The sequence below is a fragment of the Allokutzneria multivorans genome (genome assembly GCF_039537405.1).
Classification (GTDB): domain Bacteria; phylum Actinomycetota; class Actinomycetes; order Mycobacteriales; family Pseudonocardiaceae; genus Allokutzneria; species Allokutzneria multivorans.
This window is the reverse complement of the sequence record NZ_BAABAL010000012.1, coordinates 1-57,671: the sequence shown is the minus strand read 5'-3', so window position 1 is coordinate 57,671 and position 57,671 is coordinate 1. Positions and strand designations below refer to the sequence as shown.

General features: G+C 69.4%; 51 protein-coding genes (1 of these 51 running past the window's edge). 33 read left to right on the top strand and 18 right to left on the bottom strand.

Translation table 11 applies throughout. The annotated features are described in order from the left end of the window. On the top strand, positions 1 to 62 hold the 3' portion of the coding sequence (locus ABD798_RS17170) for a 3-hydroxyacyl-CoA dehydrogenase family protein (RefSeq protein ID WP_344875896.1). The gene continues 787 nt to the left of window position 1, outside the view; 62 of the gene's 849 nt are visible here — the last part of the coding sequence; its start codon lies off the left edge, out of view; the stop codon is at positions 60 to 62. Between the two features lie 176 nt (positions 63 to 238). On the opposite strand, the gene ABD798_RS17165 is transcribed toward ABD798_RS17170, so the two are convergent. Continuing rightward, on the bottom strand, positions 239 to 1,003 hold the full coding sequence (locus tag ABD798_RS17165) for an SGNH/GDSL hydrolase family protein (RefSeq protein ID WP_344875894.1): 765 nt from the start codon (positions 1,001 to 1,003) through the stop codon (positions 239 to 241). A gap of 110 nt (positions 1,004 to 1,113) precedes the next feature. On the opposite strand from ABD798_RS17165, the gene paaZ reads away from it, so the two are divergent. From paaZ to ABD798_RS17110, 11 genes are all read left to right on the top strand, one after another. Beyond that, complete coding sequence (gene paaZ, locus ABD798_RS17160) at positions 1,114 to 3,147, top strand: phenylacetic acid degradation bifunctional protein PaaZ (protein ID WP_344875892.1); 2,034 nt, start codon at positions 1,114 to 1,116, stop codon at positions 3,145 to 3,147. Next, entirely contained in the window at positions 3,140 to 4,069 is a 930-nt protein-coding gene (paaA, locus tag ABD798_RS17155) for a 1,2-phenylacetyl-CoA epoxidase subunit PaaA (RefSeq protein ID WP_344875890.1), read from the top strand. The genes paaZ and paaA overlap by 8 nt, the downstream gene beginning before the upstream one ends. Next, entirely contained in the window at positions 4,066 to 4,353 is a 288-nt protein-coding gene (gene paaB / locus ABD798_RS17150; protein ID WP_086830146.1) for a 1,2-phenylacetyl-CoA epoxidase subunit PaaB, read from the top strand. The genes paaA and paaB overlap by 4 nt, the downstream gene beginning before the upstream one ends. A 7-nt stretch (positions 4,354 to 4,360) precedes the next feature. Beyond that, entirely contained in the window at positions 4,361 to 5,245 is an 885-nt protein-coding gene (paaC, locus tag ABD798_RS17145; protein WP_344875887.1) for a 1,2-phenylacetyl-CoA epoxidase subunit PaaC, read from the top strand. Then, positions 5,239 to 5,730: a 1,2-phenylacetyl-CoA epoxidase subunit PaaD gene (gene paaD, locus ABD798_RS17140; protein WP_344875885.1), complete on the top strand. Its 492-nt coding sequence runs from the start codon at positions 5,239 to 5,241 to the stop codon at positions 5,728 to 5,730. The genes paaC and paaD overlap by 7 nt, the downstream gene beginning before the upstream one ends. A 1-nt stretch (position 5,731) precedes the next feature. Continuing rightward, on the top strand, positions 5,732 to 6,787 hold the full coding sequence (paaE, locus tag ABD798_RS17135; protein WP_344875883.1) for a 1,2-phenylacetyl-CoA epoxidase subunit PaaE: 1,056 nt from the start codon (positions 5,732 to 5,734) through the stop codon (positions 6,785 to 6,787). A gap of 52 nt (positions 6,788 to 6,839) precedes the next feature. Further along, positions 6,840 to 7,055: an MbtH family protein gene (locus ABD798_RS17130; RefSeq protein WP_344875881.1), complete on the top strand. Its 216-nt coding sequence runs from the start codon at positions 6,840 to 6,842 to the stop codon at positions 7,053 to 7,055. Between the two features lie 161 nt (positions 7,056 to 7,216). Then, the gene (locus ABD798_RS17125) at positions 7,217 to 8,725 is read left to right on the top strand and encodes a serine/threonine-protein kinase (RefSeq protein ID WP_344875879.1); all 1,509 of its coding nucleotides are present in this window, start codon (positions 7,217 to 7,219) and stop codon (positions 8,723 to 8,725) included. A gap of 142 nt (positions 8,726 to 8,867) precedes the next feature. Next, positions 8,868 to 9,029 carry a hypothetical protein gene (locus tag ABD798_RS17120; protein WP_344876356.1) on the top strand — a complete coding sequence of 54 codons (162 nt, stop codon included), beginning with the start codon at positions 8,868 to 8,870 and terminating at the stop codon, positions 9,027 to 9,029. 122 nt (positions 9,030 to 9,151) lie between these two features. Beyond that, the gene (locus ABD798_RS17115) at positions 9,152 to 10,303 is read left to right on the top strand and encodes a serine hydrolase domain-containing protein (RefSeq protein ID WP_344875877.1); all 1,152 of its coding nucleotides are present in this window, start codon (positions 9,152 to 9,154) and stop codon (positions 10,301 to 10,303) included. A 215-nt stretch (positions 10,304 to 10,518) separates the two neighbouring features. Then, positions 10,519 to 11,295: a DUF2310 family Zn-ribbon-containing protein gene (locus ABD798_RS17110; RefSeq protein ID WP_344875875.1), complete on the top strand. Its 777-nt coding sequence runs from the start codon at positions 10,519 to 10,521 to the stop codon at positions 11,293 to 11,295. A gap of 99 nt (positions 11,296 to 11,394) precedes the next feature. Here the strand turns inward: ABD798_RS17110 and ABD798_RS17105 are convergent, their stop codons facing one another. From ABD798_RS17105 to eat, 6 genes are read right to left on the bottom strand one after another with little or no spacing between them, the layout of a single operon-like run. Beyond that, complete coding sequence (locus ABD798_RS17105; protein WP_344875873.1) at positions 11,395 to 12,159, bottom strand: 3-oxoacyl-ACP reductase; 765 nt, start codon at positions 12,157 to 12,159, stop codon at positions 11,395 to 11,397. Positions 12,160 to 12,164: 5 nt separating this feature from the next. Then, a complete protein-coding gene (locus ABD798_RS17100; protein ID WP_344875871.1) occupies positions 12,165 to 13,517 on the bottom strand; it encodes an aldehyde dehydrogenase family protein in 1,353 nt (450 codons plus the stop codon). Then, positions 13,514 to 14,242 carry a gamma-glutamyl-gamma-aminobutyrate hydrolase family protein gene (locus ABD798_RS17095; RefSeq protein WP_344875869.1) on the bottom strand — a complete coding sequence of 243 codons (729 nt, stop codon included), beginning with the start codon at positions 14,240 to 14,242 and terminating at the stop codon, positions 13,514 to 13,516. Before ABD798_RS17095 ends, ABD798_RS17100 begins: the two co-directional genes overlap by 4 nt. Next, a complete protein-coding gene (locus tag ABD798_RS17090) occupies positions 14,223 to 15,581 on the bottom strand; it encodes a glutamine synthetase family protein (RefSeq protein ID WP_344875867.1) in 1,359 nt (452 codons plus the stop codon). Before ABD798_RS17090 ends, ABD798_RS17095 begins: the two co-directional genes overlap by 20 nt. Before the next feature lie 36 nt (positions 15,582 to 15,617). Next, positions 15,618 to 16,337, bottom strand: a complete 720-nt coding sequence (locus ABD798_RS17085; protein WP_344875865.1) for a FadR/GntR family transcriptional regulator — start codon at positions 16,335 to 16,337, stop codon at positions 15,618 to 15,620. Further along, positions 16,334 to 17,764 carry an ethanolamine permease gene (gene eat / locus ABD798_RS17080; protein WP_344875863.1) on the bottom strand — a complete coding sequence of 477 codons (1,431 nt, stop codon included), beginning with the start codon at positions 17,762 to 17,764 and terminating at the stop codon, positions 16,334 to 16,336. The genes ABD798_RS17085 and eat overlap by 4 nt, the downstream gene beginning before the upstream one ends. A 241-nt stretch (positions 17,765 to 18,005) precedes the next feature. On the opposite strand from eat, the gene ABD798_RS17075 reads away from it, so the two are divergent. The 6 genes from ABD798_RS17075 to ABD798_RS17050 all read left to right on the top strand — a co-directional run bounded on the left by ABD798_RS17075 (position 18,006) and on the right by ABD798_RS17050 (position 29,475). Then, on the top strand, positions 18,006 to 18,728 hold the full coding sequence (locus tag ABD798_RS17075) for a hypothetical protein (protein WP_344875861.1): 723 nt from the start codon (positions 18,006 to 18,008) through the stop codon (positions 18,726 to 18,728). 78 nt (positions 18,729 to 18,806) lie between these two features. Next, positions 18,807 to 20,789 (top strand): DNRLRE domain-containing protein, encoded by a 1,983-nt coding sequence (locus tag ABD798_RS17070; RefSeq protein ID WP_344875859.1) that lies wholly within the window; start codon positions 18,807 to 18,809, stop codon positions 20,787 to 20,789. Between the two features lie 22 nt (positions 20,790 to 20,811). Further along, positions 20,812 to 27,489 (top strand): RHS repeat-associated core domain-containing protein, encoded by a 6,678-nt coding sequence (locus ABD798_RS17065; RefSeq protein WP_344875857.1) that lies wholly within the window; start codon positions 20,812 to 20,814, stop codon positions 27,487 to 27,489. 5 nt (positions 27,490 to 27,494) lie between these two features. Next, positions 27,495 to 27,827: a hypothetical protein gene (locus ABD798_RS17060; protein ID WP_344875855.1), complete on the top strand. Its 333-nt coding sequence runs from the start codon at positions 27,495 to 27,497 to the stop codon at positions 27,825 to 27,827. Between the two features lie 5 nt (positions 27,828 to 27,832). After that, positions 27,833 to 28,387 carry a hypothetical protein gene (locus ABD798_RS17055; protein ID WP_344875853.1) on the top strand — a complete coding sequence of 185 codons (555 nt, stop codon included), beginning with the start codon at positions 27,833 to 27,835 and terminating at the stop codon, positions 28,385 to 28,387. Between the two features lie 11 nt (positions 28,388 to 28,398). Then, positions 28,399 to 29,475 carry a right-handed parallel beta-helix repeat-containing protein gene (locus ABD798_RS17050; protein WP_344875851.1) on the top strand — a complete coding sequence of 359 codons (1,077 nt, stop codon included), beginning with the start codon at positions 28,399 to 28,401 and terminating at the stop codon, positions 29,473 to 29,475. A gap of 158 nt (positions 29,476 to 29,633) precedes the next feature. Here the strand turns inward: ABD798_RS17050 and ABD798_RS17045 are convergent, their stop codons facing one another. Then, the gene (locus ABD798_RS17045; RefSeq protein WP_344875850.1) at positions 29,634 to 31,406 is read right to left on the bottom strand and encodes a family 20 glycosylhydrolase; all 1,773 of its coding nucleotides are present in this window, start codon (positions 31,404 to 31,406) and stop codon (positions 29,634 to 29,636) included. Between the two features lie 297 nt (positions 31,407 to 31,703). Next, on the bottom strand, positions 31,704 to 32,663 hold the full coding sequence (locus ABD798_RS17040) for a hypothetical protein (RefSeq protein WP_344875848.1): 960 nt from the start codon (positions 32,661 to 32,663) through the stop codon (positions 31,704 to 31,706). Between the two features lie 168 nt (positions 32,664 to 32,831). Between ABD798_RS17040 and ABD798_RS17035 the strand changes: the two genes are divergently transcribed. After that, positions 32,832 to 34,487: a chitinase gene (locus ABD798_RS17035; RefSeq protein WP_344875846.1), complete on the top strand. Its 1,656-nt coding sequence runs from the start codon at positions 32,832 to 32,834 to the stop codon at positions 34,485 to 34,487. On the opposite strand, the gene ABD798_RS17030 is transcribed toward ABD798_RS17035, so the two are convergent. Beyond that, on the bottom strand, positions 34,476 to 35,030 hold the full coding sequence (locus ABD798_RS17030; protein ID WP_344875844.1) for a ClpP family protease: 555 nt from the start codon (positions 35,028 to 35,030) through the stop codon (positions 34,476 to 34,478). The genes ABD798_RS17035 and ABD798_RS17030 overlap by 12 nt on opposite strands. Before the next feature lie 251 nt (positions 35,031 to 35,281). On the opposite strand from ABD798_RS17030, the gene ABD798_RS17025 reads away from it, so the two are divergent. Then, on the top strand, positions 35,282 to 35,716 hold the full coding sequence (locus tag ABD798_RS17025; protein WP_344875842.1) for an uL11 family ribosomal protein: 435 nt from the start codon (positions 35,282 to 35,284) through the stop codon (positions 35,714 to 35,716). Between the two features lie 73 nt (positions 35,717 to 35,789). Here ABD798_RS17025 and ABD798_RS17020 read toward each other — a convergent pair whose 3' ends face one another. Both ABD798_RS17020 and ABD798_RS17015 read right to left on the bottom strand, forming a co-directional pair. After that, positions 35,790 to 36,743, bottom strand: a complete 954-nt coding sequence (locus ABD798_RS17020) for an LLM class F420-dependent oxidoreductase (protein WP_344875840.1) — start codon at positions 36,741 to 36,743, stop codon at positions 35,790 to 35,792. Next, positions 36,740 to 37,303 (bottom strand): GNAT family N-acetyltransferase, encoded by a 564-nt coding sequence (locus tag ABD798_RS17015; protein WP_344875838.1) that lies wholly within the window; start codon positions 37,301 to 37,303, stop codon positions 36,740 to 36,742. Before ABD798_RS17015 ends, ABD798_RS17020 begins: the two co-directional genes overlap by 4 nt. 69 nt (positions 37,304 to 37,372) lie before the next feature. On the opposite strand from ABD798_RS17015, the gene ABD798_RS17010 reads away from it, so the two are divergent. From ABD798_RS17010 to ABD798_RS16980, 7 genes are all read left to right on the top strand, one after another. Next, complete coding sequence (locus ABD798_RS17010) at positions 37,373 to 37,825, top strand: nucleoside deaminase (RefSeq protein WP_344875836.1); 453 nt, start codon at positions 37,373 to 37,375, stop codon at positions 37,823 to 37,825. A gap of 36 nt (positions 37,826 to 37,861) precedes the next feature. Then, on the top strand, positions 37,862 to 39,715 hold the full coding sequence (locus tag ABD798_RS17005; protein WP_344875834.1) for a glycoside hydrolase family 2 protein: 1,854 nt from the start codon (positions 37,862 to 37,864) through the stop codon (positions 39,713 to 39,715). A gap of 527 nt (positions 39,716 to 40,242) precedes the next feature. Next, positions 40,243 to 41,757 (top strand): diguanylate cyclase domain-containing protein, encoded by a 1,515-nt coding sequence (locus ABD798_RS17000; protein ID WP_344875832.1) that lies wholly within the window; start codon positions 40,243 to 40,245, stop codon positions 41,755 to 41,757. Positions 41,758 to 41,773: 16 nt separating this feature from the next. Further along, positions 41,774 to 42,751, top strand: coding sequence for a helix-turn-helix transcriptional regulator (locus ABD798_RS16995; protein WP_344875830.1), 978 nt, complete (start codon positions 41,774 to 41,776; stop codon positions 42,749 to 42,751). 135 nt (positions 42,752 to 42,886) lie between these two features. Beyond that, complete coding sequence (locus tag ABD798_RS16990; RefSeq protein WP_344875828.1) at positions 42,887 to 44,227, top strand: cytochrome P450; 1,341 nt, start codon at positions 42,887 to 42,889, stop codon at positions 44,225 to 44,227. Next, positions 44,224 to 45,495, top strand: a complete 1,272-nt coding sequence (locus ABD798_RS16985; RefSeq protein WP_344875826.1) for a hypothetical protein — start codon at positions 44,224 to 44,226, stop codon at positions 45,493 to 45,495. Before ABD798_RS16990 ends, ABD798_RS16985 begins: the two co-directional genes overlap by 4 nt. Next, positions 45,492 to 46,211 carry a hypothetical protein gene (locus tag ABD798_RS16980; protein ID WP_344875824.1) on the top strand — a complete coding sequence of 240 codons (720 nt, stop codon included), beginning with the start codon at positions 45,492 to 45,494 and terminating at the stop codon, positions 46,209 to 46,211. Before ABD798_RS16985 ends, ABD798_RS16980 begins: the two co-directional genes overlap by 4 nt. Before the next feature lie 33 nt (positions 46,212 to 46,244). Here the strand turns inward: ABD798_RS16980 and ABD798_RS16975 are convergent, their stop codons facing one another. Both ABD798_RS16975 and ABD798_RS16970 read right to left on the bottom strand, forming a co-directional pair. Continuing rightward, entirely contained in the window at positions 46,245 to 46,604 is a 360-nt protein-coding gene (locus ABD798_RS16975) for a hypothetical protein (protein WP_344875822.1), read from the bottom strand. A gap of 251 nt (positions 46,605 to 46,855) precedes the next feature. After that, entirely contained in the window at positions 46,856 to 48,613 is a 1,758-nt protein-coding gene (locus ABD798_RS16970; RefSeq protein WP_344875820.1) for an AfsR/SARP family transcriptional regulator, read from the bottom strand. 164 nt (positions 48,614 to 48,777) lie between these two features. Between ABD798_RS16970 and ABD798_RS16965 the strand changes: the two genes are divergently transcribed. Then, positions 48,778 to 49,560, top strand: coding sequence for an SGNH/GDSL hydrolase family protein (locus ABD798_RS16965; RefSeq protein WP_344875818.1), 783 nt, complete (start codon positions 48,778 to 48,780; stop codon positions 49,558 to 49,560). Here ABD798_RS16965 and crtI read toward each other — a convergent pair. Beyond that, complete coding sequence (crtI, locus tag ABD798_RS16960; protein WP_344875816.1) at positions 49,557 to 51,029, bottom strand: phytoene desaturase family protein; 1,473 nt, start codon at positions 51,027 to 51,029, stop codon at positions 49,557 to 49,559. The two genes, ABD798_RS16965 and crtI, sit on opposite strands and share 4 nt — an antisense overlap. A 144-nt stretch (positions 51,030 to 51,173) precedes the next feature. Here crtI and ABD798_RS16955 point away from each other — a divergent pair, with 144 nt between their 5' ends. From ABD798_RS16955 to ABD798_RS16940, 4 genes are read left to right on the top strand one after another with little or no spacing between them, the layout of a single operon-like run. After that, positions 51,174 to 52,106 (top strand): phytoene/squalene synthase family protein, encoded by a 933-nt coding sequence (locus tag ABD798_RS16955; protein WP_344875814.1) that lies wholly within the window; start codon positions 51,174 to 51,176, stop codon positions 52,104 to 52,106. Next, entirely contained in the window at positions 52,103 to 52,840 is a 738-nt protein-coding gene (locus ABD798_RS16950; RefSeq protein WP_344875812.1) for an SDR family oxidoreductase, read from the top strand. Before ABD798_RS16955 ends, ABD798_RS16950 begins: the two co-directional genes overlap by 4 nt. 1 nt (position 52,841) lies before the next feature. After that, on the top strand, positions 52,842 to 53,540 hold the full coding sequence (locus tag ABD798_RS16945) for a class I SAM-dependent methyltransferase (RefSeq protein WP_344875810.1): 699 nt from the start codon (positions 52,842 to 52,844) through the stop codon (positions 53,538 to 53,540). Beyond that, positions 53,537 to 55,042 (top strand): FAD-dependent oxidoreductase, encoded by a 1,506-nt coding sequence (locus ABD798_RS16940; RefSeq protein WP_425549237.1) that lies wholly within the window; start codon positions 53,537 to 53,539, stop codon positions 55,040 to 55,042. The genes ABD798_RS16945 and ABD798_RS16940 overlap by 4 nt, the downstream gene beginning before the upstream one ends. Here ABD798_RS16940 and ABD798_RS16935 read toward each other — a convergent pair. The 3 genes from ABD798_RS16935 to ABD798_RS16925 all read right to left on the bottom strand — a co-directional run bounded on the left by ABD798_RS16935 (position 55,032) and on the right by ABD798_RS16925 (position 57,118). Continuing rightward, positions 55,032 to 55,433, bottom strand: a complete 402-nt coding sequence (locus ABD798_RS16935; RefSeq protein ID WP_344875806.1) for a hypothetical protein — start codon at positions 55,431 to 55,433, stop codon at positions 55,032 to 55,034. The two genes, ABD798_RS16940 and ABD798_RS16935, sit on opposite strands and share 11 nt — an antisense overlap. An 82-nt stretch (positions 55,434 to 55,515) precedes the next feature. Beyond that, the gene (locus ABD798_RS16930) at positions 55,516 to 56,127 is read right to left on the bottom strand and encodes a flavodoxin family protein (RefSeq protein WP_344875803.1); all 612 of its coding nucleotides are present in this window, start codon (positions 56,125 to 56,127) and stop codon (positions 55,516 to 55,518) included. 28 nt (positions 56,128 to 56,155) lie between these two features. Continuing rightward, positions 56,156 to 57,118, bottom strand: a complete 963-nt coding sequence (locus ABD798_RS16925) for a DUF5914 domain-containing protein (RefSeq protein ID WP_344875801.1) — start codon at positions 57,116 to 57,118, stop codon at positions 56,156 to 56,158. Between the two features lie 344 nt (positions 57,119 to 57,462). Between ABD798_RS16925 and ABD798_RS16920 the strand changes: the two genes are divergently transcribed. Beyond that, the coding region (locus tag ABD798_RS16920; RefSeq protein WP_344875799.1) for a hypothetical protein at positions 57,463 to 57,671 on the top strand (209 nt) is incomplete at its 3' end.

The window sequence follows — 57,671 nt, the reverse complement described above, 5'->3', positions numbered from 1 at the left end:
AGAAGGTGGCTCGCGGAGAACTCGGCCGCAAGTCCGGCAAGGGCTTCCACGACTGGAGCTGAGCCCTTCCCAGCCAACTCACCCCAGCGCTCCCCGGTCACCTCCCAGCCGGGGTTAGGCAGTCTTCAAGACCCACAAACCCCCGCCCCAGAGGTCTCTAACCGCCACAAACTCGAACGTAGGGGGCGGTTAACGACGATCGCGGCGGGGGTTTGCGGTACTTGAAGACGCACAAACCTCAGCGGGCCTGGCGCACCACCAGCTCCGCCACGGCGGTCATGCCCGCGAGGTTCGGGTGGTAGCCAGCTCGACCGCCTCCTGGCTGGTACTTCTCCATCCACGGGCTCGCCGAGCACGCATCGTGCGCCGCGCTCGCACCAGCGGCGTCCACGACAGGAGCCCCGGCGCGGCGGGTCGCGGCGGCGAGACGCTGAGCCACGCTCCGCTCGAAGTCGACCTGCGCCTGCGTCAACGGCACGCCCGTGCACGCCGTGCGCGAAACCACGGTCAGGTAGTTGACCAGCAGCACCTTGGCGCGCGGAGCCTTCTGTCGCACGGCGGTCACCACGTTGCCGATCTTGGTGTGCACGGTCGTGAGCGCGCGGTCGATCGCGGCCTGGTCGACAGTGCCGCACTGCGAACCGCCGCTGGTCTGGCACGAGTACGCGAAGAGGCTGCCGATGTAGTTCACGTCGTTGCCGCCGATGGTGATCGTGACGAGCTTGGTGTTCTCGGTGACCGCGTTGACCTGGTTGTTCAGCACATCAGCTGTCGTGGCGCCGCTGCACGTGGCGTCGGTGAGCGTCAAACGAAGCTTGGCGGCGGCCTGGCTGGCGTAGTTCCTCGCCGACCGTCCGCACGCGGGCGGGCTGCCGGGCTGCGTCGGCGTGATGCCGGGGCCCGCCGCGAAGGAGCTGCCGAGCGCGACGTAGTCGGCGGCAGCGGGCGCGGCCAGGCCGGACGCGGTGACGGCCAACGCGAGAACTGTTGCGAGAACGGTCATGAGCAGGAGCCTAAGAGTCTCTGGCTGAGAGGGCTCGGCGCTGCTACCGTACGCAGAGAACCTGAACGAACGGTCGGTAAGTCGTGCCTCATCGAGGAGGTTGGTCGTCCATGGCCCCGCTGCGCAGTTACGTCTCCGGTGGTTGGCAGGCACCGGCGGAGGACGGCGTTCCGCTGCACGACGCGGTGACCGGGGAGCTGATCACCAGCGTCTCCAGCAAGGGCATCGACCTGGCCGCCGCGCTCGACCACGGGCGCCGGACGGGCGGTCCCGCGCTGCGCGAACTGACCTTCCACCAGCGGGCCGCGTTGCTGAAGGCGCTCGCGTCGTTCCTGCGCGAGCACCGCGACGAGCTGTACGCGCTCTCCGCGCGCACCGGCGCCACCCGCACCGACTCGATGATCGACATCGACGGCGGGATCGGCGTGCTCTTCGGTTACGGCAGCAAGGGCCGCCGGGAGATGCCCAACGACACCGTCTACGTCGATGGCAACCTGGAGCCGCTGAGCAAGGGCGGGACCTTCCTCGGTCAGCACATCTGCACGCCGCTGCGAGGGGTCGCCGTGCAGATCAACGCCTTCAACTTCCCGGTGTGGGGCCCGCTGGAGAAGCTCGCGCCCGCGTTCGTGGCCGGTGTGCCGACGCTGATCAAGCCCGCCGAGCAGACCTCCTACCTGACCTCGCGGCTGGTCGAGCTGATCCTGGAGTCCGGACTGCTGCCCGAGGGCTCCGTGCAGCTCGTCTGCGGCAGCACCGGCGACATGCTCGACCACCTCACCGAGCAGGACCTGGTCGCCTTCACCGGCTCCGCCTCCACCGCGCAGCTGCTGCGCGCGCACCCCCGGATCATCGGCAACGCCGTGCGGTTCACCGCCGAGGCCGACTCGCTGAACTGCTCGATCCTCGGCCCTGACGGCAAGGCGGGCACTCCGGAGTTCGACCTGTTCGTCAAGGCGCTGGCCAACGAGATCACCACCAAGGCCGGGCAGAAGTGCACCGCGATCCGCCGCGCGTTCGTGCCCACCGAGCTGATGGACGACGTCTCCGAGGCGGTCAGCGCGCGCCTGGCCAAGGTCAAGGTCGGCAATCCCACCAGCGACGGCGTGCGCATGGGCGCGCTGGCCAGCCTGGAGCAGCGCGAGGAGGTCCGCCGCTCGCTCAAGGCGCTCATGGAGGTCGGCCGCCCCGTCTTCGGCAGCCCGGACCACGTGGACCTCGTCGACGCGGACGCCGAGCGCGGCGCGTTCATCTCGCCGATCCTGCTTCGCGTCGACGACACCTCCTGCGCTCAGCCGCACGAGGTCGAAGCATTCGGCCCGGTGTCCACGCTGATGCCCTACACCTCCACCGACGACGTGATTTCCCTTGCGGCGCGCGGAAAGGGCAGCCTGGTCGGCTCGGTCGTCACCGGCGACACCGCCTTCGCCCGCGACGTCGTGGTCGGCGCCGCCGCCTGGCACGGACGCATGCTCGTGCTCGACACCGACTCCGCGAAGGAGTCCACGGGGCACGGCTCGCCGATGCCGCACCTGGTGCACGGCGGTCCCGGGCGCGCGGGCGGTGGCGAGGAGATGGGCGGCATCCGCGGCGTCCTGCACCACATGCAGCGCACCGCGATCCAGGGCAGCCCCAAGGTGATCACCGCGATCACCAACCGCTGGACGACCGGCGCCGACCGCACCGTCGACGGCGTGCACCCGTTCCGGAAGTCCTTGGCGGAGCTGAAGATCGGTGACACCGTGGTCGGCGGGCCGCGCCTGGTGACGCAGGAGGACGTCGACCACTTCGCGGAGTTCACCGGCGACAAGTTCTACGCGCACACCGACGCCGAGGCCGCCGCCGCGAACCCGTTCTTCGACGGCATCGTCGCGCACGGCTACCTCGTGGTGTCGTTGGCCGCAGGGCTGTTCGTCGACCCCGCGCCCGGCCCCGTGCTGGCGAACTACGGCCTGGAGAACCTGCGTTTCCTTACGCCGACTTATCCCGGCGACGAGCTGACCGTGACGCTCACCGCGAAGCAGATCACGCCGCGCGCGGACGCCGAGCACGGTGAGGTGCGGTGGGACGCGGACGTGACGAACCAGAACGGTGAATCCGTTGCCAAATACGACGTCCTGACCTTGGTGGCGAAGACCCATGGATGAGCTGCTTGAGCACTTCGAGCGCACGGTCGAGCGGGACCAGCGCATCGAGCCCCGCGACTGGATGCCCGAGGGCTACCGCAAGACGCTGATCCGGCAGATCGCGCAGCACGCGCACTCCGAGATCATCGGCATGCAGCCCGAGGGCGCCTGGATCACACGCGCGCCTTCCTTGCGGCGCAAGGCGATCCTGTTGGCGAAGGTGCAGGACGAGGCGGGGCACGGGCTCTACCTCTACGCCGCGACCGAGACGCTGGGCGTGGACCGCTCCGAGCTGACCGAAAACCTCATCGAGGGCAAGCAGAAGTACTCCTCGATCTTCAACTACCCCACGCCGAGCTTCGCCGACGTCGGCGTGATCGGCTGGCTGGTCGACGGCGCCGCGATCTGCAACCAGGTCCCGCTGTGCCGGACGTCGTACGGGCCCTATGCGCGGGCGATGATCCGCGTGTGCAAGGAGGAGTCCTTCCACCAGCGGCAGGGCTACGAGCTGCTGATGACCATGATGCGCGGCAGCAAGGCGCAGCGGGAGATGGTGCAGGACTCGGTGAACCGCTGGTGGTGGCCTTCGCTGATGATGTTCGGCCCGCCGGACGGGGACTCGCCGAACACCGCGCGGTCGATGGCGTGGCGGATCAAGCGGCACACCAACGACGAACTCCGGCAGAAGTTCGTGGACATGTCGGTGCCGCAGGCGGAAAAGCTCGGCGTCACGCTTCCCGACCCCGAGCTGAAGTGGAACGCCGAGCGCGAGCACTACGACTTCGGCGAGCCGGACTGGGCCGAGCTGAAGCGCGTGATCTCCGGCGACGGTGCCTGCAACGCCGAGCGCGTCGAGCACCGCCGCAGGGCGCACGAGGACGGCGCGTGGGTCCGCGAGGCGGCGCTCGCCCACGCGGCGAAGAAGAAGGGGGTTGCGGCATGAGTCGTGGAGCCTGGCCGTTGTGGGAGGTCTTCGTGCGCGGCAGGCGCGGACTGAACCACGTGCACGTCGGGTCGTTGCACGCGGCCGACGCGCAGATGGCGGTGACCAACGCCCGTGACCTCTACACGCGCCGCAACGAGGGCGTGAGCATCTGGGTGGTGCCCGCCGAGGCGATCACCGCGTCCAGCCCGGACGAGAAGGACCCGATGTTCGCGCCGAGCGGGGACAAGGTCTACCGGCACCCCACGTTCTACGACATCCCCTCCGACGTCCCGCACATGTGAGGCAGCCGTGAACAACGCCTACGACGGGCTGAACGAGGAGCACGGCGACGACGCGCGCTGGGCCTACGGCACCGGCTTCGCCGACGAGCTGTCCACTGTGGACAGGGCACTTCCGTCCACTGTGGACAAAGCGGATCTCGCGGCGTACGCGCTGATGCTCGGCGACGACGCGCTCGTGCTGGCACAGCGGACCAGTGAGTGGTGCTCGCGCGCGCCCGAGCTGGAGGAGGACGTCGCGCTGGCCAACATCGCGCTCGACCTCCTCGGGCAGGCGCGGTTGCTGCTGACTCGTGCTGGTGAGGCGGGTTCGCGGCCCTCGGAGGCGCCGTCGCACGTGCCCGATGAGGACGCTCTGGCGTACTTCCGCACGGCTTCGTCGTTCCGCAACGTGCGGATGGTCGAGCTGGCCAACGGCGACTTCGCGGACACCATCGCGCGGCTGTTGTTGTTCTCCTGCCAGCGTTTGGCGTTGTTCACGCGGCTCTCCGCCTCCGCCGACCCGGTGATCGCGGCCGTTGCGGCCAAGGGGGCCAAGGAGCTGTCCTACCACCGCGACCACGCCGCGCGCTGGACCGTTCGCCTCGGCGACGGAACCGAGGAGTCGCGCCGCAGGATGATTGCCGCGCTCGACCGTGTGTGGCCGTACCTGGACGAGCTGTTCGTGGCACATCCCGTTGAGCTTCGCCTTGCCGGAGTCGCGGTCGACCCGGCTTCCTTGCGGTCCGAAGTGGACGGTGTGCTGGACCAGGTCTTCGCCGCCGCGACGCTGAGCCGCCCTTCGGTTTCCCCCGCGGAGGGCGGAGGTCGCGACGGCAGCCACACCGACGCCCTCGCGGAGGTGCTCGCGGAGATGCAGGTCCTCGCGCGCGCTCTGCCGGAGGCGACGTGGTGACCGCACAGGACGTCGTCGGGACCGTCACCGATCCCGAGCTGCCCATGCTGTCCCTCGTGGATCTCGGTGTGGTGCGCGACGTTCGCGAGGAGAACGGGCGCGTGGTCGTGGTGATCACGCCGACGTACTCGGGTTGCCCGGCTCTGGTGGAGATGCGGGACGACCTCGTGAACGCTCTGCGCACCAACGGTTTCGAGGACGCTGAGGTGCGCACGGTGCTCAGTCCGGCGTGGACCACGGACTGGATGACCGAGGAGGGCCGCCGCAAGCTCGCCGAGGCCGGTATCTCCCCGCCCGCGCGGGTCGGCCCGCGATCGGTCGGCCCAGTGCCACTGAGCCTTGACCCGCCCGCGCGTCGGCTTAGTTGCCCGCAGTGCGGCTCGCGCGACACCGAGGAGCTATCTCGGTTCAGCGCGACCGCGTGCAAGGCGCTGCACCGCTGCCGTGCCTGTCGCGAGCCGTTCGAGTACTTCAAGGAGATCTGACGTGGCACGCCCCGTGTTCCACCCTCTGCGCGTGGCCGACGTCGAGCGACTGTGCGACGACGCGGTCGCGGTCACCTTCGACGTGCCCGACGAGCTGACGGAGGTCTTCGCGTTCCGCCCCGGCCAGTCACTCACGCTTCGCCGTGACGTCGACGGTCGCGACGAGCGCCGTTCGTACTCGATCTGCGCTCCGGCGGGCGCGCGGCCCAGAGTCGGCGTGCGCGAGGTTCCGTCCGGCCTGTTCTCTACGTGGCTCGTGCGCGACGTGAAGCCCGGTGACGAGATCGAAGTGCTTCCGCCCACGGGGTCGTTCACCCCCGACGTGGACGTGCCCGGCCACCACGTGCTGATTGCGGCGGGCTCCGGCATCACGCCCGTGCTCTCTATCGCCGCGTCCGTGCTCGCGCACCCGAAGTCGCGTGTGACCGTGCTCTACGGCAATCGCCGGTCCGGCACGGTGATGTTCGCGGACGAGTTGGCGGACCTTAAGGACCGCTACCGCACGCGTTTGGAACTCGTGCACGTGCTGTCGCGCGAAGCACGTGAAGCGGAGCTGTTCTCCGGGCGGCTTGATGAGGCGAAGCTGCGCGCGCTGCTGCCACTACTGCTTGATGTGGCCGATGTCGACCACTGGTGGCTGTGCGGCCCCTACGGCATGGTCACTGACGCTCAGCGGCTGCTGACATCGTTTGGAGTGCCCGAAGGGCGCGTGCACCAGGAACTCTTCTATGTCGATGAACCGGTTGTCACCCGCCACGACGAGCCCGTGGTGGACGGACCGAGCGCCAAGGTCACCGTGGTGCTCGACGGGCGTTCCACGGAGGTGGCGCTGCCGAAGGGCACGGTCATCCTCGATGGTGCACAGCGCGTGCGGCCTGACCTGCCGTTTGCTTGTAAGGGCGGCGTGTGCGGCACGTGTCGCGCGAAGGTCGTCACCGGTGAGGCGGCCATGAAGCGCAACTTCGCGCTGGAGCGCTCCGAGGTGGCCGCGGGCTTCGTCCTGACCTGCCAGACCCTCGCGGTCTCCGACGAAGTCACTGTCGACTTCGACGCCTGAATTGGTCAGAGTGGTAGTGCCCGAACGTGCTCATCAGAGGAGAACCTGCGTCATGACCAACCCCTTCGAGGACCCGGACGGCCGCTACCTGGTGCTGGTCAACGACGAGGGACAGCACTCGCTGTGGCCGTCGTTCAGCGAGGTGCCCGCCGGGTGGACCGTGGCGCTGGCCGAGACCGGCCGCCAGGAGTGCCTGGACTACGTCGAGGCCAACTGGACCGACATGCGCCCGCGCAGCCTCGCCGAGCGGATGGACGCCGGTAAGTAGCGCCCGCCCAGCCACCCCCCGTTCGTCGCGCGCTGGGCCGAACGGGGGTGGCGCTGTCAGCGTTCGCTGAGGGTTTGCCCAGGCAGACAGGGCCCTTCAGGCCGTCTGCCCTCATTCGATAGTGTGTACCGGCCGCCTGGGACAGTCCGGGGCGGGCGCGGTTGAGGAGTGATGCCGGTATCGACGAGGGCCACCTCATCGCCGGCCATTACCGGCTGGTCTCCAAGATCGGCTCGGGCGCGATGGGCGTCGTGTGGCGGGCGAGGGACGAGCGCCTCGACCGCATGGTCGCGGTCAAGCAGCTGCTGGTGCAGCCCGGGCTGAGCGCGGAGGAGACCGACAACGCGCGCCGCAGGGCGATGCGCGAGGGCCGCATCGCCGCCAGGTTGCAGCACCCCAACGCGATCACCCTCTACGACGTCGCCGAGCACAACGGCGACCCGTGCCTGGTGATGGAGTACCTGAAGTCGCAGAGCCTCGCCGAGATCCTCGGCGACCGGGGCCCGCTCTCACCGCGCGAGGTCGCCGCCATCGGCGCCCAGATCGCCGCCGCGCTCTCCGCCGCGCACACCGTCGGCATCACCCACCGCGACATCAAGCCCGGCAACGTGCTGATCACCGACAGCGGGGTCGCCAAGATCACCGACTTCGGCATCTCGCGCGCCGTCGGCGACGTCCAGGTGACCAGGACCGGCATGCTCGCGGGCACCCCCGCCTACTTCGCGCCCGAGGTGGCGCGCGGCAACGACACCGGCGGGCCGAACTCCGACGTGTTCTCCCTCGGCGCCACCCTCTACGACGCCGTCGAGGGCCAGCCGCCGTTCGGCAGCTCCGACAACCCCCTCGCGCTGCTGCACGCCGCGGCCGCGGGCGAGGTCATCCCGCCGCGCCAGGCCGGGCCGCTGACCGCACTGCTGATGTCCATGCTGCGCCCCGACCCGCGCGAGCGCCCCAACATGGCCCAGGTCGGCACCGCGCTGGCCGGTCTCGCCGCCGGGCGCGCCCCCGCCGTGCCCGTCGCCCACGCGGCCGCCGCGCGCACGCAGAGGGTCGACCACGGCCACCACGCTCCGCCACCGCGCCCTGCCAGCTACCCCTCGCGCCCCGCCGCCAGCGCGCCGACCAGGCAGAAGCAGCAGCCCGTCAAGGCCAAGCGCTCGCCGGTCCTGCTCGTGCTGCTGCTCATCGCCGTCGTCGGCGGTGGCGGCTACGGCGTGTACCGCCTGCTCGACCGGCCCTCGGTCGGCTCCGGCAGCTCCGGCTCCGGCAACACCGGCGGTGCTTCCGGCGGCGGCAGCTCGTCCTCGTCCGCGCTGTCCTCCAAACCGGCGATTCCCGGGGCGACCACCCCGCCCGACAGCCCCGTCGAGCTCGGCGGGGCGGGGCAGTTCGTCGTGGACTTCTACGTCGGCTCCACCGACCTGCAGACGCGGTGGGACATGCTGACCGCGGGCGCGCAGGCGGGCTTCGGCAGCCGTGCCGACTTCGACGCCCACTGGAAGCAGTACCCGCGGATGTACTCCAACACGGCCAGGGGCGCGGGCCAGGACGCCGACAAGGCGTGGAAGGTGTCGATCCAGGTCACCTTCGCCCAGGGGCGGACCGAGCCGCGCGTCATCCGCGTCACGAAGGTCGGCGGCCAGTACAAGATCGACTCCGACCCGCGCTGAGCCGCTGGTCGTCCCCAGGCGGTGTCCACTGTGGACGCTCCGGCGCCCTCGGCGCGGGCGCCCACCGATCCGGCCGCGACCGTGGCCGATCTCTGCCGGGGGAGAGATGACGCCGTTAGCGGCGTAGGGGACAATGTGTGAGGTGGACGTCAAGAAGATCCTCACGCTCGCAGCCATCGCGCTGGTCCTCTACCTGCTGCTCAACGACCCGCAGGGCGCTGCCAACGGCGTGCAGAACGTCTTCGGCTGGCTGCGGGACGCGGCGCAGGCGGTGATCACGTTCATCCAGCGGCTCTTCGCCTGACGCCGAACGCCGCCACGCCCTGAGGAAAACCCCACCCCATCTCGGCGGACAACCTCAGGGACTTCCCGCCCCCGGCGAAGGACAGTGGTTCTCACACCACACACCCTCGCGGAGGTCGGAAGATGAAGCACGCGCGTCGAACGCTCGCAGCCGCTCTCGCGGTGGTCCTGCTGCTCGGCACGACGGCGCCCGCGCTCGCGGCTCCACCGGGCCTGGCCGAGGTCCAGCGCAACCTGGACCTGCTGACCACCGCGGACGGTGTGCCTGGAGCCTTGGCGCACGTGCGCGACGGCGACGGCCGGGAGCGCACGCTGACCTCGGGCACCGCCCAGATCGGCACGGGCAGACCGATGACCGGCGCGCGCGACACGTTCCGGATCGCCAGCGTCACCAAGCCCTTCCTCGCCGTGACACTGCTCCAGCTGCGGGTCGACCTCGACGCGCCGGTGGAGCGCTACCTGCCCGGCGTGGTGCGCGGCAGGGGTGCGGGCGCGGCCATCGACGGACGCCGGATCACCGTTCGCCAGCTGCTCCAGCACACCAGCGGCATCCCCGAGTACAGCCGCGCCTTCGACTGGTCCAAGCCGTTCCCCGACCAGCCCGTCGGCTACCTCGACCTCGCGCTGGCCCTCGCACCCACGGGCGAGCCGGGGCAGCGGTGGGCGTACTCCAACACCAACTACCTCCTCGCCGGGATGATCGTGAACCGCTTGGCGGGCAAGGACTTCCGCGCGGTGACCGAGGAGCGCGTCCTTCGGCTGCTCGGCATGACCGCGACCTACTGGCCCGCCAAGACCGAGTACGCGCTGCGCGGAGGGCACGCCCAGCACTACGGCGTGCACCCCGCCAACCCCGCCGCCGGAGTCGTCGACATCACCAGCTTCCCCGGCTACGAGCTCGGCGCCAGCGGTGGGCTGGTGTCCACCCCCGCCGATCTCGCGCGCTTCTGGCGAGGCTTGGAATCCGGCCGCCTCCTACCGCGCCACCTGGTCCGCTCGATGACCGCCGACATGCGCCCCGTCGAGGGCCAGGACTTCTCCTACGGCCTCGGCATCGGCTCCATCCCGCTCAGCTGCGGCGGCTCCGTCCTGGCGCACAGCGGCGACGTCCCCGGCGTCACCACCTACTCCGGCCACTCCCCAGCCACCCGCCCCCACGCCTCCGGCCCCCGCCCAGACCGCACGGTGACCGTCTTCATCACCACCAACTCCAACACCGCCGAGCGCGCCCGGCACCTCACCGCAGCCTTCGACGCCGCCTTCTGCTCCCGCTAACCCACCCACCCCAGACCTCCGCGCGCACACAAATCCGCAAACCCGGCGCAAGCCCACCAGCACACCCAACAGCACCCGTTTCGTACTCCTAGCGGGAGAAAGAGCGTTCCCAGGGGCTGCTATGAGTACGAAACGGAGCGGGGGGGGCGAGGGGTGGGGTACGGGGACAGTGGAAATCCGTCGTCGGCGGGCGGGAGTGGTGCGATGATCCCGGCGTGGTCCACGTCGTGCAGCTGACCTTCGCGAAGACTGGTGTGCCAGCGGTCGCCGATGAGGACGCCAGGGCCGACGCGGTCAACGGGCTGCTGGGCGCACTGCGGCAGAACGGCCAGATCCTCGGCCTGGAGTGGCCGATCTTCGACACCGGCACGGAGTACCGCGTCGTGGTGATGGTGCCCGAACCGGTGAGCCTCGATCCGCGGCTGCACAACCAGTGGGTCCGTCGCGACCTGGACGGTCTCACTCCGGCGGGGTTGGACACACCGCTGGTAGAGGTTCTGGGCTTGGACCCCGGAGGTGCGCAGCCGTGCGACTGCCAAGCACCCAGCGGGTATCTGTTGTGGACCACGTTCACGAACCTGGAGTCGCCACTGCGGTGCTTGGACTGCTTCGGGCCGATCCCGCTGTACCGGATTCCCCCGACGGATCACTCCGGCTACAACCGCGTCCTGTCCTGGCAGTCCGACTACCAGGCGTGCGACACGCTGCAGATGAACTGCTCGACCCTGGAACACCCCAGCCTGGCCGAGATGAGCGGCCCGCACAGCAGCCTGACCCAACGCGGTCGTGAGATCTGCGCCCAGATCGTCGAGTCCACCGGCCGCCCGACCTACTACTACCTGTTCCGGTACTCCGGGCGGAGGCCTCACAGGGAGGAACGACTCACGTGCCCGTTCTGCCATCGCGGTTGGCGGTTGGCCAAACGCCTGCACGATGAGTTCGACTTCCGGTGTGACCACTGCCAGCTGGTGTCCAGCCGCGCCTGCCGCTGATCCCCACCAGAACCCCTCGATCCGCTCAGCGTGGACTGAAGTACCCAATGTGGCTTTGGTTACGTCTGGCGTAACCAAAGCCACATTGGGTCGGCAAACCTAGAGGGGGGTGACGTAGGCGCCGGAGATGCCGCCGTCCACGAGGAACTGGGAGGCGGTGATGAAGGACGAGTCGTCGCTGGCGAGGAAGGCCACGGCGGCGGCGATCTCGGTGGGTTCGGCGAAGCGGCCGAGCGGGACGTGGACGAGGCGGCGGGCGGCGCGCTCGGGGTCCTTGGCGAACAGCTCGCGCAGCAGCGGGGTGTTCACCGGGCCGGGGCACAGGGCGTTGACGCGGATGCCCTCGCGGGCGAACTGCACGCCGAGCTCGCGGCTCATCGCGAGGACACCGCCCTTGGACGCGGTGTAGGAGATCTGCGAGGTCGCGGCGCCCATCACGGCCACGAACGACGCGGTGTTGATGATGGAGCCCTTCCCGGCCTCCTGCATGTACGGCAGCACGTACTTGCAGCACAGGTACACGGAGGTGAGGTTGATCTGCTGGACCCGCTGCCACGCCTCGATGCCGGTGGTGAGGATCGAGTCGTCCTCGGGCGGGGAGATGCCCGCGTTGTTGAACGCGATGTCGATGCGCCCGTGCATACCGTGCACGGCCGCGTACAACCGCCGCACGTCCTCCTCGTTGGCCACGTCGGCGTACTGGAAGTCGCCGTTGACCTCCTTCGCGGCGGCCTCGCCCGCGGACGAGTCGAGGTCCACGATGACGACCCTCGCGCCCTCCTCGGCGAAGCGCCGCGCGGTGGCGAGCCCGATACCGCTGGCCCCGCCGGTGATCACGGCGACCCTGTCCTGGAGACGTTGCATGACCCTCATTCCTCCGTTGCCACAAAGACGTTCTTGACCTCGGTGAACCCGTCCAGCGCGTCGGGGCCCAGCTCCCGGCCGAGGCCGGACTGCTTGAAACCGCCGAAGGGCGTGGAGAAGCGCACCGAGGAGTGGGAGTTCACCGACAGGTTGCCCGCCTCGACGGCACGGGAGACGCGCAGCGCCCGGCCGACGTCGCGGGTCCAGATCGAGCCGGACAGGCCGTACTCGGTGTCATTGGCCAACCGCACGGCATCGGCCTCGTCCTCGAACGGCAGCACGGACACGACGGGGCCGAAGACCTCCTCGCGCCACGCGCGGTCGCGCTCGTCCAAGGGCAGCAGAACCGTCGGCGGGAACCAGAAACCCGGACCGGTGGGGCACGAGCCCCGGAACGCGACCCGATCGGAGTCCACGTAGGACGCCACGCGGTCGCGCTGCGTCGAGGAGATCAGCGGACCCATCTCACTGTCCTCAGTGGACGGATCAAGGACGCGGACGCCCTGCACAGCGGGTTCGAGCAGCTCAAGGAAGCGGTCGTAGACGCTGCGCTGCACCAGGACGCGCGAGCGCGCGCAGCAGTCCTGGCCCGCGTTGTCGAAGACGCCGTACGGAGCGGTCGCGGCGGCCTTCTCCAGGTCGGAGTCGGCGAAGACGATGTTGGCGCTCTTCCCGCCCAGCTCCAGGGTCACCCGCTTCACCTGGTCCGCACAGCCCGCCATGACCTGCTTGCCGACCGTGGTCGAGCCGGTGAACACCACCTTGCGCACATCGGGATGCGTGACGAAGCGCTGTCCGACAACGGAACCACGGCCCGGCAGCACCTGGAAGACGTCCTCGGGAATCCCGGCGGAACGAGCCAGTTCGGCGAGCCGGATCGCGGTCAGCGGGGTCAGCTCGGCGGGCTTGAGCACCACCGTGTTGCCCGCCGCGAGCGCGGGCGCGAAACCCCACGAGGCGATCGGCATCGGGAAGTTCCACGGCACGATGATCCCGACCACGCCCAGCGGCTCGCGGAAGGTCACGTCGAGCCCGCCCGCGACCGGGATCTGCCTGCCGAACAACCGCTCGGGCGCGCCGGAGAAGTAGCGCAGCACGTCGCGGACGTTGCCCGCCTCCCACCGCGCGTTGCCCAGGGTGTGCCCGGAGTTGGCGACCTCCAGCCGCGCCAAGTGCTCCAGGTCGGCGTCGACGGCCTCGGCGAAGCGCGCCAGCAGCCGTGCGCGATCTGCCGGAGCCACGGCGCGCCACGCCGGGCCTGCCTTGACCGCGCGCTCGATCGCGGCATCGGTCTCGGCCTCGCCCAGCAGTTCGACCTCGGCCACCACCTGCTCGGTGGCCGGGTTGATGACCTTCATGACGGCCTCCTGGCAGCCTCAGTGAACGCGGCGAACAGCCGCACGTCGTCAAGGGTTTCCTCGGGGTGCCACTGCACGCCCACCACGAACTCGCGCCCCGGCAGCACGACGGCCTCCACCGTGCCGTCCTCGGCCCAGCCGGTCACCACGAGCCCCTCACCGACCGCGTCCAGCGCCTGGTGGTGGTAGCAGCGAACTGTCACTTGCGCGCCAAGCACACTGCCCGGCAGCTGTTGCTCGTCGAGCCGCACCGACACCGGACCGAACACGCCCGGCGAGATCCTGTGCGTGTCGTTGTTGACCACGTCCGGCAGGTGCTGGTGCAAGGTCCCGCCGCACGCGACGTTGAGCAGCTGGGCACCTCGGCACACCGCGAGCACGGGCATGTCGGCTGCCAACGCGGCCCGCAGAAGCCGGTGCTCCCAACGGTCCCGTTCGGGCCGGACGCCGATGGTCTTCGGATGTGCTTGCGCGCCATAGCTTTCCGGTGTCAGGTCGGCGCCTCCGGCGAGCAGGAGCCCGTCGAGCCTGCGCAGCACGGGCGCCGGGTCGACATCCATCGGCGGCAGCAGCACCGGAATCGCACCGGCCTTGGTCACCGCGCTGAGGTAGTTCTCCGGCAGCAGCGCCGCGCGGCGGCTCCAGTCGCCCCAGCTCGTTTCCTCCAGGTACGTGCTGATGCCGATAACGGGGGACTCAGAGATGTCAGAGGCGTTCGAAACCACGCACCCGCTCCCAGTCGGTCACGGCGGCGTCGAAGGCGGCCTGCTCCACGCGGGCAGCGTTGACGTAGTGCTCGACCACGTTGTCGCCGAACGCGGAGCGCGCGATCTCGCTGGCAGCGAACAACTCCGAGGCCTCGCGCAGCGTCGTCGGCACCCGCTCGGCATCGCTGGCGTAGGCGTTGCCGGTGAGCTCCTCCGGCAGCGGGAGCTTCTTGTCGATCCCGTCGAGCCCCGCCGCGATCAGCCCGGCGACCGCGAGGTAGGGGTTCACGTCGCCGCCGGGCACGCGGTTCTCCACGCGCAGCCCGGCGCCCTTGCCGACCAGCCGCAGCGCGCATGTGCGGTTGTCCCGGCCCCACGCGACGGCGGTCGGCGCGAAGCTGCCTGGCACGAAACGCTTGTAGGAGTTGATGTTCGGCGCGAACAGCAGCGTGAGTTCGCGCAGTGCGGCGAGCTGGCCCGCGAGGAAGTGCTCGGCCATCTCCGACATCCCGTGCGGGCGGTCACCGGCGAAGACCAGCTCGCCGTCGGTGCCGCGCAGGCTGATGTGGATGTGGCAGGAGTTGCCCTCGCGCTGGTCGTACTTGGCCATGAAGGTCAGGCTCATGTCCTGCTGCGCCGCGATCTCCTTGGCGCCGTTCTTGTACAGCGCGTGGTTGTCGCACGTGGTCAACGCGTCGGCGTAGCGGAAGACGATCTCGTGCTGGCCCAGGTTGCACTCGCCCTTGGCCGACTCCACCTTCAAGCCCGCGCCCGCCATGCCGTTGCGGATGGCGCGCAGCAGCGGTTCCACCCGCGCGGTGCCCAGCAGCGAGTAGTCCACGTTGTACTGGTTGGCAGGGACGAGCCCGTCGTAGCCCTTGTCCCACGCCTGCTCGAAGGTGTCGCGGAAGACGATGAACTCCAGCTCCGTGCCGACCATCGCGGTCAGCCCGCGCTCGGCGAGCCGCTCCAGCTGCGCGCGCAGGATCTGCCTCGGCGAGGCCGCGACCGGGCTGCCGTCCTCCCACAGGACGTCGGAGAACAGCAGCGCGGTCCCCGGCTGCCACGGCGTCCTGCGCAGCGTGGTCAGATCGGGGTCCATCGTGAAGTCGCCGTAGCCGGTCTCCCACGAGGACATCGCGTAACCGTCCACTGTGGACATCTCGACGTCGACGGCGAGCAGGTAGTTGCACGCCTCGGCGTGGTGCGGCAGCACGTCCTCCAGGAAGTGCCGCGCGTCCAGGCGCTTGCCCTGCAACCGGCCCTGCATGTCGGTCATCGCGAGCACGACGGTGTCGATCTCACCGCGCTCGACCAGCTCTCGCAGCTGCTCGACGGACAACGGAGCGTGGGACACGGACTGCCTCCCAATGGTCTGAAAATGGACCTTATTTCAGGACAGGAAGCCGCGCAAGAGCGCGGCGGTGCCTTCCAGGTGCTCGGCCATGGCCACGCCCGCCCGCTCCGCGTTGCCCGCGAGGATGGCCTGCACGATGCCGCGGTGCTGTGCGTGCGAGTGCTCGATGTTGTGCTGCAGCAAGGGAATCGCGTCCAGCAGCTCGTTGACGCGCATCCGGTTGTCCGCCACCGCGGACGCCAGCGACGTCGAGCCGGTGATCTCGGCGATCGCCAGGTGCAGCCGCGAGTCGAGCTGCCGGTAGGTGCCTTCGTCGGAGTTCTCCACCTCGGCCTGGATGGTGACGAGGTGGTCCCGCTCCCGCGCGGTCAGCGCGCGGGCCGCCGCCGCGCGCGCCGCGCCGACCTCCAGCACGTCGCGATAGGTCAGCACGTCGTCGAGGTCGGTCGGCATGCTCGCGACGACCTTGGCCAGCGCGTCCGGGTCGTGCGGCGCGGAGCTGGAGCGATAGGCGACGAAAGTGCCGCCGAAGCGCCCGCGCCGCGACTCCACGTAACCCGCCTGCTGCAACGCTCGGATCGCTTCGCGCAGCGTCATCCTGCTGACGCCCAGCCGCGTCGCCAGCTCGCGCTCCGGGGGCAGGCGCTCGCCCGTCGGCACGATGCCGAGCTTGATCGCCTGGAGAATGCGCTCGACGGCCTCCTCGAAGGCGTTGCCGCTGCGGACCGGCCGGAACACCGCGTGGTCGATGTTCATTCCAGGTCGGCCTCGGCGCGGCGGATCGCCTCGAACTCCTCCTCCGGCGCTTGCGCGACGAGGCGGTGGCGGCTGTAGAACCAGAAATAGGCAAGCGCCGCAACGAGAATCCCCGCCGTGATCCCGGCGGCGGCGATGTCGACCAGGAACGTGGCCACCACGGCCGCGCAAGCGAGCACGAGCGCGATCCCGGTCGTCACGACGCCGCCGGGCGTGCGGTAGGGCCGGGGCAGGTTCGGCTCGCGCACGCGCAGCACGATGTGCGAGACCATCAGCAGCACGTAGGAGACGGCCGCCCCGAACACCGCGATGTTGATCAGCTTCGCGCCGTTCTGGGTGATCGCCGCGAGCGCGAACCCGATCGTCGCCGGGATGATCAACGCGAGGTACGGGGTCTTCCTGCGCCCGGTCAGCGACAGCGCGCGCGGCAGATATCCCGCGCGGGACAACGCGAACAGCTGCCGCGAGTACCCGTAGATGATCGAGAAGAAGCTCGCGACGAGCCCGGCGAGGCCGATGTAGTTGACCACGCTCGCCAGCACCGAGTTGCCGCCGTAAGCCGTGCGCAGCGCGTGCACCAACGGGTTGTCGGAGGTCATCAGCGTCTTGCTGCCCGCACCGCCGGGGGCGACGACGAGGATGAGCGCCGCGAACACCAGCAGCACCAGCATCGCCGCCACGATGCCCTTCGGCATGTCCTTCGCCGGGTCGCGGGCCTCCTCCGCCGCGAGCGGAACCCCTTCCACCGCAAGGAAGAACCAGATCCCGTAGACGAAGGCCGCGAGTACGCCCGCTATGCCGAACGGCAGGAACGTGCTGGCTCCCACCGCGTCCGTCGGCGGGATGTCGAAGAGCTTGCCCCACTCGACCGCGGGCAGCATGCCGATCACGAAGACCAGCAGGCCGACCACGGCGACCCCGGTGATCACGAACATCAGCTTCAGCGCCTCGCCGACGCCGTAGAGGTGCACGCCCACGAAGATCGCGTAGCAGACCAGGTACACCGGCCAGGAGTTCGTGAGCCCGAACAGCCCCAACGACTCCACGTACCCGCCGATGAACACCACGATCGCGGCCGGCGCGATCGTGTACTCGATCAGGATCGCCGTGCCCGTCGCGAATCCGCCCAGCGGCCCGAGCGCTCGCCGCGCGAAGCCGTAGCCCGCGCCCGCGACCGGCATCGCCGATGCCATCTCCGCGAGGCCGAAGACCATGCAGGTGTACATCAGCGCCATGCACGCCGTCGCCAGCAGCAGGCCGCCCCACCCGCCCTGCGCCAGCCCGTTGTTCCACCCCGAGAAGTCCCCGGAGATCACGTAGGACACGCCGAGCCCGGCCAGCAGCACCCACCCGGCCCGCCCCGTGCGCAGCTGCCGCTTCTCCAGATAGCCCTGCCCGACGTCGTCGTAGTGCGCGTCCCTGCTCACCGACCGCCTCCAGCCCTCGCAAATAGTCCATTGTCAGACCATTGCCGCCGCGTGTGAGCGAGGTTACAAACCCTCGCCAGGCTGTCAAGGGCCATGGTCCTCCGAACGGCCGATTGCGTCAGGGGTGTGCCCGCGGTGAAGCTGTGTCGGCTTTCGTGACGGTTTGCGCGCTATGGGGGGCTCGCTGCCGCAACTGTCCAAGGGGGAAGTTGTGCGTTCCAGCGGTGTGCGGCGATTCGCCGTGCCGTTTTCACTTGCGCTGACAGCATTTCTGCTGTTTCCAGCGCTGCCTGCGGTCGCGGCGACGCCACCGGCCGAGCCCGTTGAGCTGGGCATCGAAGGTGGTCTGATCCCGTGCGCCGTGGGACCGGCGCGGCCTTTCGTGTTCACCAGGGCTCCGCAGCTCAGCGCGCGCGTTTCAGCCGGTGACGGCGGCTTCCTCGACGTCGGGTTCCGCGTGCTCAAGGGGACTGCCGCCGCGCACACGTGGGACGGCAACGAGCAGCGCGTGACCGACACGCCGTCCGGTTCCTTCGCCCAGGTCACTGTCGCCGCTGGCCTGATCGAGGACGGTCAGGTCTACACCTGGCACATGTGGGCGGAGAACTCCGCCGGGCGTGCTTGGTCGAAGTTCTGTGAGTTCGAGGTCGACAGCGTCCCGCCGGTCGCCCCCGAGGTGTCCTCACCGGACTACCCAGAGGCGACCGTGAGGCCCGGACCAGGGAAGCCAGGCACTTTCACCTTCCATGCCAACGGAAGCACCGATGTGCCCTACTACGAGTACACCTTCGGGGACAGCTCCGGCCCATGGACCTCAGCGCCCGCGACCGGGCTCGGTGGACCGGCATCGGTGACGTGGGTACCACCGCGCGAAGGCGGCTACTACCTCTCGGTGCGCTCCCGTGACCGCGCGGGGAACATCTCGCCCACCAGGCAGTACGGCATCCGGGTGCTGCCCGCGTAACTCATCGGGCTTTGGCGCTGGCGTGTGGATGGGGGTCCGCATGCCTTTCAATCAGGGGGAAAGGTGCATTGCAGGGGGATGTGGCGTGCTCGCACGCCCGTATTAGGCGTGCTCGTCGCGCTGTTAGCCGGGGCGTTGGTAGCTCCGGCGGCGCAGGCGAACACCGGGTCCATGACCACGGAAACCACCGAGGTCGTCGCGAATCCAGACGGCAGCCACACGTGGACCGAGCACCTTCAACCGGTTCGTGTCCGTCGCGGCTCGGGCTGGGTGCCAGTGGACTTGAAGCTGGTCAAGCGCTCGGACGGCACGATCGCGCCAGCAGCGGCACCGGTCGACCTCCGGTTTTCCGCTGGGGGAGCAGGAAACCGTGCTCCGCTCGTGGTCCTCGGACGTGATTCGCGCGAGGTGGGACTGAGCTGGCGCACTGAGCTCCCGGCGCCGGTGCTCGACGGCTCGCAGGCGGCCTACCGCGAAGTCCTGCCCGGCGTGGACCTCGTCGTGCGCGCCGAGGTCGAAGGCTTCCGCCAGGTCTTGGTCGTCAAGTCCGCGCAGGCGGCGAACAACCCGGAACTGCGCAAGATCGCGTTCGGCCAGCACACGAAGGACGTCACCGTGCGCCAGTCGAGCGCCGCGCGGTCGCGGACGATCGGCGGCCTCGAAGCGGTGGACCGCACAGGCTCCGTGGTGTTCTCCGGCGACGCGACGCGGATGTGGGACTCCTCCGGCACGGCTGGTGGAGTCACCGGCCCCGGCGAGGGCGGGCGGAGTGCCGTGATGGGCGTCGAGCTGTCCGCGAGCGATATCGCGATCAGTCCGGACCAGGGCTTCCTCGGTGACGCCGCGACGAAGTACCCGGTGTTCCTCGATCCGGAATTCTCTTGGCACGGCGGGAAGAACCACCACGCCGTCGTGCAGTCGGCCTGGCCTGACGCCCGGAACTACGACCGCACCGACGGCGACCTCAACGAGCTGAAAGCGGGCTACGCGCAGGAGCGCGGCAAGACGTTCAACTCCCGCTCCTTCGTCGAGATGGACGCCTCCGCCATGCGCGGCAAGCAGATCTTCTCCGCGACGCTGCGCACTCGGGTGATCCACTCGCACAGTTGCTCCGGCGGCCCGACCGAGGCATGGCTGACCGGCCCCATCGGCCCCGACACGACCTGGCTCCAGCAGCCCGCGTGGCACTACCAGGTCGACAACGTGGCCGTCTCGAACAACGCCCGGTACTGCCCGTCGCACGGCGGCTCCGAGTTCGACGTCACGCGCGCGGTGCAGCAGGCCGCCGCCGAGAACTGGCAGCACGTGACCATCGGGCTCCGCGCCCGCAACGAGGGCGTCGACACCGAATGGCGCCGCTACGAGGTGAATCCCGCCTTGGTGGTGCGCTACAACTCCCCACCGGACGAGCCCGCTGAACTGAGCATGGAAGGCGGTTTGATCCCCTGCGCCACCGGGCCGGAGCGACCCGTGGTCTTCACCAAGACACCGAGGCTGCGGGCGCGGTTGTCCGATCCGGACGGTGGCCTGATGGACGCCGGTTTCCGTGTGCTGCAAGGAACTGCGGACAAGCACACGTGGGACGGCAACGAACACCACGTCGCCGACGTTCCGTCCGGCCTGTTCGCGGAGGTCCAAGTCCGAGACGGAGTGATCCCGGGGCACGGCGTCTACGCGTGGCACGTCTGGTCCGGCGATTACTCCACCAGCCGCTGGTCCAAGTTCTGCGAGTTCGAGATCGACACCGTGCCACCGGGCCTGCCGTCGGCCGTTTCGAAGGAGTACCCCGAAGGCGTGCAGTCGCCAGGCGTCGGCAAGCAGGGCCTGTTCACGCTGAAACCCAACGGCAGCAACGACGTCCGCCAGTACCGCTACACGTTCTCCGAGTGGGAGAACGACGAGCCGACACAGGTCATCGATGCCGTTCATCTCGGTGGTGAGGCCACCGTGACCTGGACGCCGACCAAGGCGGGGACCCACTTCCTGATCATCCGATCGGTCGACCGGGCCAAGAACTTCTCGGAGATCCTCCGGTACGAGATCCGCGTCAAGTCCACTTAGCCTTTCGCGCAAAGGAAATCCTGTGAACAGCAGTCTCAGGCGCGGCCTTCGCACGTTCGCGTTAGCCGTCACGGCCTCGATCGTGGTGTCCGGCGTCGCCCTCACACCCCAGGCGCTCAGCGCACCCAACCGCACGGTGGAGTTGCAGAAGGAGCGCAACGTCCCCGGCACTCCGGTGCCCGTACCACCCTTGCCGAGCAACGAACTCCAGCCGCTGCTCGACCGCAAGGCCGTAGCATCCGCGTGGCCCGCCGCCGCGAAGGCGGAGGTCGACCTCGGGGCTCAGCCCCAGGCACCCGGTGCTCAGCTCCGCCAGGCGGCGCGCACTCCGGTCTCCGTGGGGCGGCCGGAAGCGGCTCGGGCGCGCCAGCAGAACGGGGGCAAGGTCCAGGTCGAGACCTTCGACCAGAAGAAGGCCGCAGCCGCTGGAGTCGCGGGAACTCTCGTTCGAGTGTCCGGAGTGGACGGTCCACTCTCGGTTCGATTGGACTACAAGGCCTTCGAGAACGCGCTCGGCGGCGCGTACGGCACGAGGCTGAGCTTCCAGAAGCTGCCCGACTGCGCGCTGACCACGCCCGAGAAGGCCGAGTGCCGCGTGGGAACCCCGCTGCGCACGGACAACAACGCGACCAAGCGCACGATCACCACGGAGGTGCCCTCCGCAGCTGGAGCGGGCGTCGTCCTGGCTGCGGCGGCAGCGGGCTCCGGCTCGGGCGGGACCTACGAGGCCACGCCGCTGTCCCCGGCGGGCAGCTGGTCCGCAGGCGGTTCCTCCGGTGACTTCAGCTATTCCTACCCGTTCCGCCTGCCACCGGCTCCGGGAGGGAAGGGACCAGCAGTCTCGCTCGGGTACTCCTCCGGCAGCGTCGACGGCCGCACCAGCTCGACGAACAACCAGGCGTCGGTGATCGGTGACGGCTGGGAGATGTCCGCTGGCGGCTCCATCGAGCGGCGCTACAAGGGCTGCGCGCAGGACCTCGGCGGCAACCAGGGGCAGACCAAGACCGGCGACCTGTGCTGGGCGACCGACAACGCGACGCTGAGCCTCGGCGGCACCACCTCCGAGCTGGTCAAGATCTCCGACACCGTGTGGCGGCCGAAGCGCGACGACGGCTCGCGCGTGGAGAAGATCTTCGGCGGAGTCAACGGGGACGACAACGGCGAGCACTGGAAGGTCACCACCACCGACGGCACGCAGTACTTCCTCGGAATGAACCGGCTCCCGGGCTGGACCGAGGGCAAACCCGAGACGCGCTCGACGTGGTCGGTACCGGTCTACGGCAACAACGCGAATGAGCCGTGCAACAAGGCCGCGTTCGCCGACTCGTGGTGCAACCAGGCGTGGCGGTGGAACCTCGACCACGTCGTCGATCCCAAGGGGAACGTGACGACGTACTACTACGAGCCGGAGGACAACCACTACGGCCGCAACGCCAAACCCGGCGATGCGACCGCCTACACGCGTGGTGGCGTCCTGGCCCGCATCGAGTACGGGCTGCGCTCCGAGGCCGTGTACGGAGCCGCGCCCAACCAGGTGCGCTTCGAGCACGCGGAGCGGTGCCTGCCGAACGGCGAGATGCGTTGCGAGCCGGGACAGCTCAACAAGGACACGGCGAAGTCCTGGCCCGACGTGCCCTTCGACCGCCTGTGCGCGGCGGGGGAGCAGTGCACCAACCGGCTCGCCCCGTCCTTCTTCAGCCGCAAGCGCTTGACGAAGGTCGTCACGGAGATCCGCAGGGACAACACCGGCGATCCGCTGAAGTGGCACGCGGTCGATTCCTGGACGCTGCGCCAGTTCTTCCCGACGACGACGGACGGGCTGGACCCCGCGCTCTGGCTCGCGGGCATCACCCGCACCGGTCACGTCGGCGGGAGCGCTTCCGTGCCGGAGTTGGTGTTCCACGGCGTCGCGATGCCCAACCGCGTCGACGCCAAGGAAGGGCTCGCGCCCATCGAGCGCCCTCGACTGCGGCGCATCATCAACGAGGCCGGTGGCTACACCGAGATCGGCTACACAGAGCCGGAGTGCCGCCGTGACGGCAAGATGCCGCCGAACGCCGAGTACAACACCATGCGGTGCTATCCGATGTACTGGACACCGGAGCACGCGCCGGAGCCAATCCTCGACTGGTTCCACAAGTACGTCGTGCGCGTCGTGGTGGAGGGCGATCGCACCGGTGCCTCCGCGCTGAAGAAGATGCACTACGAGTACCACGAGGGCGCGGCGTGGCACTTCGACGAGAACGAGTTCGCCGAGATGCGGCACCGGACCTACTCGTCTTGGCGCGGCTACCGGTGGGTGCGTACGTGGACCGGTGAGCCGGGGAAGACCCTGTCGCTGACGGACACGCGCTACATGCGCGGTATGGACGGCGATCCGCTTCCTGGGGGCGGTAAGCGCGAAGCCTCGGTGCCCGATGCCGACGGCGGCAAGCTGCGGGACCACGAGCGGCTCCAGGGCTTCGTCCGCGAAACCGTGCAGTACGACAAGGGCAAGATTGTCTCCGGATCGATCAACGACCCCAAGGTGCAAGGGCCGACCGCGACCAACGGTGACAAGCAGGCGTTCCTGCTCGGCACTGAGTCCGTGCGCGGCAGGACGTTGCTGGAGAACGGGAAGTACCGCAGGACGCAGGTCTCCACGGAGTTCAACCAGCAGGGCATCGCGACCAAGGTCGACGACGCCGGAGACGTTGACGTTGTCGGAGACGAGAAGTGCACGCGCACGACCCACGCGCGCAACGAGGGCGCGTGGATGCTCAACTACGCGTCGCAGGTGCGCACGCTCGCGCTCGCCTGTTCTAAGGGGGAGGGCACGACCGCTGACGTAATCACGGACGTACGTTCCTTGTACGACAACAAGGAGTTCGGTACACCGCCGACGCGTGGTGAGGTGACGACCGCACAGCGGTGGACCAAGGACGGCTACCAGGACGTCGCCCGGACCACGTACGACTCCTACGGACGCGCAGTTGAAGCAGTCGACGCCGCGAACGCCAAGACGACGACGGCCTTCGTCCCCGCGACGGGCTTCTCCGCGCGAACCGTGACTACGACGAACCCGCGCGGACATGTCTCCGTGAACACCGTTGAGCCCGCGTGGGCGCAGCCGGTGACTGAGGTCGGCCCGAACGGTGAACGCGTGGACATCGACTACGACCCCTTGGGGCGCACCGCGCGCGTGTGGGCGCCGGGCAGGTCCAAGGCGAAGCAGACGGCTTCACGCGAGTTCGTCTACACCTACGCGACGGACAAGCCCGTCGTCGTGGCAACGAAGGTGCTTCGCGAGGACAACTCCTACGCGACGTCGTACGCGCTCTACGACGGCCTGATGCGCCTGCGGCAGAACCAAACTCCGACCGTGCGCGGTGGGCGTCTGATCACGGACAGCATCTACGACGACCGCGGACTTGTGGCGAAGGCGAACGCTGCTTACTACAACGAGGAGAATCCGAAGCCCGAGCTGCTCGGCGTCCTTGACAACAACCTGCCGAACCAGACGGTCACCCAGTACGACGAGATGGCCCGGCCGACGAAGGCCGCCTACCGCAAGCTCGGCGTGGAGCAGTGGGCAACGACCACCGCGTACGGCGGCGACCGCACTCACATCACGCCGCCCGCCGGTGACACCCCGATGACGGTCGTCACCAACGCCCAGGGGCAGGCGACGGAAAGGCAGCAGTACCAAGGGAAAACGCCCACCGGTCCGGCGGATGTGACGAAGTACGGCTACGACCGCTTCGGTCGGCTTGAGGTCATCACCGATCCGGCAGGCGGCCAGTGGCGCTATGAGTACGACGAGCTCGGTCGCAAGCGCAAGGACATCGACCGCGACAAGGGTGCCACGACCTACACCTATGACGCGCTCGACCAGGTCAAGACGACGACCGACGCGCGCAGTCAGACACTGACGTACGAATACGACGACCTGCGCCGCAAAACGGCTGTGTTCGAAGGGAAGACCAAGCTCACGGAGTGGACCTACGACACTCTGAAGAAGGGCTTGCCGACCAGCTCCACGCGTTTCGTCAACGGCCACGCGTACACCGAGAGCGTCACAGCCTACGACGCGCAGAACCGCCCCGAGGCACGCCAGGTCGTTGTACCGCAAGCGGAAGGCAAGCTCGCGGGGACCTACACGTTCGGGACGAAGTACACCCCGAACACCGGGCTCGCGCTGTCGAGCACTCTGCCCGCCGCCGGTGGGCTCGCCGAGGAGGAGGTCAAGTACGAGCACAACGAGCTAGGGCAACTCACCAAGACCGCCGGCCTGTCGATCTACGGGCAGGAACACCTGTACACCAAGTACGGCGAAACGCTGAAGGTGTTCATCGGTGAGGGCGACAAGCTCGTCGAGCGGATCAACTTCTACGAGGAGGGCACGCGGCGCCTGGAGACCGAGATGGGCAACCGCCTGTCCGGTGACCTCTGGCGGGTCTACGAGCGCACGTACTCCTACGATCCCGCAGGCAACGTCACCAGGCTCACCGACAAGGGCGAGCAGCGCGCGACCGACACGCAGTGCTTCCGCTACGACCACCTGCGGCGCTTGACGAAGGCGTTCACACCGTCCACAACGGACTGCGCTCCGGATCCCGCAGTGTCCACATTGGGCGGTCCGGCGCCGTACTGGGTGGACTTCGGCTACGACAAGCTCGGCAACCGCAAGACCGAGACCAAGCACACCGCGCAGGGCGACACGACTCGGACCTACGAGTACCCGAAGCTCGGCGAGCCACAACCGCAGTCTCTTCGCGCCGTCACGCAGAAGGGGCCGGCCGGCGAGTCGCGGGATGAGTTCGGCTACAACGCCAACGGCGAGACGACCACCCGCAAGGTCGCCGGCGACACGCAGAAGCTCGACTGGAACTCCGAGGGCCGCCTGGCGAAGGTGACCCACGCCAACGGGCAGACCTCCGAGTACGTCTACGGCGCCGACGGCTCCCGGCTGCTCAAGCGCGAGCCGAAGTCCACCGTGCTCTACCTCGGTGGCACCGAACTCGTGCTGGACAAGGACCTCGACGTCGTCCGTGGCAAGCGCTACTACGCCCACGGCGGAGAAACTGTCGCGTTGCGGACGTCGTGGGGTGGCCTGACGCTGCTGACCGATGACCACCAGGGCACTCCCAAGGAGGCTCACGGCAAGGACACCGAGCCACCGGCCCGCCGCTACCACGATCCGTTCGGCGGTGTTCGCGGTGGCTCCGGAACATGGCCCGACGACAAGGGATTCGTTGGTGGAACGCAGGATACCACCGGCTTGACCCACCTCGGCGCCCGCGAGTACGACCCGGCCAACGGGCGTTTCCTGTCCGTCGACCCGGTGATGGACCTCGCCGACCCGCAGCAGACCAACGGCTACTCCTACGCCAACAACTCGCCCATCACCATGAGCGACCCCGACGGGTTGCGGCCCATGCAGATGTGCATCGACGACCGCTGCCAGCACGTCGTCATCCCCGCGCCCGGCGGCGATCACCTCGAACGCATGCCCGACGGAAGTCGTTACCTGCACGGCAAGGACGGCCGTTCCAGGCGCTTGTCCGGCCCCACCCAGGACGTCAGCGACCACGTCGCCGCCGCTCTCGCCCGCGAGGGCGCCAGCCGTGCCGAGTACGAACGCGCCCGCGCGCTCGCCGCCTCGAAGAAGGGGTGGTGGGACGTCGTCCTGGACCACGCGGGCGACATCGTCGGTGACCTCATCGGCATCAACGACGTCAAGTCCTGCTTCACCGGCGGCGACATCTTCGCGTGCTTCGGCCTGATCCCGTGGGGCCGCCTCTTCAAGGTCATCGGCAGCGCCGGCCGCATCGCTTCCGCCATCGCCGCCGCCAACCGCTGGATCGACGAGGTCGCCGCCGCTCGCGCCACCCTGCGTCGCCTCGACTCCATCGTCGAGAACGCGCGCCGCAACGAACCGCCGTGCAACAGCTTCGCCCCCGGGACGTTGGTGCTCATGGCCAACGGCTCACGCAAACCGATCGAGCACGTGAAGCTCGGCGACCAAGTCCTGGCCACCGACCCCGTGACCGGCGAAACCGGCCCGCGCGCCGTCGTCGCCACCATCATCGGCGCTGGCACGAAGCAGCTGGTCGAGCTGACCGTTGGCTCCGGCCCCGCCATGTCCAGCATCACCGCCACCGCCGGACACCCGTTCTGGAACGCCAAGACCTCCCAGTGGGAGGACGCCGGGGACCTCGGTCCCGGGGACGCGCTCCTGACGCCGTCACGGGACGTCGTGCCGGTCTCGGTAGTCCGGCAGCGGACGGCAGAGCAGCAGGTCTTCAACCTGACCGTCGAGGGCGTGCACACGTACTATGTGCTCGCGGGCAGTGCTGCACTCCTTGCCCACAATTGTGGCGAGCAGGTATACGAGGCAGGCGGGAAGCATGGCCCCGACGCACGACACAGTAGTCGTGGTGAGAACAGCGCCGAACCCCGAAATGGACAAGGTGCGCTGGACAACTCGGTCCAGATTAAGTCCGCCTCTCCGCGTCGAATCGGAGTCGACCCATCAACCGGCGATACGGTGATCCTTGACCGCACCAGGGTAGTTCCCTGTGGTTGTACGACTCCTGGAGGAAGTAATGAGGTCTTCCATGGGCACGTGCGAACAAATGTAAAATCGGACCCGGGCATGGCGAAGGCGCAGAGCGCCTTGCGCAAGGCTGTCAGGGCGGGACAGGTTTGGATTCCGTGATGAGCATGCGAGAAGTGGAATTGAAGAGCTGGCGGGAAGCTATGGAAGCCGATCTTCGGAGTCCCATGGTCGAGGTTTCTACTAGGGCCATGTTGGCGATCACGAACAACGATCCTGATCGCATTTACGTCGAGGACTTGCTGCTTGAGTGCATCTCTGCTGAATTTGACCCTCAGCTGCGGGCTCTAGCTGTTACGTGTATCGGTCATGTAGCCAGAATTCATCGAATGGTAAGTCGTGGAGTGTTGGGCAAGCTGGAGGAGTTGCTTAGTGATCCGGATCTCGGTGGTATCGCAGAAGACGCATTGGATGACGTCAAGTCTTTTGTTGGCTACTGATTCGCATGTGTGATCCACAACAAGACCGTCCGGCCTGGGAGAAGTTGGTCGGGCTGGGTGAGTCCAGCGAAGGAGGCGGGTTCTACGCCTTCGAGTCGGCCCTGCACGTGTTCTCGACGCAGAGGGCGCAGGAGTGGAACGCGCCGGAGCTGTGGCGGGACGGGTTCGCGAACCTGGAGCCGGACTGGTGGTTCTTCGCCGAAGACGTGTTCGCGGACCAGTTCTTCCGCGCGCCGACGGGGGAGGTCGGGGTGTTCCGCGCGGAGGAAGGCGAAGCGGAGATGCTCGCGCCGGACCTGGAGGCGTGGGCGGAGCTGATCCTGGGCGACTTCGAGGTGTGGACGGGGTATCCGCTCGCGCACGAGTGGCAGGAGGAGCACGGGCGCCTGGCGGAGGGGGAGCGGCTGACGCCGAAGATCCCGTTCGTGGTGGGCGGGGGCTACGAGCTGGGCAATCTGTACGCGGCGAGCGCGGTGGAGATCATGGCGTTCCGGGCGAGCTTCGCCGCTCAGGTCGAAAGCCTTTCGGACGGAACCGAAATCAGGCTCACCTTTGAGTAGCCTCCCGCCGCATGGGACACACGCGACGGGCGTTTCTGGGTGCGGTCGGGGCCATGGCGGTCGGAGCGCCGCTGGCGCACGCGCTGCCGAACTACGTCAGCGGCAAGGTGATCCAGACAGCGCTGAACAACGCGCGTGACGGCAAGGGGCCGAAGGACGCGGCGGGACGGTTCGTCGCGAAGCCGGGCAAGGCGACCTACCTGCTGACCGAGCCGCTGATCATCCACGGCAACACCCACCTCGACGTCACCGGAATCCGCATCGTGGCGCGGTTTCCGGCGACGGGGGTGAAGAAGACGATGGTGCTCAACGCGGTCGCGGCGAGCACGGGCGGGTACGGGGCGCCGGGCAACATCGCGATCACCGGCGGCTCGTGGGACCCGACGTGGGACTTCTTCCAGCGCGGCGTCGGGCACCTGGCCCCGCCGATGAACGTGATCACGTTGATCCACACGAAGAACGTGGTCCTGACGGGCATGACGATCTACAACACCAAACACTGGCACGCGATCGAGCTGAACGCGGTCCAGAACGGGTTGGTGCGCAACTGCTCGTTGCTGGGGTGGATCGCCGACCCGAAACAGGGGCTGTGGCACGGGGAAGCCGTGCAGGTCGACCTGCCGAACGGGGTCACGGCCTGGGCGGGCAAGGCGGACGGGACGCCGTGCCGGACGATCGTGCTGCGCGGCAACACCTGCGACAAGTCGGGATCGCAGCTCGGGTTCGGGCAGCTCACCGGCTCGCACACGTCGCACCCCGGCGTGACGCACAGCGACGTGCTGGTCGAGGGCAACACCGTGCGCAACGCGCGGTGGGACGGCATCGGCGCGTTCAACTGGCAGAACGTGCGGATCGTGAACAACACGGTGACGAACTGCGAAGGCGGGATCTACGTGAAGTCCGCCGAGGCCAACAGGACCGTGGTGATCACCGGCAACAAGATCAGCGGTACCAGGACCCGGCGCGGGGTCGGAGTGCTGGCGGTGAAGCCGATCAGCGACGTGGTGGTCTCCGGCAACACGGTGACGCCGTGCTCGTTCAGCTACGTCGGCGACATCGCGCACCGGAGCCCACCACAGCAGTGCTAGACAGCCCCGGGACGCACAGTCTTCAAGACCCCCAAACCCCCTTGTGGATCATCGCTAACCGCGGCAAACCCTCTCGGGTCAAGGGTTTGCCGCGGTTGAAGACCTCGGGGACGGGGGTTGGGGGTACTTGAAGACTGGCAAACCCCGGGGGACAACGGCTAGGCGCAGGAGCCGAGGTCTTCCCAGACGCCCCATCGGCCGGTGCTGCCGGGCTCGTCACCCCGGGTCCACCACTTGGCGCGCCACTCGTGGTTTCCGTGCGAGACGAGGGTTCCGCCGGTGTAGATCTTGGCGGACTCCCACGCGGGGTTGTCGCACGAGCCCGGGTTGGTGGTGGGCCACGGCACCTGCGGGGACTTGTAGTAGTTGATCCCGGCGGCGTCCCAACGCGGGCCCTGCGCGGCGAGGCGCTGCTTGAACGCGTCCCAGTTGTGCGAGGACGCGGGCGACCAGCCGAGCTCGGCGATGGCGGGCAGGCGCGGGAAGGCCATGTACTCGATGTCCGCCAACGTCTTCAGCGTCTCCGACCACAGCGGAGCTTCGACGCCGAACACCGAGGACTCGCCGACGCCCTGCGCGTAGGTCGCGGGGTCCCAGTTGTAGGCGTCCTGCACCTCGATGTAGCCCGCCCAGTTCAGGCCGAGCGGCGAGCTCGCGTTGTACTTCATGTCCAGGTACGCCTTGTTGGCGGGCGACATCAGCACCTTGTTGCCGCGCGCGGCCGCCTCGGCCACAGCGGGGTTGCTGGCCTTGGTGTCCCAGAACTGGATCACCGTGGAGGTGGGCGCGGCCGGCTTGGCCTTGGCGACCTCGTGCCAGCCCATCGCGGTCTTGCCGTGCTTGGCCAGGATCGGCAGCGCCTTGGTCATGAACGTGTTGTAGTCGGCGTCAGAGGTCGCGTGCGCCTCGTCGCCGCCGAGGTGGAAGTACTTGCCCGGCGTCAGCGCGGCGATCTCGCGCACCACGTCGTCGACGAACTTGTAGGTGATGTCCTTGTTGATGCACAGGGAGCTGTAGCCGACCGCGATGTCGGTGCGCAGCGGCGGCGCGACCCCGTCGCAGTTCAGCTCCGCGTAGGAGGCCAGCGCCGAGTTGGTGTGCCCGGGCATGTCGAACTCGGGGATCACGGTCATCTGCCGGGACGCGGCGTGCGCGATGATCTCCTTGTACTGCTCCTGCGTGTAGTGGCCACCGGGGCCGCCGCCGACCTGGGTGCTGCCGCCGTAGGTGGCCAGCTTCGGCCAGCTCTTGATCTCGATGCGCCAGCCCTGGTCGTCGGTCAGGTGCAGGTGCAGTGTGTTGATCTTGTAAGCGGCGATCTCGTCGATGTAGCGCTTGACGGTCTCGACGGGGAAGAAGTGCCGCGCGACGTCGAGGTGCGCGCCGCGGTAGCCGAAGCGCGGGTGGTCCAGCACGGAGCCGCCGGGCACGGTCCACGGGCCGCGCTGCGTCCGCGCGCTCTCCGCCGAGGCGGGCAGCAGCTGGCGCAGCGTCTGCACTCCGGCGAACAGGCCCGCGGGCGTGGTGGCGCGGATGACCACGCGGTCGGCGGTCGTGTCGAGCTGGTAGCCCTGCTCGCCCACGGCCGGGTCCGCGCCGGTCAGCAGCAGGGAGATGGTGTTCGCCTGCGCGGAGGTCGAGGGCGTCACGGGCAGCGCGAAGCCGGTGGGTCGGCGCAGCAGCTGGCCGAGGTAGGAGCCGACGCCGGCGGTCTCGACGCCGGGCTGCACCACGATCCTGGTGGCAGGGGTGATGGTGAACGTCGCCGAGGCGTTCGGGGTGACCTTCACGGGGGCGGGGACGATGCCCGCGTAGGCCGACGCGGGAGCCTGGGCCAGCGCGGTGGGCGCGCTCGCGGCGAGCCCGGTGGCGACGAGCAGAGCCGCGGCGAGGCCGCTGCCCAGCCGAGCGCCGATGCGTGGTGATCTCACGGTGATCCTTCCCGGTGGAGTCGTGCACACGCTGCACCAGGGCGGCGGACATACGCGGCGGCGGCGCCCGAGCAGGGACCCGCCCCGGGCGTGCCGGGCCGGTCCGCAACCATGGATATCCGGCGGTATGTTCCGGTGTCAAGGTCTAGACCACCGGGGCGAGGTCAGGGCGTGAACGAGCACGACCACGGACGCGGTTCGCATCCGTGGTCGTGGTGGTCCATGGGGGTTTGCCGCCGTTGGCGACACTGGGAGCGGGGGTTCGGGGTACTTGAAGACCGGGGAACCCCGCTGGGACTACTGGCCGGGCGGAGGGCCGTAGCCGGGCTGCTGCGGCCCGGCGGGGCCGAACCCCGGCTGCTGTTGCGGGCCGGTGGGTTGCGGGCCGAAGCCCGGCTGGGGCTGCGGTCCGGTGGGCTGGGGGCCGAAACCGGGCTGGGGTTGGGGGCCGGTCGGCTGGGGGCCGAACCCTGGCTGGGGGCCGAAGCCGGGAGGCGGGCCGGACTGCTGCGGGCCGAATCCGGGCGGGGGGCCGCCGAAGCCCTGCTGCGGGCCGAAACCGGGCTGCGGGCCGAAACCCGGGCCGTAGCTCGCCTGACCGCGAGGCGGGCCGCTGCGACCGGTGATCACCTCGCGCAGCTTGGCGATGCCGTAGAGCACGAAGCCCGCCGCGATCACCGCCACCACGAAGCTGAGCACCGTGGGCGTGAAGCTGCTCTTGTTCGGGTTCAGGAAGCGGTAGAGGCTCTTGTAGACCCCGGAGCTGAGGAAGTACGTGAGGTAGGCCAACGGGAACACGACCCACGTCAGCGGGTACCACCACTTGGTCCGCGCCTGGTTGCGGCCGACGAAGATCCAGTCGATGACCACGACCAGCGGCGTCCACATGTGCTCGAAGGGCTGGTCCTCGAAGTCGCCGCCCATGACGCCGTAGAAGGTGACCATGACCAGCAGCAGGAGCACGGTGGTCGCGCCGCGCAGCCACGGCGACACGGGCTCGTGCCTGCGCAGGCCGGTGAACAGCGGGTACACCAGCAGGAAGAGGTAGACGACGCCGGTGAACAGGCTCGCCTGCTGGCTGAGCCCCTGCCAGTTCTTGGTCCAGCCGGTGGCGTCGCTGAAGCCGTAGAGGGCAAACGCGGCGATCAACAGCCGCCACGCGCTGACCCCGAGGAGCACCCCGGGGTTGACCCGTTGCTGCGGCGGCCCGGTCCACGGTTGCTGGTTCGGGCCGGGCTGCTGCCAGGTCACGGCCATCGGTGCTCCCCACGTGTCGTTCGCCCAGTCGGCGCAGCGCATCGTAATCGCCGCCCGTCGCGACCATGTCCCGAATGGACCAACTGGGTTCACAACCTTGACAGCCGCAATGGTCTAGTCCACTTTCGGGGCGACGCCGCCATCGTCCAGCAGCACTGGAGGTGGGGCATGTTCCGCGCACTCGCCGTTTCGGCAGTCACCCTGTCGGCGCTGACCGTCGCGGCACTGGCGACACCCGCGACCGCAGCACAGAACCTGGTGTCCAACCCCGGCTTCGAGACGGGGAACCTCGCGGGCTGGTCGTGCACGAGCGGCACCGTGGGCTCGCCCGCGCGCAGCGGGAACCACGCGCTCTCCGCGACACCGGCCGGGCAGGACCAGGCCCGCTGCACGCAGAACGTCCGCGTCCAGCCGAACTCCACGTACAAGCTCTCCGCGTGGGTCAAGGGCAGCCTGGTCTACCTCGGCGCGGGCGGTGCGGGGATGACCGAGACGAGCACGTGGACGCCGGGCGGCTCGGACTGGACGCAGCTCTCGCTGAGCTTCACCACCGGCGCCAGCACCACGAGCATCGGCATCTTCACCCACGGCTGGTACGGCCAGCCCTCCTACCAGGTCGACGACGTGGTCCTCGACGGAGCCTCCGGCGGCCAGCCCGAACTGCCGTCCGTCCCCAGTGGACTGTCCGCGACGGGCTCAACGGGAAGCACGATCTCCCTTGCGTGGAGCGCGGTCGCGGGCGCGGACGGCTACAGCGTCTTCCGCGATGGCGCGAAGGTCGGCGACGCGAGCGGCACCAGCTTCACCGACACGGGGCTGAGGCCGAACACGGCGCACACCTACGCGGTCGCGGCCTACAACGGCACGGGGGAGTCCGCGCGCTCGGCCACGATCAGCGCGACCACGGGACGCGAGTCCGAGCCGAATCCCGTGCTGCCCAAGCACTTGCTGACCGGCTACTGGCAGAACTTCGTCAACGGAGCCGCTCCGCTGCGCATCCGCGACGTCAACAACCACTACGACGTCATCGCGATCGCCTTCGCCGACGCGGACACCACGAAGCCGGGCGGCGTCACGTTCACCGTCGACCCCGGGCTGTCCTCGGCGCTCGGCGGCTACACCGACGCGGACATGATCGCCGACATCGCCGCGAAACGCGCGCAGGGCAAGAGGTTCGTCTTCTCCGTCGGCGGCGAGAAGGGCAACGTCGACCTCAGCAGCTCGGCGAACGTGGCCAACTTCGTGTCCTCGATGGAGGCCCTGATCCGCAGGTTCGGCGTCGACGGACTGGACATCGACCTCGAACACGGCATGCACGTCGACAACGTGGCGGCGGCCTCCCGGCAGCTCCAACAGCGCATCGGCTCCGGGTTCGTGCTGACCATGGCGCCGCAGACAATCGACACGCAGCCGGGTGGCCGCTACCTCCAGCTGCTCGCCAAGATCAAGGACATCACCACGGTCGTGCACACGCAGTACTACAACTCCGGCTCGATGAACGGCTGCGACGGCAAGGTCTACTCGCAGGGCGGCGTCGACTTCATCACCGCGCAGGCGTGCATCCTGCTGGAGACCCTGCGGCCGGACCAGGTCGCGCTCGGCGTTCCCGCGTCCTCGCGCGGCGCGAGCAGCGGTCACGTCGACCCGGGGGTGGTCAACAACGCCCTGAGCTGCCTGGCCAAGGGCACCGGCTGCGGCAGCTTCAAGCCGTCGAAGACCTACCCGGACCTGCGCGGAGCCATGACCTGGTCGATCAACTGGGACAAGACCAACGGCGACCGCTTCTCCAACACCGTCCGCCCGCACCTCGGTTCACTGGGCTGAACGCTCCAGCACTCGGTCCGCGAGGCCGTACTCCACGGCCTCGCGGGCGCTGAACCAGCGGTCGCGGTCGCCGTCGGCGAGCACGCGCTCCACGGTCTGCCCGGTCTGCGCGGCGGTCAGCTCGGCCAGCTCCTGGCGGTGGGCCTTGTAGACCTCCGCGCGGATCAGCACCTCGTCGGCGGTCCCGCCGACGCCGCCGTGCGGCTGGTGCATCATCACGCGCGCCCTCGGCAGCACCGTGCGCTTGCCGGGCGCACCGCTGCTGAGCAGGAACTGACCCATCGAGGCGACCATGCCGAGCCCGCAGGTGGCCACATCGGGGGAGATGGACTGCATGGTGTCGTAGATCGCCATCCCCGCGGTCACCGAGCCGCCGGGGGAGTTGAGGTAGAGGTGGATGTCGGAGCCGGGATCGTCTGCGTCCAGCAGGAGCAGCTGGGCGCAGACTCGGTTGGCCACGTCGTCGTTGATCTCTTCGCCGAGAAAGACGATCCGGTGCGCCAGCATGCGCTCGGCCACACCGTCCGCGAACAAGGAGGTCATGACCTTCACGCTAGGCTCGCCGAGCCGCTGAGCTGCCCGTTTCCGCTCTCAGGAGAACGACCGGGGTGGTTCGGAGCCGCTCTTCGGCGGTGTTAGACTGCTTCGAGCTGCTGGCCTGCGCGCCAGCATCAGACTTGTAAGTGACAGTTGTTCTTGTGAGTTGAGCAGGGCGCTGACCGCCGCTTTCGCTGGCTGGACTAGGCTCGCTCTCTGACATCGACACCGGTAGTTCTAGACAAGGGGTTCGCGGAATGCCGCCCAAGAAGAAGTTGCGCGTGACGTTCGAGGCAACGCTCGAACTGGAGGCCGGCAACGCCGCTATGGTCGACCTCGGCAAGATGCTGGGTCCGACCGGTGTGAACACCCGTGGCGTCAAGCTCGAGTACGACGAGGCCACCGCCGCCCACCGTGGCGAGATCCTCCCCGTCGTGGTCACGGTCTACGAGGACCGCACCCACTCGCTGCGCTACAAGACGCCGCCGACCAGCTTCCTGATCCGCCAGGCTCTTGGCGCGCAGAAGGGTTCGGAGCAGCCCGGCCACAAGTCCGGCGGCACCCTGAACGCCGACCAGGTCCGCGCGATCGCCGAGCGCAAGATGCCCGACCTGAACGCCAGCAGCATGGAGGCCGCCGAGAAGATCGTCGCCGGCTGCGCCCGCTCCATGGGCGTCTCGGTCGCCAGCTGACGCAGGCACCTGATCCGAGAAGGGCCCCGGCCTCCCGCCGGGGCCCTTTTTCGCGCGCCCGTCTTTCGAGTCGTCAGTAGGCCGCCGCCACCGCCAGGACGTCCTTGGCGAGATCGCGCGAGGGGTCCAGCGGCAGGAACTTGAGCACCGGCGTGGTGATCCCGGCGTCGGCGTAGCGCCGCACGTGCGCCGCGCACTCCTCCGCGCTGCCGTGCACCACCAGCTCGTCCACGACGTGGTCCGGCACCGCCGCCAGCGCGGCCTTGCGATCGCCGGAGGCCCAGGCCGTCCACATCGGACTCAACGCATCGCCCCTGCCCAGCCAGCGCTGGAAATCCGCGTAGGCGGGCACGGTCAGATAGCCGGTGATCAAGCGTTTCGCGACCGAGCGCACGAGGTCCGCGTTCTCCGACACGCACACGAAGATCCGCGCGACGAGCTGCTTGCCCGCGCCGACCACCGGAGCCGCCTTGGCGACGTCCGAGGCCGACAACCAGTTCAGCACCGCGCCGTCGCCCTCCGCGCCCGCGAGGCCGAGCATGCGCTCGCGCAGCGCTCCGACCACGATCGGCAACGACGGCGACACCGGGCGCTCCAAGCGGAATCCCTTGACCTGGAAGGTGTCGTAGGACTCGTCGATCCGCTCACCGGCGAGCGCGGGGCGCAGGAACCGCAGCGTGTCCCTGACGCGGCTGTACGGCTTCTCGTACGGCACGGAGTTCCACCGCTGCGCTATCGCGGGGGAGGAGGCGCCGATGCCCAGCGTGAACCGGCCGGGCGCCGTCTCGGCGACCGCCGCCGCGCTCATCGCCAGCAGCGCCGGACCTCTGGTGAACACCGAGGCGATGGCCGTGCCGAACCGCGCTTCCGGCAGCACCGCGGCGGCGTAGGCCAGCGGGGTGAACGCGTCCAGCTCCGCCGTCTCGCTGCTCCAGAAGTCGGTGTAGCCGCCGTCGTACAAGGCGCGCAACAGGTCCGCGTGCTCGTGCAGTGACTGTCCCAAGGGGACGGTGATGCCCAGAGTCATGCCTGCTTTCCCTTCCACTCGCGGTCGAGCATCGCCAGTATCAGCTCGTCGCACCACTCACCCTTGACGAACTCGTACTCCTTGAACACCGCCTCACGGCGCATGCCGAGCCGTTCCATCAGCCGCGAGGACGCGGTGTTGCGGAGGTCGCAACGGCCTTCGATGCGGTGCAGGCCCAGCTCCTCGAAGCCCAGCCGCAGCACCTCGCGCGCGGCCTCGGACGCGAAGCCCTTCCCGGAGTGGTCGGGGTGGAAGACGAACCCCAGCTCGCCTCGTCCGCTGGTCTCGCTGCGCCAGAACAGCACGACGTCGCCGATCAGCTCGCCGGTGTCCTTGCGCTGCACCGCGAGCACCATCGCGTCCCCCTCCTTCTCCAGGTACCACTGGTTCACCCGATCAGCCAACGACTCCCGCACCTGCTCGCGGGTGCGCACGTCGAAGAGCAGGTAGCGGACCACGTCGGGGCGGGACCTGATGTCGTACAAGGCGTCCAGGTCATCGGGGGTGTAGGCGCGGAGCAGCAGGCGATCGGTCTCGATCGGCAGAGTGGGGCGCAGCATGCCCCGGACGCTAGCGGCGCAGCCGGAATGGTTCATCCGGATTGCCCGCGACGGGAGCATCATGGCGTTATGGAGAACAGGGACGCGGTGCGCATGCTCGACGTCGCCCTTGCTGAGGCGCGGGCAGGGCGGGCGGAGGGCGGGATCCCGATCGGGGCGGCGTTGTTCGGCGCGGACGGGGAACTGCTCGGGCAGGGGCGCAACCGCCGCGTCCAGGACGACGACGCGTCGATGCACGCGGAGACCTCGGCGTTCCGCGCGGCCGGGCGCCAACGCACCTATCGCGGCACCACGATGGTCACCACGTTGTCGCCCTGCTGGTACTGCAGCGGGTTGGTGCGGCAGTTCGGCATCACCGGGCTGGTCGTCGGCGAGAGCAGGACCTTCGCCGGGCAGCACGAGTGGCTGGCCGAGGCCGGGATCGAGGTCGTGCTGCTCGACGACGCGCGCTGCCGCGAGCTGATGAGTGAGTTCATTTCCACCCAGCCCCTGCTGTGGAACGAGGACATCGGCGTGGACTGAATAGAGTGGGCCACCCGATTCGAGGAGGCTTCACCCGTGGACGAGCTGCACCCCCGCCCGAGGATGGTCCGCGAACACTGGATCGACCTCTGCGGTCCGTGGCGCTTCGGCTACGACGACGCCGACCAGGGCTTGGCGGAGCGCTGGCAGGACGGTGAAACGGGTTTCGACCGCGACATCCTGGTTCCGTACCCGCCGGAGTCGGAGCGCTCGGGCGTGCACGACCCGTCGCCGCACACGATCGTCTGGTACCGCAGGACCTTCGCGCTGAGCGAGCTGGGCGAGGACTTCGCGGGCAAGCGCCTGCTGCTGCACCTGGGCGCGGTGGACTACCACGCGCGGGTGTGGGTCAACGGCGCGCTGGTCGCCGAGCACGTCGGCGGGCACACACCGATCAGCGCCGACATCACCGACGCGCTCGACCGCGACGCCGACGAGCAGGTGATCGTCGTCCGCGCGCAGGACGAGGCCGAGGACCCGACGCAGACCAGGGGCAAGCAGGACTGGCTGCCCGAGCCGCACGCGATCTGGTACCACCGCACGACCGGGATCTGGCAGCCGGTGTGGCTGGAACCCGTTCCGGCCAACCACCTCTCGGAGATCCAGTGGACGCCGGACCTCACGCAGGCGCGCGTGCGGCTGGAGGCGGTGGTGACCGGCCCGCCCGCGACCTCGCTGTACCTGAGGGTGCGGCTGTGGTCGGGCGCGCAGCTGCTGGCCGAGGAGTCGCACCGCGTGCTCGACCAGGTCAGCGTGCGCGACATCGCGATCCCGGCCGCGCGGCACGGCCAGCACCTGCACGCCCTGATGTGGTCGCCGGAGTCGCCGAACCTGATCGACGCCGAGCTGACGCTGCTGGACGCCGACGGCGTGGTCGTCGACGAGGTGCACAGCTACTTCGGCTACCGCTCGGTGGACACCGCCGACGGCCGCTTCCTGCTCAACGGCCGCCCGTACTTCCTGCGGATGGTGCTGGAGCAGGGGTACTGGCCGCAGTCGCACCTGGCCGCGCCGGACGGGGAGGCGCTGCGCCGCGAGGTGGAGCTGATCAAGGAGCTGGGCTTCAACGGCGCGCGCATCCACCAGAAGGTCGAGGACCCGCGCTTCCTGTACTGGTGCGACCGGCTCGGGCTGCTGGTGTGGGGCGAGATGGCCGACGCCTACCAGTTCTCCACCGCGACCGTGGAGCGGATGACCCGCGAGTGGATCGAGGTGCTGCGCCGCGACCGCAGCCACCCGTGCGTGGTGGCCTGGGTGCCGCTCAACGAGAGCTGGGGCGTTCCGCAGATCGCCGAGCGCGAGGACCAGCGGCACTTCGCCACGGCGCTCTACCACCTCACCAAGTCCATCGACCCGACCCGGCCGGTGATCGCCAACGACGGCTGGGAGCACACCGTCAGCGACATCTGGGGCGTGCACGACTACGCGCCGAGCGGGGACTCGCTGCGCGAGCGCTACTCCGACCCGGAGTCGATCAAGCGGGCGCTCGGCGAGGGCAGGCCCGGCGGGCTGCGGGTGCTGCTGGACGACCGGCTCAACGAGGGCCAGCCGGTGATGCTGACCGAGTTCGGCGGGCTGAGCTACGTCCCGGCCAAGGGCGAGAACTGGTTCGGTTACTCCACTGTGGACAGTCCGGAGGCGTTGCTGGAGCGGCTGACCGACCTGGTCGGCGCGCTGCTGGCCAGCGACCGGCTCGCCGGGTTCTGCTACACCCAGCTCACCGACACCGAGCAGGAGACCAACGGCCTGCTCACCGCCGCGCGCGAACCGAAGGTGGACCCGGCGCTGGTCAGGGCGCTGCTGAACCGTCCGGCGCGGGCCATCCCGACCGAGGAGGTCTCCGCGCACCGCGCCGAGGCCGAACGCGCCGCCCGCGGTGACTCGGCGTGACGCCCCGCCCGTGATCGAGCCGATGACACCGGTCCCGGCGCCGCAGGGCTTGGGGCGCCGGGGTCGGTGTCGCCGGGGCTGGGTGTCGGGGCTGGGGTGTCGCGTCCGGTCAGGGTTTGCTGTCGTTGAAGACCGTCGGGGCGGGGGTTCGCGGGTCTTGAAGACCGGTGAACCCGTGGCGCGCGGGACGAGTTCTGGTCGCTGGTGGCCGCGATCCCGGGCGAGGTGAGCGCGATCCGGTGCTGCGGCGCGCACGCCTGACACGGCGCGTGTTCGGTGTTGTGCTCCATTCGTGCGAGAACCACTCGGACGGATTTGTTCCGGGTGGTGGCGTCCGCGATCCAATCCTTTTCCGAGTCACCTCGTTGCGCGTGCAACATGCAGGTCACGGCGGGCACTAGACCGATCAGCTGACGTGATCGGGATAATGCGGCGAAACCGTGCGGCGATGGTCGACACTGTTTTTCGCGATTACTACAGTGGGTAATTGTCAGCCACCTGAATTATTGCTGAATGGTCACGGAACAATGTCACCGAGGAAGTTCACCCTGCTGGCGGCGTCCGCGATCGCGGCGCTGGCCGTTGTGGTGCTCGTCGTCGTCCTCGGCTGGTTCGACCCGGTCACGACGCAGGCGCTGGACAAGTTCACCCAGGTGCTGGCCTCCTCCGTCGCCCTCGTCGGCTTCCTGGTGACCGCGCGCCGGGCCGAGGGCAGCGACCGCAGGTGGCGGTTCTGGATGGCGGGCGCGATGGGCAGCCTGACCGTCGGGCTGGTGACATGGACCTGGGGCCTGGTGTTCATGGGGATCGGGCTTCCCGCGTCCACCCTGGCGCCGATCGGTTTCATGATGACGCCGGTGTTCGCGCTGTTCGCCCTGCTCACGCTGGCGCGCGGACAGCGGCCGCCGACCACGCCCCGGCCGCGCAAACCGTGGCTGCGCGCGCTGGACACGCTGATCGTGCTCGGCGCGGTCCTGGTGCTGACGCTGGTGACGGCGGGCGAGTCCGTGGTGCGGATCTGGACCTCCGACCTGGCAGGGCTGCTCACCACCGTGCTGCACCCGGCGCTGTACCTGGTGGTGATCGTGCTGGTGCTGCTGCTGGCGCGGCGGAACCGGGTGTCGTGGCAGCTGCCCTTACTGTTCCTCGGACTGGCCTTCGTCGCGCAGAGCACCTCCGGGTGGATCTTCGCCTACCTCGTCGCCAACGGCGTCGACCGCATCCCGACCTGGGCCGACATCGGTTTCATGGCCTGCCCGGTGTTCTACGCGCTGGCCCCGTGGGCGCCGACCGCGCCGCGTCGCGAGCCGGGGCCCGACCCCTTGCGCACCGGCGACTACCTGCACCTGGCCGTGCCGTACCTGCCGCTGTTGATCACCGGCATGTTCATCGGCGTCGGCACCGCGACCGGCGTGCGGCTGGGCCCCGCGGAGGTCTACGTCGGGCTCGCCGTGGTGGCGCTGGTGATCCTCCGCCAGTTGATCACCATGACCGACAACGTCGCGCTGCTGGAGGAGATCCGGCAGAGCCAGAAGCAGTTGCAGTACCAGGCCTACCACGATCCGCTGACCGGCTTGGCCAACCGCGCGCTGTTCCAGGAGTGCCTCGGCACGGCGTTGCGCTCGTCGCAGCCGCTGATCCTGCTGTTCGTCGACGTCGACGACTTCAAAACCGTCAACGACCGCTACGGCCACGCGGCGGGGGACGAGGTCCTGTGCGCCGTCGCGGGCAGGCTGCGCGCCGCCGTGCGCGCCGAGGACGTCGTGGCCCGGCTCGGCGGCGACGAGTTCGCCGTGCTGATCATGACCGGCGACGGCGATCCGGAGCAGGTGGGCGCGCGCGTGCTCACCGTGCTGGAGGCGCCCTACGGCATTCGCGGCGAGAACCGCATGGTGCGCGCCAGCATCGGCCTGGTCTGCTTCGGCGCGATGGACCCCGACCTGTCGCCGGACGACCTCCTCGGCCGGGCGGACGCGGCGATGTACGCGGCCAAGCGCAAGGGCAAGGGGACCCTCGTGGTGCACGGCGCCGCTTCGGCGTGAGTGCGAGACTCCTCGCGTGCGCGCCGGTCGACTCCTGTCGTTGTTGATGCTGTTGCAGACCCGTGGGCGGATGTCCGCGACCGAGCTGGCTCGTGCCCTCGAGGTCTCGCCGCGCACCGTCTACCGCGACATCGAGTCGTTGTCCTCGGCCGGTGTTCCCGTCTACGCCGACCAGGGCAGGGCGGGCGGCTACCAGCTCCTCGACGGCTACCGCACCAGGCTCACCGGCCTCACCGGCGCCGAGGCCGAGGCGCTCGCGTTCACCGGAATGCCCGGTCCGGCAACGGATCTGGGCCTCAGCGCCGAGCTGACCGCCGCCGAGCTGAAGCTGATGGCCGCGCTCCCGCCCGAGCTGGCCTCCCGCGCCGCGCGCATCCGCGAGTGCTTCCACCTCGACGCGCGCGTCTGGTTCCGTGAGTCCGAGGGCGTGCCCCAGCTCGCCGAGCTGGCCAATGCCGTGTGGGACAACCGCGTCGTGCGCGTCCGCTACCGCCGCTGGGGTGACCCGCCCGAGGTCGAGCGCACGCTGTGGCCGCTCGGCGTCGTGCTGAAGGGCGGAGTCTGGTACCTCGTCGCGCGCTCGCGGGACCGCGACCTGACCTACCGCGTCTCCCGGGTGCTGGAGGTCGTCGACACCGGCTCCGCGTTCGAGCGCCCCAAGGACTTCGACCTCGCGTCGTTCTGGGAGGCGTGGGCCGAGCGCTTCGAGGTCGAGCAGTACCGGATGACCGCTCGCGTCCGCCTCTCACCCGCGGGCATGGCGCTGGTGCCCTACGTCCTGGGCTTCCACGAGAAGCGCGTGGTGCGGGCGACCGCGGGCGAGCCCGACGCGACCGGGTGGGTCACCGCCGACCTGCCGATCGAGACCATCGAGATCGGCCACACCGAGGTGCTGAAGCTCGGCGCCCACGCCGAGGTCCTCGAACCGCAGGAGCTCCGCGACCGTCTCGCCGCCACCGCGCGCGCCCTGGCGGAGACTTACTCGAAGGAGTGAGCCCAGCGGGCGCTTCAGCGCTCGATGAAGCCCCCGAAAGTGGTAGGCATACGCCTGGTTTTGCCGGTCTTTTTCTCTAGGCTGCTCTCTTCTAGTAGCCCGTATGGGCGACCAGGAAGAAGTGAAGGACCTGCCATGACCGGATCACCGAGCACGGTGCCGCGAGCACCTGGACGACTTCCGCTCCTGGGCCACGCGTGGCCGCTGCTGAGACGCCCGCTGGAGCTGTTCCAGGAGCTGCGCCCGCTCGGTGACATCGTGCGCCTGGACATCGGCTCCATGCCCGTCTACGTCCTGACCAGTCCCGACGTGGTGCACCAGGTGCTGGTCGCCGGGGCGCGCGGCTTCGAGAAGGGCAGGCTCTTCGACCGGCTCCGCCCGTTGCTCGGCAACGGCCTGCCCGTGGCCGAGGGCGAGTTCCACCGCTGCCAGCGCAGGCTGGTCCAGCCCGGTTTCCACCACACCCGCTTCGACGACTACGCGCGGATCATGGCCCGGCACGCCGAGCGGGTGGCGCTGTCGTGGGAGGCGGGCCGTCGGCTGGCGCTCGACTCCGAGCTGCACGAGCTGGTCATGGCCATCACGGCGGAGGCGCTGACCTCGGCGGAGGCGGGCAAGGACCTGGTGCGCGAGATCCACCGCTCGCTGCCGACCGTCGCGCGGGGCGTCATCATCCGGGCCTTGGCGCCCAAGGCCCTCGACCGGCTGCCCATCCCGCTCAACCGGAAGTTCGGCACCGCGGCCACCCGGTTGCTCACCGCCATCGACGACGTCATCGAGCGCTACCGCAGCGCCGGGATCGTCGAAGGCGACCTGCTGTCGATGCTGTTGACCGCGCGCGATCCGGACTCCGGCGCCGCCATGAGCGACCGGCAGGTGCGCGACGAGACGCTCACGCTGCTGGTCGGCGGGACCGAGACCACCGCGACCGCGCTGGCGTGGGTCTTCCACGAGCTCGGCAGGCATCCCGAGGTCGAGGACCGCGTTCGCGCCGAGGTCACCGAGGTGGTCGGGGACCGCTCGGTGGAGCTGGCGGACCTGGAACGCATGCCCTACCTCGACCAGGTGCTGCACGAGGGCGTCCGCCTGCACTCGCTCCCGCTGCTGATGCGCAGGGCGATCACCACCGTGACCGTCGGCGGCGTCGAGTTCCCGGAGGGCACGGAGTTCGCGCTGAGCCAGTACGCGCTGCACCGCGACCCCCGCACCTACCCCCGGCCGGAGCGGTTCGAACCGGAGCGGTGGGAGTCGATCCCGCGCTCGCAGCGCAACCGCGTCTTCATCCCGTTCGGCGCGGGCACCCGCAAGTGCCTCGGTGACACCTTCGCCTGGACGGAGATGGCCGTCATCCTCGCCACGCTCGTCACCAGGTGGCGGCTCGCGCCGGCGCCCGGTCACCAGGTCCGCGAGATCCCGGCCGCCTCGCCGCGCCCCGACGCGCTACCCATGATCGTCACCGAGGTGCCCGCACGGTGAGCACCCTGGAGGACCAGACGGTGTGGCAGCACGCGGTGACCGCCCTGCGCCGCTTCGTCGACCGCTTGGAGCCCGGCGCGTACCGGGAGTTCTCGTCGTGGCTGCTCGACGAGCCGCACCGCGCCGACCGCTGGCTCCAGCTCAACGCGTTGCGCGCGCAGATCGACATGACCAACAAGCTGCTGTCCGGCCTGCTCGACGCTGACGAGACCGAAGCCGTCGCCGCGCACATCGCGACCTACAACGTCTACCTGGTGCAAGAGGTCGTCTCCGACAACCTCGCGATCGGCCTGGCCGGGCGCGATCACGACGACGCGCGGAGTGCGCTCGTCCAGGGCTTCAACACGGCGATGATCACCGGGCTGCGCGACGACGGCACGCGCGAGGCACTGCGCCTGCTCGACGAGTTGCGCCCGCTCACCAGCGGGATCTCGCTGTTCGAGCAGAGCTTGGACGAGGCCGAGCACCGTGCGCTGGCCGCGAGCTTCGCCGAAGCCCACCCGCACATCGCCCCTCGCGCGGTCGAGTTCGACCTGCACGCCGCCCTCGCCGCCGGTGTCGAGTCCTGCCGCGCGATGACCGACTCGGTCTCCGGGTTAGCCGTCGCCGACCTCGTCCGCGACGGCGCCGCCGCCAGGTACTCCGCCGTCACGGCTCTGTTGCGGGACCGGCCCACCGACACCGCGCGCCTGCTCAGCCTCGGAACCGACTCGATCCTGGTCGTCCCGACGTTGGCCTACTACGGCGGTCTGGTCGCGGAGATCGCCCGCCCCACGCCCGGATTCCCCGCCGTGGTGGCGGACGGCCTCCTGCACGATGCGACCGCCGAGGCCGCGTTGGCCGTGCGACTGCTCAACGACGTCGGCACGGGCTTGTTGGAGCACACGCCGCGACAGCGAGAACTCGTGCTTGAGGGCACGCTCGCCGACTGCCTCCTCCGTGCGGCGGCAACGGATTCCCACCTTTTCACCAGGCTCGCCAAGGACATCCGCTTCGGCGAGTTCAACGTGTGCGTCGACGGCATCCGCGACCTTCCGGCTTCGCGCGAGTCCGTCGCGGCGTTCGAGCAGCGACTCGCCGAGCTGGGGCACGCGTACCGGAGCTGCCGGATTGCCTTGCGCGACAAGCTCAACGCCCTCACCAGGTGCACCGGCGACGACCGGCTCGCAACGATGATCTCGCGGTTCGTCGAGTTCCACCGCCACCTGTACGCCAACCCCTACGACACGACGCTCGGCGAGTACGGCATTGGCAGGGGGCAGCGATGACGACGACCTTGGACAGCGCGCTCGTTCGCACGGCGGAGGAGCTGACCGCGCGCGGCCTACCGACGCGGCACTACGTGGTGCGCGACTGCGACGGCTACCGCCCCGTCACCGGGATCGCCGCCGACGTCCACTGCTTGGACGTCCGCCTCGGGCCGGCTCTGCGCCACCCCGGGCGCTCGACGCACTGCCTGTTCCAGGTGTTCGACCCGGCTCACCCCAACCTCGGGCTCTCCCTGTGCCACGACCGAGAGGACAGTGACGGCGCGCCGGTCGACAACCACGTGCTTCCCCGGATCGGGCCCGCACTGGACCTCGTCATCACCAACACCTTGACCCCGGCGCTCAACTCCGCCCTCGCGCCGCTGGACCCGACCGGGCGCGGTCGCAGCGTGGTCGTCGGCTGCTGGCACGGCCGCCCGACGCTCGTCGATCTGGCGCTCATCCCGGTCACCGCCACCAAGCTCCTGCGCCGGTTCCGCTCGCAGGGACAGGCCGCGTTGGTGTGGGCCGACTTCCAGGCTCCCCTCGCGGAGTCGTTGAGCAGGCTGGCCGGACGCCTCATCGGAGCGCGCGACGCTCACCTGCTCCCGCGCACCGGCGCTCCGTCGGCGATCCGCGTGCCCGTGCGCGACGACCGAGGCCGCGACGCCGCGCTGAGCGACTTCTCCGACGCGCTGGACAAGGGCATCCGCCTCGCGCGGCGGCACCTGTCCTGACCGCGACGCGGGCCACGGGACACCCGAACGATCTCAGATCGTCACGCAGACGTTCCCGCCCTGCTGGACCGACCGCGAATTCTGGGCGTAGCCGCACACCAGGTGGTTGTTCGGCCGATAAAGATTCACGTCCCACCTGGCACGGTTCGTCATGGGCGATTTCTCGCCCCGCCATTCCGCGAAGAAGGCGCCCAGCTTGAATCTGTCCCCGGCCTTCCTCACCTCAACGGTGATGTCCTTGACATTCCGCCCTTCGTGCAGGGTGTGGACGCAGATGTACTGGCCGCAGGTGGTGTCGACTCGCGTTGCCGCCTGCGCGACCCCCGGTGTCAGGCTGAACGCGATGGTGCACGCGACGAGCGAGGCGATTCGGTGCGTGTTTCTTGTCAGCACGAGAACTCCTGTGAACCGAGAGGGCTGTCCAATCCCAGGAATACGGGTTCATCCAGTTTCGGGTAAGGGGTTTCATCGATAAAGGAAACATGGGCGCCGGAGATGTCGTGGACAGCTCAGCGGCGGCGGGCCGTCGTCTGTTTGCGGCGGTTAACGATGATCAACAGAGGGGTTTGGTGGTCTTGAAGACACCCCAACCCCCAGCGACACCGTGACCGGGACACGCCGCGCAATCACTCACAGGGCAGGCGCTAGGCGGAGCCGACGGCGAAGAGGCGGACAACGCCGGGGTAGCGCCAACGCTCCAGTGCCGCGTCCGCCTCCTCGTGCTCGGGCAGGAAAGACTTGGCGCACAAGCGAACCACGGTCGGCAGGTAGTACACGCCCGGCACGGTCTCGGCGAGGAAGTGCGCGTCGTGCAGCGTGGACAGGCCCTCCTCCACCCACCACCGGGGCCGCTTGGTCAGCAGGGTCAACGCCTCGGTGCCGAGGTCCTCGCGGGGCAGCAGGCCGAAGTAGCCGAGCAGTTCACGCGCGCCTTCAGGCAGGTCCCGCAGGGCGGACACCATGCGGAAGCCGTCTTCGGACAGTGCGAGCGAGTCGGCCCACCGCTTTTCGTCGGCGAGGCGGGATGCGAGGTGCGAGACCGGCCACGCGGGGTGCGCGGCGAGCAGGACGGCGGCGCTGCGCACGGCGACGGGCAGGCCGCAGCACAGGGTCGCCAGGCGCCGCACGGTGACGGGGTCGCGCAGCGCGCGGTCGCCGAGCACGGAGTTGATCAGCGCGACGGACTCGGACGCGCGGAAACCGTTGAGGTGCACCGACTTCGCGCCGCTGTGCAGCACGAGCGCGTCGAGGCGGCGCGCGCTGGTGATCACCACCTGGCAGGTCGGCGAGCCGGGCAGCAGGGGCAGCACCTGGGCGCTGCTGGTGGCCCCGTCCAGCAGCACCAACAGCTTCTTGCCGTCCACAGTGGACCGGAAGCGCGCGGCCAACGCCCGTTCGTCGCCCTGCTCCGGCCGCACCCCCAGTCCGTCGAGCAGCCGGAGCAGGGCTTGTCTCGGGGTGACCTCGCCGCGCAGGTCCACGTGCAGCTGGCCATCGGGGAAGCGCTCGCGCTCGCGGTGCGCCCAGTGCACGGCGAGCGCGGTCTTGCCGACGCCGGGCATGCCGGTGATCAGCAACGGCCCCTCGCCGGTGCTGAGCGCGGCCAGCTCGGCGTCGCGGCCGAGGAAGTCGGCGAGGTCGGCGGGCAGCTGGGCGGGGCGCAGCCGGGACGCCGGCGCTGGGGTGAGGGAGTCGGCGCGGATCGCGCGCTCCAGCTCGCGCAGCGCGGCCCCCGGCGGCACGCCCAGCTCGTCGCGCAGTGCGTCGGCGCAGCGCCGGAAGGTGGCCAGCGCCTCGGCGGGCCTGCCGCGCTGCGCGAGAGCCGTCATGAGCTGGCCGACGAGTCGCTCGCGGAAGGGGTGCGCGTCGACCGCCTCGCCGATCTGGCCGATCAGGTCGATGTCGGCGCCGATGCGCAGGCGCGCGTCGACGAGGTCTTCGAAGGCGGCGACGCGTTCCTGCTCAAGGGCTTCGGTCACCGACGGCGCGAGGCCGGGCAGGTCGACGTCGGCCAGAGCGGGACCGCTCCACAGCGCGAGCGCCTCCGCCAGCGCGGCGACGACGGCGTCGTCGCCGGTGGCCTCGCGGGCCTCGCGGACGAGGCCGCGGAAGCGGTACAGGTCGACCGAGTCCGGGTGCACGACCAGGCGGTAGCCGCCGCGCCAGGTCTCCACCCGCACCCCGGCCCTGCCGTCGAGCGCCTTGCGCACCTTGGAGACGTAACCGGACACCAGGTTCCGCGCCCGCTCGGGCGGCTGGTCGGCCCACAACAGGTCGATCAGCCGCTCGATCCGGACCGCCCGGTTGGCCTCCAGCAGCAGCACCGCGAGCACGGCCCGGTGCTTGCCGGCGCCGAGGACGAGCTCGCGAACCAGAACGGGACCGAGCACCCGGAAGTCCATTCCTGCCCCTTCACGTTGGGAACGCACGTAACGAGCACTACGGACGGTGCCTCCCCAACGTTCAGCGCATCAGGAAATTCGTTGCGGTCAGCTCAGTTGCCGAACGGGGCACCTCACCTGGTCGTGTGTTTCGGCAGGTCCGAGCGTCCTGGTACGCAGTACCCATGCGTTCATCCCGTACCGTCGCGCTGGCGCTGGCCTCCCTCGTGCCGGTCCTGCTCGCCGCCACCCCGGCCCAGGGCGCCCACTACGTCGCGCTCGGCGACTCCTTCTCCTCGGGGCAGGGGACGGCGCGCTACTACCGGGACTCCGGCGACTGCGCGCGCGGGCCGCTGGCCTACCCCGCGCTGTGGGCCGCCGCGAACGCCGTCGCCAGCTACACCTCCGTCGCGTGCTCCGGCGCCACGACCTCGGATGTCCTCAATGGACAGATCAGGGCGCTTTCGGGGAGGACGACGCTGGTCACGATCTCCATCGGCGGCAACGACATCGGCGCTCCGGCCGCCATGCGCGAGTGCACCCTCGGGTCGAAGGTCGGCTGTGACCGCATCCTCGCCAACGCCGTGAAGACGATCGCCACGACGCTGGCGGGCAAGCTCGACAGCACCTACGCGGCGATCCGCGAGGCCGCGCCCAACGCCAAGGTCGTCGTGGTCGGCTACCCGAGGATCTTCGAGCCGGGCGCGGGCAGCTGCGACGTGCTCACCCGCTCGCGCCGCGCTGAGGTCGTCTCGATCACCGACTCCCTCGCGGGCGTGATCTCCGCGCGCGCCGCGGCCGCCGGTTTCGCCTTCCTCGACGCACGGGCCGCCTTCGCCGGGCACGAGCTGTGCTCGCGCAGCCCGTGGATCAACGAGCCCGGCCTGCCCGCCGACGACTCCTACCACCCCAACCGCGCCGGTAACGCCAAGGGCTACCTACCCGCCCTCACCGCCCTGCTCAGCTAGCCCGTCACGCGGTGTGCGGCGAGTCGGCCGGAGATGAGCACCGGCGGCACGCCGACGCCGGGTGTGGTCCCGCACCCGGCGAGCACCGCGTTGACGGTGCCGCCGACCATGTTGGCCGGGCGGAACGGGCCGGTTTGCGCGAAGGTGTGCGCGGTCGCGAACGGCGTGCCCGCCGCGTGCCCCATCGCCGCCCAGTCGGCCGGCGTGACCAGGCGCTCGACCTCGATCCCCGAGCCGAAGCCGATCAACCCGCGCGCCTCCAGCGTCGCCACCAGCTCATCCCGGTAGCGCGGTCCGATCCGAGCCCAGTCCAGCGGCCCCACCTGGAGGTTCGGGCACGGCGCGAGCACGAAGTACGTCTGCTTTCCCGCAGGAGCCAGATCGGGATCGGTCGCGGTCGGCCGCGTGATCAGCAGCGACGGGTCGGACATCGGCACGCCGCGCCCGATGATCTCCGTGAAGGTCCGGCTCCACTCGTGGCCGAAGGAGATCGTGTGGTGCGCCAACCTCGGCCAGTTGCCCGTGGAACCCGCGTGCAGCACCACCGCTGACGGTGAGTACCGCAGTCCCACTGGCCGTTTCGGCGTGTGGCCCAGCAGTTGGTAGGACGTGTGCAGCTCCGGAGTCAGCACGACCGCGTCGCAGGGGATGCGCTCGCCGTCCTCCGTGTGCACCGCCGTGACCCTGTCGCCCTGTCTCTCCAGCCGCGCGACCGTGGTGTCGTAGTGGAACTTCGCGCCCGCGTTGCTCGCCGCAGCCGCCAATGCGTCCGGGATCGCGCGCATGCCACCCTTCGGGAACCAGACGCCCGCCACGGTGTCCATGTAGGCGATCACCCCATAGGCGCCGAGCGCTTTCTCCGGCGCGACGCCCGCGTACAGGGCTTGGAAGGAGAAGATCCGGCGCAGCCGCTCATCGCGCACGAACCGCCCGATCGCCGGGCCCAGCCTGCCGAAACCGCCCAGCACCGCGAGCTTCGCCAGCGCCGGTCGCACGAGGTCCAGCGGCGAGTCGAAGTTCGCGCCGATGAACGTGTCGATCTCCGCCCGGTACAGCTCCGTCAACCACGCGCGCAGCCGTGCGTAGCCCGCCGCCTCTACAGGACCAGCGACGCGCCTGACCTCTGCTTCCATCGCGTCCGCGTCCGTGTGCACGTCGATGCTCGTGCCGTCCGCGAACTCCGCGCGGTAGGCCGGGTGCAGCGGCACCAGCTCCACGTGCTCGCGCAACGACGACCCGACCGCTGAGAGCGCCTCGTCGAGCAGCTCCGGCATCGTCAACACCGTCGGCCCCGTGTCGAACCGATGACCGCCCAGGTCAAGGCGTCCCGCCCGGCCCCCAGGAACGCCGTCGCGCTCCACCACCGTCACGCTGCGCCCCGACCCCAGCAGGTGCAGCGCCGCCGACAGCCCCGCGAGCCCCGCGCCGACCACCACCACGTGATCAGTCCGTCCCGGCACCGTCCGCATGCACTCCTCCTCCGTCCCTCCCACCGTATGCCCCCGCCGCCCACTCCACCGGAGCGCGCCGACGTACGTGCTCCCGACCGGTGGTGATCGGTGTGGGCGGATAGCGTGGCGGAGTACAGGGTGGGCGAGGACGGGAGTGCTGGCATGGGCAGCCGCGAGCTCGACGCGGCCGGGATCGCCGATCCTCGGCTCCGGCGGGCGTACCTGCGGTGTCGCGCGCTCAACGCTCGCCACGGCCGCACGTACTTCCTCGCCACGAGACTGCTCGGCCCGGCACGGCGCCCCGCTGTGCACGCGCTGTACGGCTTCGCCAGGTGGGCGGACGAGATCGTCGACAATCCGTCCACAGTGGACACAGCGGAAGCGTTGGCGGACCTGGAAACCTGCCTGCTGCACGCGCTGAAGGAGGGCGAGAGCGAGCACCCGGTGCTGGCCGCGCTCGTCGACACCGCCGGTCGCTTCGACATGGAGCACGCGCTGTTCACCGACTTCATGGCGTCGATGCGGATGGATCTGACGGTCACCGAGTACGCCACGTTCGCCGATCTCGGCCGCTACGTGCGCGGCTCCGCCGAGGTGATCGGCCTCCAGATGCTGCCGGTCCTCGGCACGGTGGGGCCTCGTGCGGAAGCGGCTCCCTACGCGGCTCGGCTCGGCCTCGCCTTCCAGATCACGAACTTCCTGCGCGATGTCGACGAGGACCTGGAACGCGGGCGGATCTACCTGCCGCTCGCGGAGCTGGCAGCCTTCGACGTCGACCGCGAACGGCTCACCTGGTGCCAGGAGCGCGGCAGCGCCGACCAAGCCGTCCGAGCAGCCCTCGCGCACCTCATCGCGCTGAACTACGCGGACTACCGCGCGGCAGCACCGGGCATCGACCTGCTCGCGCCGGAGTCGCGGCCCTGCGTGCGCACGGCTTTTCGGCTCTACAGAGGCATTCTTGACGAGATCGTGGCGGCGGAGTACGACGTGTTCGCGCGTCGCGCGGTGGTGCCCAAGGCCCGTAGGCTCGCGGTCGCCGTACCCGCGCTCGGCGCGGCCCTGCTCACCCGTGGTTTCCAGGAGGTAGCTCGATGAGCCGTCCCATCACCGTCGTCACCGGCGGCGGCAGGGGGATCGGAGCCGCGATCTGCGTGCGGCTCGCGGCGGACGGGCACGACGTGGTGATCGGCTACCGCAGCGACCGCGAGGCCGCCTCCGCGGTCGCCAAGGAGGTCGGCGAGCGCGGCGGCCGGGCGTTGCTGGTCGCGATGGACACAGCGGTGGAAGCGGACGTCGAGCGGCTCTTCGACGTGGCGGCCGGCGAACTCGGACCGATCACCGGGCTGGTCAACAACGCCGGTGTGACGGGGAAACTCGGCGCGCTGGTCGACACGAGCACGGAGGACCTCCGCCAGGTCCTGGACGTCAACGTGCTCGGTTACCTGCTCTGCGCCCGCCGTGCGGCCAAGGACATGGCCGGGCGGGGCGGGGCGATCGTGAACATCTCCTCGGCCGCGGCGACGCTCGGCAGCCCCGGCGAGTACGTGCACTACGCCGCGAGCAAGGCGGCGACGGACGCGATGACCGTTGGCCTGGCGAAGGAACTCGCCAAGGACGGCATCCGCGTCAACGGCGTCGCGCCCGGCACGGTGCACACGAGAATTCACGCCGACATGGGAGATCCGGACCGGCCCAACCGCGTCGCGAGCCGCATCCCGCTCGGCCGCGCCGGGCAACCGGAGGAGATCGCGGGCGCGGTGTCGTGGCTGCTCTCCCCGGACGCCTCCTTCACCACGGGCACCACGATCAGGATCGCGGGCGGGCTCTGAGATGAAGGTGCTCGAAGGCTTCGACAAGGCCGCCGCGGACTACGACCGCCTGGTCGGCGCGAACCCCGGTTACCACGCTCAACTGCGGTTGTCCGCGCGCCGCATGGGAATTCCGGACCAGGGGAGAGGGCAGCGGCTGCTCGACCTCGGGTGCGGGACGGGCGCTTCGACGGCGGCGCTGGTGCGAGCGGCTCCTGAAGCGGAGATCGTCGCCGTCGACGGCTCGGCGGGAATGCTGGCTCGTGCCAAGGAGAAGCAGTGGCCTTCGTCGGTGACCTTCGTGCACTCACGAGCCGAAGACCTTGCCGAAGCTGGGGTTCGCGGCCCGTTCGACGGAGTCTTCGCTGCCTATCTGGTGCGAAACCTGCCCGAGCCTGATGGTGTTCTGCGTGCTGTGCACGAACTCCTTCGGCCGCGAGCGCCGTTCGTCGCGCACGAGTACTCCGTCGCGGACTCGCCGTTGGCCAAGGCCGTGTGGACGGCGGTGTGCTGGTCGGTGATCATCCCGGCTGGCCGCCTGGTCTCCGGAGACGCGTCGCTGCACCGCTACCTGTGGCGCAGCGTGCTCGACTTCGACGGCGTGATCGACTTCGAGAACAGGTTGTCCCGCAACGGTTTTGACACCATCCGGACCGGCAGGATGTCGGGGTGGCAGCGCGGGGTCACGCACACGTTCTTCGCCAGGAGGGCATCGCGGTGAGCCCGCTGCCCGGCCGGGACCGCCGCGCCGTCTTCCACGCGGCCCGCTCCGGCAGTTCCCGCGCGGGTGATCAGGTCGTGGCCGTGGTGGGCGGCGGGATCGCGGGTCTCGCGGCGGCGACGGCCTTGGTGGAGCGCGGAGTCCGGGTCGTGCTCTGGGAACGCGAACAACACCTCGGCGGGCGCGTCGGCGGCTGGCCGACGACCTTGACGGACGGCTCCCAGGTCTCGATGAACCGGGGCTTCCACGCGTTCTTTCGCCAGTACTACAACCTCCGTGGGCTGCTGCGCCGCACCGATCCCCTGATGTCGCGGTTGACCCCGATGCTGGACTACCCGCTCGTGCACAGCGACGGCTACCGCGACACCTTCCAGAGCCTGCCGAAAACCCCGCCGCTCAACGCTTTCGCCTTCGCGTTGAACAGTCCGACGTTCAGCCTGCGCGACATCACGCGCCTCAGCGCCCGCGCGGCGCTGCCGCTGGTGGACGTGCGAATCCCGGAGACCTACGAGAAGCTCGACGACCTCAACGCGGCTGAGTTCCTTGAGCGACTGCGTTTTCCCGCCGCAGCAAGGCATTTGGCGTTCGAGGTGTTCTCCCGCAGCTTCTTCGCCGCGCCGACCGAGCTGTCCGCCGCCGAGCTGGCGACGATGTTCCACCTCTACTTCCTCGGCTCCAGCGAGGGCTTGGTCTTCGACGTGGCGGCCGACTCGTTCGCGACGCTGTGGAACCCGCTGGGCGCCTACATCCGTGCGCGCGGAGCCGAGATTCGCCTTGGTGCAGCGGTGGAATCGATCACTCCGGGTGGTTCTCGGCGCTTCGTCGTCGACGGCGTCGAGGTCGACGGCGTGGTGCTTGCCGCCGACGTTTCGGGGCTGCGCGGGCTGATCGACCGCTCGCCGGAACTCGGCGACGCAGCTTGGCGCGCGCGTGTTCAAGACCTCCGCGCCGCGCCGCCGTTCCTGGTATCGCGGTTGTGGCTCGACCGGCCCGTGCGCCCGGAGCGGCCAGGGTTCCTTGGTACGAGCGGATATGGCTCGCTGGACAACATCAGCGTGCTCGACCGCTACGAGCGCGAGTCCCGATCTTGGGCTGCGCGCACGGGAGGCTCGGTCGTCGAGCTGCACGGCTACGCACTGACCACTGTGGACGATGCGCGCGCGAAGCTGCTCGCCGAGCTGCACCGCGTCTTCCCCGAGACCGCCTCGGCGCGGATCGTCGACGAGCGCCACGAGCTGCGCGAGGACTGCCCGCTGTTCCCGCCCGGCGGTTTCGTGAACCGGCCGACCGTGCGGACGCCGCAGGAAGGCTTGGTGCTAGCGGGAGATCTCGTGCGCATCGACCTCCCCGTCGCGTTGATGGAGCGCGCGGCGACCACCGGTACGCACGCCGCGAACGTGCTCCTGGAGCTGTTCGGGGTTCGAGGCCATCCACTGTGGACGGTCCCGGTCGCCGGTCGGTGGGCGCCCCTGCGCGCTCTCGCCGCGAGGTTCAGCCAGTAGGCGTCAGCGTGCGGTTGCGGCGCGCTTGGATGGCCGTCCGCACGAAGTGCGCCGCGGTCGGGCGCACGGGAACCGTGTAACCGAGGTTCCAGAGGTGCCACGACAGCGTTGTTCGCATCCACTGCCCTTCGGCGAGCTCGTTGAGCGCCACCACGCCCGCGACCGTCGTCCGGTTCGCGCCCGGAAGGCGGTTGAGCACGCGCTGCGCGAGCCGCGACGGCTGGGCCAGCCAGCTCGGCGTGAGGATCACCACGACCGAGTACTCCTCGACCGAGACCGGCACGTCCGTCGCGGGCAGGCTGTCGACGGTCACTCCCCATGAGCGCAGATCCGAGCTGATCACGGCCTCCGAACGGCCGTCGAGGGTGCAGTCGAGCACCAGTGCGCGCATGTGGGGACTCCTGTGGAGGTGTTGGGGTGCGGCACCGGTTCTACCCTGTGAACGGCCCTCACAACCTCACACGATCGTGTGATCAACTTCTCGGCGGAGGAATCGGCTGGTCACGCAGGGCCGCTGCCACGGCGACCAGGTTCCCCGCCATCGCCCGACCGGTGCTGTGCGACCAGTCCTTGCCCTCATCGGTGTCCGCATAGGACGGTCCGGGTCCCGGCCCCCGGTTCCAGTACGTCCACGCCTGTCCGGGGACCGTGTAACCGATGTCACCGAGCCCGCCGCAGATCTCGCTGATCACGTGGTGCGCGCCGTCCTCGTTGCCGGTCACGACGACTCCGGCGACCCGGTTGTAGGCCACCGGGCGCTCCTCGTCGTCGGTCTCGGAGATCATCGCGTCCATCCGCTCCAGCGCCCGCTGCGCGATCGACGACGGCCGCCCCACCCACGTCGGCGTCGCGAACACCAGGATCTCGGAGCCCAGGAGCTTCTCGTGCACCGCGGGCCACGGGTCGCCCTCGCCGAGGTCCGTGTCCACGCCCGGCGGGACGTCCAGGTCGACCAGGCGCACCTCCTCGACCGCCACGCCGAGCTTCTCCAGCTCGGTGCTGACGACCGAGGCCAGCATCTCCGTGTTCGACTCGGCCGGGGACTTCTTCAAGGTGCAGTTCAGCACCACTGCGCGCATCGTCATGCCGCCCGGGTACCCAGGCTTCGGCGGGCTATCCGGGCCAGCGACCGTCTTTGCGCAGCGCGAATCGGCGCTCCGCGTAGGCGATGTCGTCCCGCCACAGCCGCTTCGCCGCCCACCGCATCGCCGGGCGCACCGCCCCCGCCACGCGCCGCGCGTACGCGAAACCCGGGCGTGGCGAGTGCGCGATCGTCGCTTCGATCACCGCCGTCCTGCCCGGCGCGATCGGCGTCGCGTGCGTCTCCACCACGCTGCCCACGCCTTCGCCCTCCACGATGTGCATGACCACCGTGCGCGGCTCCGGGCAGCTGAACCGCGCCAGCACCGGCACGCCGACGTTCTTGGCCAGGCGGAACGTGACCTCCACCAGGAACTCCTCCTCGCCCGCGTCCAGCACTCGCAGCTCCGCGAAGGAGTACGGGTGGAACCAGGCTCCGTGCCACGGGTCGAGCCGGTTGAACACCACGTCCTCGGGCTCGCACCGCCCCAGCACCGTCGCCACCGCCGAGATCGCCTCCGCGCGCGGCGGCCGCTCCGGCAGCACGGGCTCTGCGAGGGGTACCTCGCCACCCACGTGGTCCAGGCGCACCCACGCGAGCACCCCGTCGTCGTGTGCCGGGTAACGCTTCCAGCCCGCAGTTGGCTTGTCTCCCAACGACAATCCGTGCCACCGGCACACCAGAGCCCCGCTGTCCACCGCCGCGTCGCACAGCGGAGCACCCAGGTGCGGACACGCACCCGGTCCCACGCGCAGCTCTCCGTCCGGCGTCCGCCAAGCCACCAGCTCCTGCCCCGCCACATGCCGCCCGAACGGCTTGGCGGAGGTGATCTCCGAGCTTGCCGCGAGCACGAACCAGTTCCCGGAAGGCTTTCTCAGCGCTGTGTCCAAGGCTGCCTTGATCAGACTGGGTTTCGCGCCGCGCCAGGTTGGTTCCTGTCGCGCCCACGGAGGCGGGGAGATGGGCCGGATCGGCCAGTTCTTCGGCCAGCTCATGGTTGTGACAGTAGGCCTGTTGTGGTGGTCGTGCTGCTTTGGGATGGCTGGGGTTTCAGCCTGTGCTGGGGTTCCTGGTGGGGGACGGCTGGGCTTCCAGCCCGCGCCGGTACCAGCGTGGGGGTCGGTTTGACCTGGGGCCCCTTGCGCGTGCCGTGGTAGGCCGGGCGGGCACGGGATGGATCCCGGCCCTCGCGGACAAGCGTATGGCACGCGCACCCCAGGTAAAACCGACCCAGTTTCGCTCGCGGCTGAAAGTCCCGTTTTCCCTTAGCCTGCAACGGATTTGACGCTGTCAGAGAACGTTGTAAAATTGGAGGTAGCCAACGAGGGGAGGTGTAAACATGTTGGATATCTCAGAACTCCAGACACATTTGCTAGATCATCTTCAAGCACACGACGTCTATACGCTCTCCGAGAAACAGCACCTGAAGTTCCTTGCGGATCTGGAGAAGCTCTCGAATCTGGTGACAGCGGTCAAAACTGATGCCGCGACCCATGCGGAGGAGCGTGGTCTGCACACCTCGCAAGGATGTAGGAGCTTGTCGACGTT

Coding starts and splice junctions, on each gene's coding strand:
- ABD798_RS17165 (WP_344875894.1), bottom strand. CDS start 1,003: ATGACCGTTCTCGCAACAGTTCTCGCGTTGGCCGTCACCGCGTCCGGC.
- paaZ (WP_344875892.1), top strand. CDS start 1,114: ATGGCCCCGCTGCGCAGTTACGTCTCCGGTGGTTGGCAGGCACCGGCG.
- paaA (WP_344875890.1), top strand. CDS start 3,140: ATGGATGAGCTGCTTGAGCACTTCGAGCGCACGGTCGAGCGGGACCAG.
- paaB (WP_086830146.1), top strand. CDS start 4,066: ATGAGTCGTGGAGCCTGGCCGTTGTGGGAGGTCTTCGTGCGCGGCAGG.
- ABD798_RS17130 (WP_344875881.1), top strand. CDS start 6,840: ATGACCAACCCCTTCGAGGACCCGGACGGCCGCTACCTGGTGCTGGTC.
- ABD798_RS17115 (WP_344875877.1), top strand. CDS start 9,152: ATGAAGCACGCGCGTCGAACGCTCGCAGCCGCTCTCGCGGTGGTCCTG.
- ABD798_RS17105 (WP_344875873.1), bottom strand. CDS start 12,159: ATGCAACGTCTCCAGGACAGGGTCGCCGTGATCACCGGCGGGGCCAGC.
- ABD798_RS17100 (WP_344875871.1), bottom strand. CDS start 13,517: ATGAAGGTCATCAACCCGGCCACCGAGCAGGTGGTGGCCGAGGTCGAA.
- ABD798_RS17085 (WP_344875865.1), bottom strand. CDS start 16,337: ATGAACATCGACCACGCGGTGTTCCGGCCGGTCCGCAGCGGCAACGCC.
- ABD798_RS17070 (WP_344875859.1), top strand. CDS start 18,807: ATGTGGCGTGCTCGCACGCCCGTATTAGGCGTGCTCGTCGCGCTGTTA.
- ABD798_RS17060 (WP_344875855.1), top strand. CDS start 27,495: ATGCGAGAAGTGGAATTGAAGAGCTGGCGGGAAGCTATGGAAGCCGAT.
- ABD798_RS17055 (WP_344875853.1), top strand. CDS start 27,833: ATGTGTGATCCACAACAAGACCGTCCGGCCTGGGAGAAGTTGGTCGGG.
- ABD798_RS17050 (WP_344875851.1), top strand. CDS start 28,399: ATGGGACACACGCGACGGGCGTTTCTGGGTGCGGTCGGGGCCATGGCG.
- ABD798_RS17040 (WP_344875848.1), bottom strand. CDS start 32,663: ATGGCCGTGACCTGGCAGCAGCCCGGCCCGAACCAGCAACCGTGGACC.
- ABD798_RS17035 (WP_344875846.1), top strand. CDS start 32,832: ATGTTCCGCGCACTCGCCGTTTCGGCAGTCACCCTGTCGGCGCTGACC.
- ABD798_RS17030 (WP_344875844.1), bottom strand. CDS start 35,030: ATGACCTCCTTGTTCGCGGACGGTGTGGCCGAGCGCATGCTGGCGCAC.
- ABD798_RS17025 (WP_344875842.1), top strand. CDS start 35,282: ATGCCGCCCAAGAAGAAGTTGCGCGTGACGTTCGAGGCAACGCTCGAA.
- ABD798_RS17020 (WP_344875840.1), bottom strand. CDS start 36,743: ATGACTCTGGGCATCACCGTCCCCTTGGGACAGTCACTGCACGAGCAC.
- ABD798_RS17015 (WP_344875838.1), bottom strand. CDS start 37,303: ATGCTGCGCCCCACTCTGCCGATCGAGACCGATCGCCTGCTGCTCCGC.
- ABD798_RS17010 (WP_344875836.1), top strand. CDS start 37,373: ATGGAGAACAGGGACGCGGTGCGCATGCTCGACGTCGCCCTTGCTGAG.
- ABD798_RS17000 (WP_344875832.1), top strand. CDS start 40,243: ATGTCACCGAGGAAGTTCACCCTGCTGGCGGCGTCCGCGATCGCGGCG.
- ABD798_RS16990 (WP_344875828.1), top strand. CDS start 42,887: ATGACCGGATCACCGAGCACGGTGCCGCGAGCACCTGGACGACTTCCG.
- ABD798_RS16980 (WP_344875824.1), top strand. CDS start 45,492: ATGACGACGACCTTGGACAGCGCGCTCGTTCGCACGGCGGAGGAGCTG.
- ABD798_RS16970 (WP_344875820.1), bottom strand. CDS start 48,613: ATGGACTTCCGGGTGCTCGGTCCCGTTCTGGTTCGCGAGCTCGTCCTC.
- ABD798_RS16965 (WP_344875818.1), top strand. CDS start 48,778: ATGCGTTCATCCCGTACCGTCGCGCTGGCGCTGGCCTCCCTCGTGCCG.
- crtI (WP_344875816.1), bottom strand. CDS start 51,029: ATGCGGACGGTGCCGGGACGGACTGATCACGTGGTGGTGGTCGGCGCG.
- ABD798_RS16955 (WP_344875814.1), top strand. CDS start 51,174: ATGGGCAGCCGCGAGCTCGACGCGGCCGGGATCGCCGATCCTCGGCTC.
- ABD798_RS16950 (WP_344875812.1), top strand. CDS start 52,103: ATGAGCCGTCCCATCACCGTCGTCACCGGCGGCGGCAGGGGGATCGGA.
- ABD798_RS16945 (WP_344875810.1), top strand. CDS start 52,842: ATGAAGGTGCTCGAAGGCTTCGACAAGGCCGCCGCGGACTACGACCGC.
- ABD798_RS16935 (WP_344875806.1), bottom strand. CDS start 55,433: ATGCGCGCACTGGTGCTCGACTGCACCCTCGACGGCCGTTCGGAGGCC.
- ABD798_RS16930 (WP_344875803.1), bottom strand. CDS start 56,127: ATGACGATGCGCGCAGTGGTGCTGAACTGCACCTTGAAGAAGTCCCCG.
- ABD798_RS16925 (WP_344875801.1), bottom strand. CDS start 57,118: ATGAGCTGGCCGAAGAACTGGCCGATCCGGCCCATCTCCCCGCCTCCG.